General features: G+C 45.5%; 44 protein-coding genes and 4 pseudogenes (2 of these 48 only partly in view). 39 read left to right on the forward strand and 9 right to left on the reverse strand.

From position 1 onward, the window contains the following. The 13 genes and pseudogenes from MHH57_RS12110 to MHH57_RS12170 all read left to right on the forward strand — a co-directional run. Window positions 1-1823: the 3' portion of a starch-binding protein gene (locus tag MHH57_RS12110; protein WP_342435125.1), read on the forward strand. Its footprint begins 247 nt before the window's first position; the window shows 1823 of its 2070 coding nt (coding positions 248-2070); its start codon lies off the left edge, out of view; the stop codon is at window positions 1821-1823. Window positions 1824-1906: 83 nt separating this feature from the next. Then, entirely contained in the window at window positions 1907-2044 is a 138-nt protein-coding gene (locus tag MHH57_RS12115) for a hypothetical protein (RefSeq protein WP_342435126.1), read from the forward strand. Continuing rightward, window positions 2045-2155 (forward strand): annotated as a pseudogene (locus tag MHH57_RS12120) (hypothetical protein); the annotation flags it as partial. Window positions 2156-2476: 321 nt separating this feature from the next. After that, window positions 2477-5173 carry a sensor histidine kinase KdpD gene (locus MHH57_RS12125; RefSeq protein ID WP_209950305.1) on the forward strand — a complete coding sequence of 899 codons (2697 nt, stop codon included), beginning with the start codon at window positions 2477-2479 and terminating at the stop codon, window positions 5171-5173. Further along, window positions 5166-5873 carry a response regulator transcription factor gene (locus tag MHH57_RS12130; RefSeq protein WP_029515325.1) on the forward strand — a complete coding sequence of 236 codons (708 nt, stop codon included), beginning with the start codon at window positions 5166-5168 and terminating at the stop codon, window positions 5871-5873. Before MHH57_RS12125 ends, MHH57_RS12130 begins: the two co-directional genes overlap by 8 nt. Before the next feature lie 259 nt (window positions 5874-6132). Next, window positions 6133-6483, forward strand: coding sequence for a hypothetical protein (locus MHH57_RS12135; protein WP_341039344.1), 351 nt, complete (start codon window positions 6133-6135; stop codon window positions 6481-6483). A 547-nt stretch (window positions 6484-7030) separates the two neighbouring features. Then, the gene (locus MHH57_RS12140; protein ID WP_029515322.1) at window positions 7031-8737 is read left to right on the forward strand and encodes a histidine kinase; all 1707 of its coding nucleotides are present in this window, start codon (window positions 7031-7033) and stop codon (window positions 8735-8737) included. A gap of 2 nt (window positions 8738-8739) precedes the next feature. Beyond that, window positions 8740-10146 (forward strand): response regulator, encoded by a 1407-nt coding sequence (locus MHH57_RS12145; RefSeq protein ID WP_165150634.1) that lies wholly within the window; start codon window positions 8740-8742, stop codon window positions 10144-10146. Window positions 10147-10193: 47 nt separating this feature from the next. Next, window positions 10194-11852 carry an extracellular solute-binding protein gene (locus tag MHH57_RS12150; protein ID WP_342435127.1) on the forward strand — a complete coding sequence of 553 codons (1659 nt, stop codon included), beginning with the start codon at window positions 10194-10196 and terminating at the stop codon, window positions 11850-11852. 323 nt (window positions 11853-12175) lie between these two features. Next, window positions 12176-13912: a sugar ABC transporter substrate-binding protein gene (locus tag MHH57_RS12155; RefSeq protein ID WP_342435128.1), complete on the forward strand. Its 1737-nt coding sequence runs from the start codon at window positions 12176-12178 to the stop codon at window positions 13910-13912. 62 nt (window positions 13913-13974) lie between these two features. After that, the gene (locus MHH57_RS12160; protein WP_029515318.1) at window positions 13975-14889 is read left to right on the forward strand and encodes an ABC transporter permease subunit; all 915 of its coding nucleotides are present in this window, start codon (window positions 13975-13977) and stop codon (window positions 14887-14889) included. Between the two features lie 13 nt (window positions 14890-14902). Next, window positions 14903-15796 carry a carbohydrate ABC transporter permease gene (locus MHH57_RS12165; protein ID WP_023988798.1) on the forward strand — a complete coding sequence of 298 codons (894 nt, stop codon included), beginning with the start codon at window positions 14903-14905 and terminating at the stop codon, window positions 15794-15796. 64 nt (window positions 15797-15860) lie between these two features. Beyond that, the gene (locus MHH57_RS12170; RefSeq protein WP_342435129.1) at window positions 15861-17498 is read left to right on the forward strand and encodes an alpha-glucosidase; all 1638 of its coding nucleotides are present in this window, start codon (window positions 15861-15863) and stop codon (window positions 17496-17498) included. A gap of 7 nt (window positions 17499-17505) precedes the next feature. On the opposite strand, the gene MHH57_RS12175 is transcribed toward MHH57_RS12170, so the two are convergent. From MHH57_RS12175 to MHH57_RS12200, 6 genes are all read right to left on the reverse strand, one after another. Beyond that, window positions 17506-18597, reverse strand: coding sequence for a GerAB/ArcD/ProY family transporter (locus MHH57_RS12175; protein ID WP_165150639.1), 1092 nt, complete (start codon window positions 18595-18597; stop codon window positions 17506-17508). A 28-nt stretch (window positions 18598-18625) separates the two neighbouring features. Beyond that, a complete protein-coding gene (locus MHH57_RS12180; protein WP_165150641.1) occupies window positions 18626-19828 on the reverse strand; it encodes a Ger(x)C family spore germination protein in 1203 nt (400 codons plus the stop codon). Window positions 19829-19837: 9 nt separating this feature from the next. Beyond that, window positions 19838-21454: a spore germination protein gene (locus tag MHH57_RS12185; protein ID WP_029515313.1), complete on the reverse strand. Its 1617-nt coding sequence runs from the start codon at window positions 21452-21454 to the stop codon at window positions 19838-19840. Between the two features lie 183 nt (window positions 21455-21637). Beyond that, entirely contained in the window at window positions 21638-22327 is a 690-nt protein-coding gene (locus MHH57_RS12190; RefSeq protein ID WP_069011459.1) for a metal-dependent hydrolase, read from the reverse strand. A gap of 111 nt (window positions 22328-22438) precedes the next feature. Then, entirely contained in the window at window positions 22439-23074 is a 636-nt protein-coding gene (locus MHH57_RS12195) for an FMN-dependent NADH-azoreductase (protein ID WP_342435130.1), read from the reverse strand. 37 nt (window positions 23075-23111) lie between these two features. Beyond that, a complete protein-coding gene (locus MHH57_RS12200; RefSeq protein ID WP_039274886.1) occupies window positions 23112-23495 on the reverse strand; it encodes a tautomerase family protein in 384 nt (127 codons plus the stop codon). A 227-nt stretch (window positions 23496-23722) separates the two neighbouring features. Between MHH57_RS12200 and MHH57_RS12205 the strand changes: the two genes are divergently transcribed. Next, window positions 23723-26149: an NB-ARC domain-containing protein gene (locus tag MHH57_RS12205; protein WP_342435131.1), complete on the forward strand. Its 2427-nt coding sequence runs from the start codon at window positions 23723-23725 to the stop codon at window positions 26147-26149. Between the two features lie 475 nt (window positions 26150-26624). After that, window positions 26625-27275 carry an NAD(P)H-dependent oxidoreductase gene (locus tag MHH57_RS12210; protein ID WP_341039350.1) on the forward strand — a complete coding sequence of 217 codons (651 nt, stop codon included), beginning with the start codon at window positions 26625-26627 and terminating at the stop codon, window positions 27273-27275. 373 nt (window positions 27276-27648) lie between these two features. Here MHH57_RS12210 and MHH57_RS12215 read toward each other — a convergent pair whose 3' ends face one another. Continuing rightward, a complete protein-coding gene (locus MHH57_RS12215; protein ID WP_141695491.1) occupies window positions 27649-27933 on the reverse strand; it encodes a helix-turn-helix transcriptional regulator in 285 nt (94 codons plus the stop codon). A 596-nt stretch (window positions 27934-28529) separates the two neighbouring features. Further along, complete coding sequence (locus MHH57_RS12220; protein ID WP_029515308.1) at window positions 28530-29381, reverse strand: aldo/keto reductase; 852 nt, start codon at window positions 29379-29381, stop codon at window positions 28530-28532. Between the two features lie 175 nt (window positions 29382-29556). Between MHH57_RS12220 and MHH57_RS12225 the strand changes: the two genes are divergently transcribed. The 19 genes and pseudogenes from MHH57_RS12225 (at window position 29557) to MHH57_RS12315 (ending at window position 49685) form a co-directional block, all read left to right on the forward strand. Continuing rightward, entirely contained in the window at window positions 29557-30051 is a 495-nt protein-coding gene (locus MHH57_RS12225) for a MerR family transcriptional regulator (protein WP_029515307.1), read from the forward strand. A gap of 624 nt (window positions 30052-30675) precedes the next feature. Beyond that, window positions 30676-31557, forward strand: coding sequence for a DNA-binding protein (locus MHH57_RS12230; protein ID WP_342435132.1), 882 nt, complete (start codon window positions 30676-30678; stop codon window positions 31555-31557). 913 nt (window positions 31558-32470) lie between these two features. Beyond that, entirely contained in the window at window positions 32471-32989 is a 519-nt protein-coding gene (locus MHH57_RS12235) for a sigma-70 family RNA polymerase sigma factor (RefSeq protein WP_029515305.1), read from the forward strand. A gap of 28 nt (window positions 32990-33017) precedes the next feature. Then, on the forward strand, window positions 33018-34124 hold the full coding sequence (locus MHH57_RS12240; protein WP_342435133.1) for a hypothetical protein: 1107 nt from the start codon (window positions 33018-33020) through the stop codon (window positions 34122-34124). Then, window positions 34121-35104, forward strand: coding sequence for an ABC transporter ATP-binding protein (locus MHH57_RS12245; RefSeq protein WP_209950303.1), 984 nt, complete (start codon window positions 34121-34123; stop codon window positions 35102-35104). The genes MHH57_RS12240 and MHH57_RS12245 overlap by 4 nt, the downstream gene beginning before the upstream one ends. Further along, entirely contained in the window at window positions 35101-35982 is an 882-nt protein-coding gene (locus MHH57_RS12250) for an ABC transporter permease subunit (RefSeq protein WP_209950302.1), read from the forward strand. The genes MHH57_RS12245 and MHH57_RS12250 overlap by 4 nt, the downstream gene beginning before the upstream one ends. Window positions 35983-36933: 951 nt before the next feature. Then, a pseudogene (locus MHH57_RS12255) lies at window positions 36934-38521 on the forward strand (MFS transporter). Beyond that, window positions 38503-38943 carry a hemerythrin domain-containing protein gene (locus tag MHH57_RS12260; RefSeq protein WP_069011451.1) on the forward strand — a complete coding sequence of 147 codons (441 nt, stop codon included), beginning with the start codon at window positions 38503-38505 and terminating at the stop codon, window positions 38941-38943. The pseudogene MHH57_RS12255 and the gene MHH57_RS12260 overlap by 19 nt, the downstream one beginning before the upstream one ends. Continuing rightward, the gene (locus tag MHH57_RS12265) at window positions 38933-39259 is read left to right on the forward strand and encodes a hypothetical protein (protein WP_069011450.1); all 327 of its coding nucleotides are present in this window, start codon (window positions 38933-38935) and stop codon (window positions 39257-39259) included. Before MHH57_RS12260 ends, MHH57_RS12265 begins: the two co-directional genes overlap by 11 nt. A 52-nt stretch (window positions 39260-39311) precedes the next feature. Further along, the gene (locus tag MHH57_RS12270) at window positions 39312-39593 is read left to right on the forward strand and encodes a hypothetical protein (RefSeq protein WP_029515295.1); all 282 of its coding nucleotides are present in this window, start codon (window positions 39312-39314) and stop codon (window positions 39591-39593) included. After that, window positions 39586-43271 (forward strand): annotated as a pseudogene (locus MHH57_RS12275) (nitrate reductase subunit alpha). The gene MHH57_RS12270 and the pseudogene MHH57_RS12275 overlap by 8 nt, the downstream one beginning before the upstream one ends. Next, a complete protein-coding gene (gene narH / locus MHH57_RS12280) occupies window positions 43261-44775 on the forward strand; it encodes a nitrate reductase subunit beta (RefSeq protein ID WP_341070837.1) in 1515 nt (504 codons plus the stop codon). Before MHH57_RS12275 ends, narH begins: the two are co-directional and overlap by 11 nt. Then, complete coding sequence (gene narJ / locus MHH57_RS12285) at window positions 44762-45430, forward strand: nitrate reductase molybdenum cofactor assembly chaperone (protein WP_029515290.1); 669 nt, start codon at window positions 44762-44764, stop codon at window positions 45428-45430. Before narH ends, narJ begins: the two co-directional genes overlap by 14 nt. Before the next feature lie 2 nt (window positions 45431-45432). Then, window positions 45433-46131, forward strand: coding sequence for a respiratory nitrate reductase subunit gamma (gene narI / locus MHH57_RS12290; RefSeq protein WP_029515288.1), 699 nt, complete (start codon window positions 45433-45435; stop codon window positions 46129-46131). Between the two features lie 75 nt (window positions 46132-46206). Further along, window positions 46207-46335, forward strand: a pseudogene (locus tag MHH57_RS12295) (tyrosine recombinase XerS); the annotation flags it as partial. A gap of 258 nt (window positions 46336-46593) precedes the next feature. Further along, window positions 46594-46818 carry a hypothetical protein gene (locus tag MHH57_RS12300; RefSeq protein WP_029515287.1) on the forward strand — a complete coding sequence of 75 codons (225 nt, stop codon included), beginning with the start codon at window positions 46594-46596 and terminating at the stop codon, window positions 46816-46818. Between the two features lie 548 nt (window positions 46819-47366). Further along, window positions 47367-48821: a sucrose-specific PTS transporter subunit IIBC gene (locus MHH57_RS12305; RefSeq protein WP_342435134.1), complete on the forward strand. Its 1455-nt coding sequence runs from the start codon at window positions 47367-47369 to the stop codon at window positions 48819-48821. 42 nt (window positions 48822-48863) lie between these two features. Then, on the forward strand, window positions 48864-49460 hold the full coding sequence (locus MHH57_RS12310) for a hypothetical protein (protein WP_318628299.1): 597 nt from the start codon (window positions 48864-48866) through the stop codon (window positions 49458-49460). A 9-nt stretch (window positions 49461-49469) separates the two neighbouring features. After that, window positions 49470-49685, forward strand: coding sequence for a PTS glucose transporter subunit IIA (locus tag MHH57_RS12315; RefSeq protein ID WP_342435135.1), 216 nt, complete (start codon window positions 49470-49472; stop codon window positions 49683-49685). A 177-nt stretch (window positions 49686-49862) separates the two neighbouring features. Here the strand turns inward: MHH57_RS12315 and MHH57_RS12320 are convergent, their stop codons facing one another. Further along, window positions 49863-52058, reverse strand: coding sequence for an alpha-galactosidase (locus MHH57_RS12320; RefSeq protein ID WP_340885445.1), 2196 nt, complete (start codon window positions 52056-52058; stop codon window positions 49863-49865). A gap of 213 nt (window positions 52059-52271) precedes the next feature. On the opposite strand from MHH57_RS12320, the gene MHH57_RS12325 reads away from it, so the two are divergent. The 5 genes from MHH57_RS12325 to MHH57_RS12345 all read left to right on the forward strand — a co-directional run. Continuing rightward, on the forward strand, window positions 52272-53099 hold the full coding sequence (locus MHH57_RS12325; protein ID WP_342435136.1) for an AraC family transcriptional regulator: 828 nt from the start codon (window positions 52272-52274) through the stop codon (window positions 53097-53099). Between the two features lie 322 nt (window positions 53100-53421). Then, window positions 53422-54390, forward strand: a complete 969-nt coding sequence (locus MHH57_RS12330) for a LacI family DNA-binding transcriptional regulator (RefSeq protein ID WP_029515279.1) — start codon at window positions 53422-53424, stop codon at window positions 54388-54390. A gap of 309 nt (window positions 54391-54699) precedes the next feature. Then, the gene (locus tag MHH57_RS12335; protein WP_340932231.1) at window positions 54700-55653 is read left to right on the forward strand and encodes an ABC transporter permease subunit; all 954 of its coding nucleotides are present in this window, start codon (window positions 54700-54702) and stop codon (window positions 55651-55653) included. Window positions 55654-55666: 13 nt separating this feature from the next. Beyond that, window positions 55667-56563, forward strand: a complete 897-nt coding sequence (locus MHH57_RS12340; protein ID WP_029515275.1) for a carbohydrate ABC transporter permease — start codon at window positions 55667-55669, stop codon at window positions 56561-56563. A gap of 125 nt (window positions 56564-56688) precedes the next feature. Beyond that, a protein-coding gene (locus MHH57_RS12345) for an ABC transporter substrate-binding protein (protein WP_342435137.1) crosses the window boundary here: on the forward strand, window positions 56689-57671 show its 5' portion. The gene runs 643 nt beyond the window's last position; the window shows 983 of its 1626 coding nt (coding positions 1-983); its start codon is at window positions 56689-56691; its stop codon lies beyond the right edge, outside the window.

Consider the following 57671-nt stretch of genomic DNA (forward strand, 5'->3'; position numbering starts at 1 on the left):
TGCAAACTTCGCCAATCCAAGCCAGCAAGGAAGGGTTGACAGAAGGCAGCAAGTGGTGGATTTTGTACCAGCCCATCAACTTTAAAATCGGCAACTCTCAATTGGGAAGCAGGGATGATTTCAGACAGCTTTGCCAGGAAGCGGATAAATACGGCATAAGTATCATTGTTGATGTTGTCGCCAATCATACGGGGAATGCGGGCGGTGGAAATCAGCAGTATCAGCCGGCGCATAATGTTGATTCGGCAATCAAGAATAACAGCTATTTCTGGCATGAGGCCAGAGGTGTGGAAAACTGGAATGACCGTTGGCAAGTCACACAGTGGGGAATTGGTCTGCCCGACCTCAACACGTCTAATCAGGAATTGCAAGATATCATTATCGGCTTCCTGAATGACGCCATTTCCTTGGGCGCCGACGGCTTCAGATTCGACGCCGCCAAGCATATTGAGTTACCCAACGATCCGGGGGGCTCCAACTTCTGGCCCCGGGTACTGGGTTCGTTAAACAATAAAGATAGACTGTTTAATTACGGAGAAGTGCTTCAAGGTGGAGCTGACAACTTTGCCGGCTATGCCAATTACCTCAGCTTGGCCGCCTCCAGCTATGGGGACAGTGTCAGAAGCGCCGTTGGTTATCACGGTGGCATCAATGTTGATGCGGCCAAATCTTTTAACGCTAATAATGTAAGCCCCTCCAAATTAGTTACCTGGGTCGAATCGCATGACACTTATGCCAACGACAACAGCGAATCGACGGGGTTGAACGATTGGCAAATCAAAATGGGATGGGCAATCATCGCCTCCCGGGCGGAGACGACCTCTCTGTTCTTCAACAGACCGACAGGAGGTGGGAAATTTGCGAATCGGCTCGGCGATGCGGGGAATACGCTCTGGAAGGACCCGGACGTCGTTGCCATTAACAAGTTCCACAATGCTATGGTAGGTCAAGACGAATACATTAGGACGCAAGGGAATCAAATTATGCAGGTTGAACGCGGAACCAAAGGCATGACGATTGTGAATCTTGGAGGCAATGCTCAAATCAACTCCCCTACCAGACTGGAGGACGGCGTTTACCAGAACAAGGCCAATGGCGGTGGATCGTTTACGGTGTCGAACGGCAGAATTACCGGCCATCTGGACGGAGGCAGGATCGCCGTACTGTATAGCGCAGCGCAACAAACTCCGTCAGTATCCGTCGATCCTGGGGAAGGAGCCTTTTTCACAGATTCTGTTAACGTGAGAATGAACTATTCCAATGCAGACTCGGCAACGTACACTTTGAACGGGGGGCCGGTGACTCCGTTCAGTTCGGGAGATATGGTCAGCATTGGCGCTGGAACTCCAATCGGATCGACGTTTGTTCTGAAAATAGTCGCCGCGAATTTGTCTGGTCAAACAGAGAAGATGTTCAGGTATACGAAGGAGGAACCGAGCTCGGGCATGACCGTTCATTTCTACAAGCCTTCCGGCTGGGGAGTACCGAACATCTACTACTACGATGATTCCATGACTCCGCTCAGGGAAGGCTCTGCTTGGCCGGGCGTGGCCATGCAGGATGAAGGCAATGGCTGGTTCGTGTATAGGGCCCCGGACTGGACGCAGGCGAAGGTCATATTCAACTCAAGTGGAAATCAGATACCCGGATCGCAAATGCCTGGATATGCCGTAAGTGGCGAGAGATGGATCAAGGAAGGACGGATTACTCCGCAAAATCCCAATGGGACAAAACCGACGGTTCCGATCGATAAACCGGAAGGAACATTCCAAGGGGATAGTCAGGAGATGCTCAATTACACCGATGTCGACAGTGGTACTTAGAGACTGAACGGCGGTTTTTTACTACCGACCACAAACTAACGATAGGCACGGGTGATCTGCCCGGTGCCCGCTATACGCTGGAAGTGACAGCAAGCAACGCTATAGGGAAAACGAACAATAGCTATACTTTCCCCAAAGCACAAAGCACAGGCGAAGAGATGTTGACTTCCAAGAAAGAAAATACAGCTTGGTCGGGAGGTCCAGGGGAGCGGCTTGTATGAATTGCTTTTGGGAAACCTATCTCATTGCATGAATTCTTTTACCCGCTAATGCAAGGTTACGGCTCGGTCGTTTTGCAATGCAATATTGAGCTTGGCGGTTCAGATCAGCATTTGTCGAGGGACAAGAACATAGTCCTATTGAAAGTCGCTATTTTGGCGGCTTTTTTTGTTGTATAGGCTTTTCAAAAAAACTGAAACTTATTTAAGTTCGCACTTAGCCAGCTTGAGAAAGTTTTTTATATTATTTTGCTGCTATCCTTCCACTGAGAAAGCTAGTATAGAATCAGGATTTTGAGGCTTCTTTAAGGATGTTATTACATAAGAACGGATCTTAATACAATCTTAATGCTGTAGGCGAATTCGTAATACGGTACTGATTTTGCCCATGATATACTAAGGATTGAGAGATATATAATAGAGGGTGGGCACAGGATGGCAGCAAAACAGAACGATGCCGAGTCCATATTTGATCAAATTACTGACTTGCCGGTAAGGAAAAGAAGAGGAAGATTGAAGGTTTATGTTGGATATGCACCAGGTGTTGGGAAGACCTGTGCGATGCTTAGCGACGCCCACGAAGAGCAAAAAGAGGGTATAGATATCGTAGTTGGATATATTGAACATTATGCCCGGCCATACACTGCGGCGCTGTTGGAAGGACTTGAACTTCTTCCTTACATCAAAATTTCAAATAAAGAATCCTCAACTAAGGAATTTGATCTGGACCAAGCGCTCCAGAGAAGCCCTGACCTTATATTATTGGACGATTTGGCCCATACCAACGCGGCAGGATGCCGACATAAAAAAAGATATCAAGATGTGGAGGAGCTTCTTCGCGAAGGAATTCATGTATATACGACGATGAATGTTCAACAGCTCGAAAGCCTAACGGATATTGTTTACTCCATTACTGGCATTTCCGTTGACGAACGCATACCGGACAGTGTATTTGACAGTGCTGATCAGGTGGAATTAGTCGATATTGAACCGGATGATTTAATAGGACGTTTGAATAGGGGAAAGATTTATCCTGAGGAGGAGAATACACAGGCTCATTTATTTACCAAGGAGAAGCTGACGGCTCTACGTGAAATTGCTTTGCGTAATACAGCAAGTCAGTTAAACCGAATTGCGGAGCAAATCAGTGAGCAGGCGATAACAAATGAATCTGATACGAAAGAACATATTCTGGTCTGCCTGTCTTCGGCTGCTTCCAATAAGAAAGTGATCCGAACAGCAGCAAGAATGGCGGCAGCTTTTCATGGTCATTTCACCGCGTTGTTTGTGGAAACACCAGAAGCGAGAGAATTGACATCAAAAAATAAAGCGGAGTTAAGGGAAAACCTTAGGCTGGCTGAGCAAATGGGTGCACAAATCGCAACGATGTATGGAGACGATATTCCAGGACAGATTTCCGAATATGTCAAAACAAGCCATGTATCGAAAATTGTCCTAGGACGCTCCCCTTACAAGAGAAGAGGGCTTGCAAAATCCAATGTAATGGATAAACTAACGGCCTTGCTTCCTAATATTGAAATCTATATTATCCCCTATACTCAGTCCTCCTTATATAAAAGATTGCCTTTTTACGAAAAATACCCAATGCTGTCGTTGGCAGATACTATCAAGACCATTGTTATCTTGACTGTGTGCACAATTATTGGCTTGTGGTTTAAGTATTTGGAATTCCGAGAAGCTAACATTATCACCGTGTACATTCTAGGGGTTTTGTTAAATGCAATTGTGACCAAGGGCAGAATGTATAGCGCCATTTCTTCGGTTATGAGTGTACTTGTGTTTAATTATTTCTTTACCGAGCCTTATTATTCTTTACAGGCTTATGATTCAGGCTATCCGGTCACCTTTCTGGTCATGCTGGCTGCTTCTTTCATGACGAGTACACTAACTATGCGAGTTAGAGAGCAGGCTCGGCAGTCCGCGCAAAAAGCTTACCGTACCGAGGTGCTTCTGGAAACAAGCCGGAAATTGCAACAGGCCAAAGACTCTCCGGCTATTATTAATGAAATGGCGCATCAAATGGTGAAGTTGTTGGACAGAATGGTCATTTTCTATTCAGTTGACCAAGGGGAACTGTCGGCGCCGCAGTTTTTTCCAAAGAAAGAATCTGCAGTTGATCCAGGGGTCTACACAGGAGGCAACGAACGTGCAGTTGCAGAGTGGGTGTATAAAAACAACAAGCGTGCAGGAGCTACGACGGATACTTTTTTTGGCGCTAAGTGTCTATATCATGCGGTGCGTGGAGGAGATCAGGTTCTTGCGGTGGCAGCTATTGTAATGGATGAGGAAGAACCTTTAGAAGTTTTTGAAAATAGCCTAATGCTTGCCATGCTGGGAGAATGCGCGCTGGCGCTGGAGAAAGAAAAACTGAACGAAAGACAACAAGAGATCTCCATGCAAATCCAGCAGGAGCAACTCCGTGCCAGTCTGCTTCGGTCCATTTCTCATGATTTACGCACTCCTCTTACCAGCATCTCAGGCAATGCGGGGATTCTTCTTGGAAACTCAGAGGTACTAAACGAGGAACAAAAAAAAGGTCTATATACGGATATATATGACGATTCCATGTGGCTGATCAATTTAGTAGAAAATTTGCTGTCCATTAGTCGAATCGAAGGTGGTACTCTAAATCTTAATTTTCAGGCAGAATTAATGGAGGAAGTCATTTCGGAGGCTCTGCTTCATGTGAATCGCAACAGTGTGAAGCATGTCATTCAGACGGAATTGGATGATGAATTGATGATGGCTCGAATGGACTCCCGACTTATTGTTCAGGTATTGATCAATATGATTGATAATGCAATCAAGTATACCCAAGATGGCTCTCACATCACGATTTCCGCAAGACACGAAAGACATATAGTCGTTGTAGAAATCTCAGATGATGGCCCCGGTATTTCTTCAGAAGAAGTCAAGGTCAGACTGTTTGAGATGTTTTATACGGCAGACAACATTCATGGGGACGGACGCCGTGGATTAGGGCTGGGGCTTTCTCTGTGCAAATCAATTGTGAATGCTCATGGAGGTACTATTGGTGTTAAGGACAATGTCCCTAAAGGGACGATTTTTTATTTTACCCTGCAAGCTGAGGAAGTGAATGTTCATGAATAAACCTTTTATCCTTGTTGTGGAGGACGATAAACCCATCCGCAAGCTGATTACGACAACCCTGGAGACACAGGGTTATAAATACCATACGGCTGAAACAGGGGAAGCATCGATTTTAGAAGCAGTATCCAAGCAGCCGGACCTAATGATTCTGGATTTGGGGCTGCCGGATATGGACGGTGTAGATATCATAAAAAAGCTTCGTGCATGGTCGAATATGCCTATTATCGTGGTCAGCGCACGCAGCGAAGATCGGGATAAAATAGATGCGCTGGATGCTGGAGCGGACGATTATCTAACAAAGCCCTTCAGTGTAGAAGAACTGCTGGCCAGACTTCGAGTCAGTTTACGAAGAATTCGAAATGACAGTGATAAGCTCCTGAAGGATGCTTCCAGCTTTATTAATGGAAATTTGAGAATTGATTATGCAGCAGGATGCGTATGGATTGGTGAAGAAGAAATTCACCTGACCCCAAGCGAATATAAACTGCTTTGCCTGCTGGCAAAACATGTAGGCAAAGTACTGACCCATAATTTTATTCTGCATGAAATCTGGGGCAGCCACAGCTATGACATTCCTGCCCTGCGTGTGTTTATGGCAACGCTGAGAAAAAAAATAGAAAAAACATCATCACAAACTAAGTTTATTCAAACACATATCGGAGTTGGTTATCGTATGCTTCAGGTTGGAGATGATGGCTAGGTAATCATATTATAATGATGTAATTAGAGATCATGCTCTTTTGGAGCATGGTCTCTTTATTTTTCATCTGTCATCTAAATCTTAAGGTGATCTTTATACCTATATGAAAACCCTAATCCTAAACTAATGGTGAAAATGTTACGCTGAATTCGGAAGTAGAGAGGATAAGGAGGTTTGGCATGTGAGATGGGCACTCCCATGTTCGTCTGTTTCATCGGCTAAGCTGTCAACTGAGTGGAAAGGGAAAGAGGTATGGGGAATGAATGAAATTTTAACAATTGCGGGTCTGATCTCAATTGTGCTGGCGGTGCTGTATTTCGTTAAAAAAATATATGATTTTATCGATTTGCAGAAGTTGACACGGAAGGATATCTATGAGAACTATGATATCTATGAGAACTATGATATCTATAAAGCAGCTCAGAAGTTTGCTCTCGGTACACCCGTCGATGAGATCAGAGAAATCCTGACAAACAGCTATGAGTTAGACGATAACCAGGTTGAAGAGACAATGCTTTTGGCTCTTCCTCATCGGCACGATACCGATGGTGGTTATCTTGCCTTTATCAAGGCTGTAAATCGGGTGCTGGAACAAGAGGTTTACAGTTAAACGTTAGTAAGAAGGAAAAATATGAATCGTTAGGCCGAGTTACTGGTGTTTGCTCCCAATTTGGCCAGAGAACAATTTCTACAAGTGCTGAGTGAAGGAGAGAAATTATTTGTTGCTTTGGCATCCAATCCTGATCAACAACAACATTTGTAAGAATTAGGAGTAGAAAATGTTATTGAAAGCTTAGAAGGCTTATTCCACTTGTTGAAGACGGAGTGAGTCTTTTTTACATGCTAAAAATTCAACTACAATAAGCAATTAAAAACGGCAAGTCGATGTATGCAAAGAGGAAGAGAGAATAAGTTCTATGAATTCCATGAAAGCGTTTGACATATTTGAATATCAATCTATAATTATGAACAGAATTGGACCTCACCGAGATGGAGGTATCCTGATTTTTTCAATCTGAATCGGATTAAGATGTCGCCAATTTTCAAATAGGTCGCTGCCTATGAGGAAGACGATAATTGATAGAGCTGTTATTCATAAACAGCAAGCTCATAACCTGGGGCTTGCTCTTTCATTTACCTAAGGAGAATGGGTCGGAATGACACTTAAAAAAAGAATCTTTTTATTGTTTTTTCTCAGCGCATTTATTCCCTTTATCAGTATATTTGCAATTTCTTACTATACCATTGATTCCATTTTTGCGAATAAAATCAATGATGGAATTAGGAGCAATCTACAGCAGGTAACTTCATCACTGGAAAATTCAATTACCAACCTGAATCATGTTACTCAGCAATTATCCTATAGTGGTACATTAGGCAAAAAACTGGATGAAGTCTTGAAGCCTTCCTCCAATATATTTGAATTGATTGAGGCTAGAGATGAATTAAAGAATGAGTTAAATGTCGTAACGTTTACTAATCCGAATATAGGTCTGACCTTATACTATTTCCAGAAAGAAGGCACTACACAGTTCGCTAACTTTCCCATCAAAGATCGTTTTTCTCCCGAGTCTTTGCCTGTGCTTTCCAAATCATATGGCATTGCGTACTATGGTCCCCATATGAGTATGAACCGATTTGATGATCAGCTTGTTTTATCTGCTATGCGAAAGGTACAGCTGCCTCAAAGGGACGATGTATATATTTACATCGAATCCGGCTTTCGTCTTACACAGGATATACTGGGTTACAATCAATACAAAGGAGCTTTATCGCATTTAATCCTGAATGGTGAGGGCAACATTGTTTACAGTGAAATTCCAGAAGCGATGAAGGTCGGAGAGAATTTTTCCAGCATATCGAAAGGTACTGCAAAAGATGGAATATCCCGTGATTACCATTGGTTTAAGGAGGACTCCAGTCAGAATTGGAGCGTCATATCGGTAATTTCGCAGGCTAAGTATCAACAGGAGAAAAACCAGTGGTTGCTTCAAATATTACTGGTCGCTTTATTTTTTCTCGGCTTTACCGTATTTCTGGCTTGGCTTCTGTGGAAGATGGTTTACAAACCACTCGGTCTGTTCCATTCGGAAATTAACGGAATGTCTCAGAATCCACAAAAGGCAGGCAGCCAGACCCGCACTCAAATTCCCGAGTTTGATTTTCTGTTGGGGGAATTCTCAAATATGCAGCATCAAATCGGCGACCTGTTCAAGGAAGTGCAGCAGAAAGAGAAGATTCGTGCAGATTTGGAAGTGGAAAAATTGTTATATCAGATCAATCCTCACTTTCTGATGAATACGCTGGATACTGTGCACTGGCTGGCCGTCATGAACGGACAAGGGGAGATTGACAAGTTGGTGCAATCCTTAAACAAGCTGTTGTATTACAATTTGGGTAAATTAGGGCAAGTATCCACGATGGAAGAGGAAATTGATGCGCTAAGACAGTACCTAATCTTGCAGCAAATTCGATATGACTTTGAATTTGACGTACGTATTTCAGCGGATGATCAAGTGCTTCAAATACCTGTGCCTCGTTTTATTTTGCAACCGTTGGTTGAAAATTCACTTTATCATGGACTGAGTGACGAAGGTTTTATTCAAATTGAAGTTACACTTGCCAAAACGCTGAATATTTTAATACAGGATAATGGAGCAGGCATGACCGAGGAAGCGATTCAAAGACTTCTGAATAATCGTATAACTGAACATAAAAAAGTAGGGATGGGCATTGGACTCAATTATGTCCACCGCATGTTGAGGGCACAGTACGGAGATCAAGCACAACTGGTGATCGAAAGTGAATTGGGTACAGGGACAAGTATACTGCTCATACTTCCTATCAAAGGAGAAGATGTTTGAGGATGATTAAGGTATTGATAGTGGATGACGATAAATTAGTACGAAAAGGAATAAGCTCTGCGATGCCGTGGAACGAGTTCAATATGGAGGTTGTAGGAGAAGCAAGTAACGGGTTGAAAGCACTGGATTTTCTGAAAGCCCAACCGGTCGATCTGATGTTGACGGATCTCGCGATGCCGGTGATGTCAGGTATTGAACTGATGCGAGCTGCAAGGCAGCTCTATCCAGAACTACATATTGTCGTATTAACACTGCATCAAGATTTCGATTATATCCAGGAAGCGCTCAGACTTGGAGCCATCGACTATATAGCCAAAGTTCAGCTCGAGAAGGAGCAATTCGAACACGTGCTGCATCGAATACATGCTCGGATTGACGAGCTGGCGAATACAAGACGAAAGCTGCCTCTGCTAAGTGAGACCAATGTCCATTATCGCCATGTGTATGCACTTGTTTCACTGGATCGCAAGTCAGGACAGAGCTGGCCGATTGAACTGACATCCAATGTAGACGAGATCCGATGGGAGGTTGAACGGAACTGTTGGATGTGGACGGCACCCATGGACGTAGAGGATCAGCTGTTCCATAAACTGAAGGAATCCCTGGATCAAGTTCCCCAAGGCGCCTTGCTGGTTATATCCGATGTACAAGACCGAACATGGTCGCAAATCCAAAACTGGATTATGAATTATACAGAAACGTCCTTATTCTATGCATACAACCCTTATGATCCTGTCATTGCCGTTTCGATGGATGTGGAGGACTCTTTTCCAATAGAACCGAAGGATGAAGACATGGATCGTATTAAGCAAAGTTGGTTCCTATCACCATGGACCCACAACGATAGTTACTACAACCAACTGATTGAACAGCTCAAATCACTAAGACTGCATAAAGGCCAGCTGATGGGATTGCTATACTCTATAGTTATGGAATGGAATCACCTTTTTGCCCAGACTACGCTGGGTAGAATCTCAATGATCCATTCTTTTCAATCCTGGTACGAGGTAGAAGAGTGGATCAAGCAGACCTCTGAGGGCATTCGTAAGTCAGATGAACAGACTTCGTATTCACAGGAAATTGTAGACGCCGTGAAAAAAGCGATTATGATCATGCACAATGATTTGGACCAAGCTTTTACAGCTTCAGGTCTGTCCCAGCAACTGAACATCAGCCGAAGCTATTTCAGTCAATGCTTCAAGGATCTGATGGGGAAAACCTTTAATGAGTACTCCCGATTTATACGAATAGAGAAGTCTAAAGAGTATTTATTGAATACAAACAACACGATTTTCTGGATTGCGGAGCGAGTGGGTTATACGGATGAAAAATATTTCAGCCGAATTTTTCGCGAATTGACAGGTCTGCTACCAAGCGAATATCGACACCTCGGCAGAGGGGATAAATAGCGTACTCTCCCAGATGACCAATAAACCGGGCGAAAGAGGGGAAAGCGATGATTAAGAAGATGGCTGTATGTGTTCTTGTCGTCAGCTTAATTGCAGTGACCGTATATTTCAGCAAACCATACTTCCGGGAATCGCCAATGGGACCAACGAAAACAATCTCGGACACTACCGCTGCCGATCCATTTGGGAAATATGAACATCCCGTTTCCATCCGACTGGGATATGCGGTAGACCCAACAGGCGCGGATCTCTCTGGAGGAGAAACACTTGAGAAGAATATATGGAAAACGGTGATTAAACAAAACCTTAACATTGATGTTCAGGTATTATGGCAGGTATCGAAGGAAAATCTGAGTCAGAAAATCAACCTGGCTATCGCCAGCAATGATCTGCCGGATGCCATGATTGTAAATCAGCTGCAGCTGAACGAGATGATCAAGGCTGGTGAAATTGAAGATCTAACCGAGGCATACAATAGCAGCGCATCACCGGAAATAAAAAAAATTATTGATAGCACAAACGGATTGGCTATGGAACAAGTGACCTTCGCTGGCAAGATAATGGCTGTTCCTTCTGTGACAGCGGAAGACTTCAGCATGCTCTGGATTCGACAGGATTGGCTGGACCGTCTTGGACTGAAACCGCCGAAAACGGTAGATGATCTGGAAGCTATCGCCAAGGCCTTTGTGGAGAATGACCCAGATGGAAACAGTAAGCGGGATACGATTGGCCTTGCTTCAAGCACTGGACTGTATAACGATTTCAACAACAGTGCTTTTTCTTTTGATCTAACGCCAATCTTCGCAGCATATGGATCTTTTCCGGGATATTGGCTGAGCAAAGATGGAAAACCTGTATACGGTTCGGTTCTACCGGAAACGAAGGACGCCTTGGTCAAACTGCGTGAAATGTACGCCAAAGGCCTTCTCGATCCAGAACTGGGTCTCCGCAAAGAAGCGGAAGAAACAGTTATTAACGGTCAGGCGGGGATGTTCTTTCAAGGTTTTTATGCTGGGTACTGGCCCCTTCCGAGCGCTTGGCAGAACGAGCCGGAGGCGAACTGGCAAGCATACGCACTCCCACTGGATGCAAACGGTGCATACCATGTGAAGGTGGATAATCCGTCAAGTTCATTCTTGGTGGTACGAAAAGGATATGCTCATCCCGAAGCGATCATAAAAATTAACAATCTGTACCTTCGTGATGAGTTCAAGTACGGTACGCGTTTTATGCTGGGCCGCAATTTCTTAGCTCCGACAGATGAAGCACGATTTGAAACAAAGGCCGCGCAGGATATTCTGATGGGAACCAAAACACCCGCCGATTTCAAGGACAAGTCTGAATACAAATTGCTGGAAAATTTGGTTTCGACAATAAAACAAACCAAATTGAAGCCTTATGATCAATATGGTATTTCCTATTGGAATGAACACAGCAACAGCTTTATGCGGGGTTATTCGCTTCTAGTAGGCGGAAGAAATTTTTTCGATCCAAACATCCATAAAGTTCGAAGCCTTACCTATATACGAACTCCAACGATGGAGAAGGCTTGGGGTGAACTATCAAAACTGGAACATGATACATTTTTAAAAATTATTTTAGGCGCTGAACCGACCGATTCATTTGATCAATTTGTCGAGGAATGGAAGAAACAAGGGGGCGATCAAGTGACTGTGGAGGTGACTGCACTCCATAACCATCGCTGAAGATCATCATGAATGTGATACGATAAATTCTATAAGACACTTTTATAATTCCATTAATCAAGCCGACGATTCCTGTTTCAGGAGCTGCCGGTTTTTTTGTTCTTCACTTTGATTAGTAAGTAAGGATAGACAAATGTATGTCGGTAGGTAGGATAAATGCTTACAAGCCAACTTTGGCTTTTTGATCCCAAATGAACCCGCATACATTCCTCTATCCAAACAGACGTTCAATCCCTATCTCGATTTGTCTTCTCCGAGCTTTATAATGAAAGCGCAAACAACAATGATAGAGAAATATTCAGAACGAAGGGGAATCGAATGTGATGAGAACTAAATGGTTCATAAAAAGCAAATTGTTGACGAGACGTCTGGCTGCGCTGTCGATGTCTGCCCTGGTGATTTCAACCCTTGCAGCCTGTGGGGGCTCCTCCAACCCTCCCACTGCGGAGGAAGCGGGCAAGTATGAGGCAACACCGGGAGACCCATTCAGTGCCTATAAAGACGAAATAACCGTAACGATGGGGCGTGTGACTACAGCCAACCCGAAACTGCCGGCTGGAGATACGTATGAGAACAACGCGTATACTCGGCTGGTTAAAGAAAAGTTTAACGCTAAGATTAAAGACCAATTTGAAGCCAACGGAGAAGATTACAGCCGTCAGGTTTCTCTCGCCATCGCCTCTGGAGAACTGCCTGACATGATGCGTGTTGATTCCAAGGATGAACTCAAAGAACTGGTTGATAATGATCTGATTGAAGATATGACGGAAATTTACAAGCAGTATGCCACAGATAACATCAAGAACATATACGACTCTTATGAGGGCCGTGCATTGGACAGTGCGACGATAGATGGACGTTTAATGGGACTTCCGGCTACTTCCCTAGATTCCGCGCCAACCATGGTCTGGGTTCGTCAGGATTGGCTGGATCTACTGGGAATCCAACTTGACGCAGACGGAGACGGGGCCATCAAACTGGATGATGTGGAGAAAACGGCCGAGGAATTCTTGAAAAGAGATCCTGGCCAATCCGGGAAACCGGTAGGTATTCCCTTTGTGAACACCCTGAATACAAGTGACTATAATGCTTCTGCCTATACCATGCTCGGAGTTGCCTCCACCAAGGGTGCATTCCCTCAATACTGGTTGAAGGGGAAGGACGGCAGCATTGTTTATGGCTCGACAACTAAGGAAACCAAGCAGATGTTAGGCGTCATGGCAGATTGGTTCAAGAGAGGCCTCATCGACCCGCAATTTGGAACACGCACATTTGATGATATTACGGCACTGTACACCAACGGTCAAAGCGGCATTGCTTTTGGACCATGGCATATTCCTGACTGGGGTCTCAGCAGCGTGAAGCAGATGGATAAGAATGCGAAATTCACGGCTTACACTTTGGAGGATGCAGACGGAAAGGTAAACGTGGCACACGCCAATCCAGCCAATCAGTTTATCGTTGTGAGAAAAGGATATGAACACCCGGAACTCGCCGTTAAAATAGTAAACCTTTTCTACGATAAATTGGCAAATGATAAAAATGTGGAAACATCTATGCCAGAAGCCGCCAAGTATCAAGAGAACGGCGTAGACGGTTCTACCAGACCTTTTAATATTGAAGTCAACTCGGCTACCTCGCTGCTGGATGATTACTCTGACATTGTTCGCGGGATTAAAGGGGAGATTAGTTTGGATCAGGTCCGGACGACAGAATCAAAGAACAATATTAAAAGTATTCAAACCTACTTGAGCGATATGGATACGGATAACGTAACAGCCTGGGCGAAATATCACTCGCGTATCAACGGAGTGGGACTCATCGACAAACTGACACGGGAAAACAAATTCGTTTGGATGACACCCGCTTTCTCTGGCACTACACCAAGCATGAAACAGACATGGGCTAATCTGACTAAGATGGAGCAGGAATCTTTCATCAAAATCGTGACTGGTGCAGAATCTCTGGATTACTTCGATACTTTCGTTAGCAATTGGAAGAAACAAGGTGGTGACCAGGTAATTCAGGAAATTGAAGACGAGGCTGCATCCGAAAAATAAACAATCATGAACTGCTAGAAGGGCTGCGATAAGCAGCCTTTCTTCAGGAAAGGGGTCCATCCATGAAACAGGGAAATGATAGAGCAAAAGGTCGGTTGGGCACGGGTGCCATGTATCATTTGATGATGCTTCCGGGGATTTTATTTTTACTGGTATTCAGCTATGTTCCGATGGTCGGTGTCATTACGGCGTTTCAGGATTATATACCAGCCAAGGGGATGTTTGGCTCCAAATTTGTAGGGCTGAAGCATTTTATTTATATGTTTAAGCTGCCGGACATCGCACAGGTTTTTAGTAATACGTTGGTGATTGCCATTGCCAAGATTCTATTGGGAACAATGATGGCTATCATTTTTTCCATCTTGTTAAATGAGATCCGCATCAAATTCGTTAAAAAATCCGTACAGACAATTGTTTATTTGCCACACTTTTTATCCTGGGTAGTTCTAGCATCCGTGGTTGTTAACATGTTCAGTTTGGATGGAATTGTGAATCAAATTTTGGCTTTTTTCGGTCTGGAGAATATTAATTTTCTCGGCAGCAACACCTGGTTCCAGCCGCTGATTATTGGGACAGACGTGTGGAAGGAGTTCGGTTACAGTTCCATCGTCTATTTGGCTGCAATTACTTCGATTGATCCGGGTCTGTATGAAGCGGCAGGAATGGATGGAGCCAGCTGGTGGAGAAAAGTATGGCATATTACATTGCCAGGTATGCTGCCTATTATCCTGCTCATGGGAGTGATGAGTCTGACCAATATTTTGAGTGCCGGCTTCGATCAAATTTATAATCTGTATAATCCGGTTGTCTATGAGTCGGGAGATATTCTGGATACTTATGTATATCGGATTGGACTCGTTGGGCGACAGTATAGCTTCGGTACGGCTGTTGGCCTGTTCAAGTCAGTGATCGGTATTGTTTTGCTATTGTCCGCCAACCATTTGGCCAAGAAATACACCGACCGAAAAATATTCTAAGGAGGCAAAGCCTATGTCATATTCTGTAAGCCTAAAAGATCGAATTGGCCGGTTTGTCATCAATGCCATCGTCATATTGCTGGCATTGATCTGCCTTCTTCCGTTATGGAATATCGTTGCGATTTCATTCAGCAGCAGCGAGGCCGTGTCAGCTAATGCTGTAGGTCTCGTACCGGTCAATTTTACAACAGCAGCGTATACGAAAATTATCGATGATGCTCAGTTCTGGCGTTCCTTTGGCATATCTGTTCTACGTGTTGTGCTCACACTTATTCTCAACATGATTCTTATTATTTTAATGGCATACCCGCTCTCCAAGTCGAAAAGGGAATTTAGGGGTAGAAACATTTATATGAATGTCATGATTTTTGCCATGCTGTTCAGCGGCGGGATGATCCCGAGTTATCTACTGATCAAAAACCTCGATATGCTTAATACAATTTGGTCGCTTGTTCTACCGGGAGCTGTCCCTATATTCAGTGTCATCCTTGTCATGAACTTCTTCTCTGCTGTACCTAAGGCGCTAGAAGAAGCAGCATTCATCGATGGGGCGAATCCGCTCCAGGTCCTGTTCAAAGTGTATGTTCCCGTGTCCATCCCTGCGCTGGCGACGGTAGCACTATTCAGTATCGTGGGAACGTGGAATGATTTCTTTAGCGGTTTGATCTATATGACCCAAGTCAGCAATTATCCGCTAATGACTTATATTCAGTCCCTTAACGTGAACATTGCGGAACTTCTTCAATCCGGCACCAACTCAGCACAACTCAGCAACTTGACTGAAATTTCAAACAAAAATTTAAATGCGGCCAAAATCGTAGTCGCTGTCATCCCGCTGCTGCTGATTTATCCGCTGCTTCAAAAATATTTTGTGACTGGAATTGTTGTAGGATCGGTAAAAGAGTAATTATATGCTGTGACTTGCTTAAGATAAAAATACTATTTGTGTATTGGAAGGGTTGTAATGAACAATGGAAAATAAAAATTGGTGGAAAGAAATCGTTGTATACCAGATATATCCACGGAGTTTTCAAGATAGTAATGGTGATGGAATCGGCGATTTGAAAGGAATTGTTTCACGTCTAGACTATTTGCAGCAACTCGGTGTCGGTGCAATTTGGCTATCACCAGTTTGTAAATCCCCTCAGGATGATTTTGGTTATGATATTTCGGACTATCGGGATATTGATCCGATGTTCGGGTCTTTGGATGATATGGGGATGTTAATTCATGAGGCTGGGAAACGTGACATTCGAATCATAATGGATTTGGTGTTAAACCATACTTCCGATGAGCATCCCTGGTTTCAAGAAGCAAAAAAAAGCAAAGAAAATCCGTACCATGACTATTATGTCTGGAGAGATGGCGTTGAAGGAATGCCACCAAACGATTTGAGTTCCATCTTTGGTGGTTCAGCTTGGGAATGGGTACCCGAGATAGGACAATATTATTTACATCTTTTTTCTGTAAAACAGCCGGATCTCAACTGGGAAAACCCAAAAGTCCGGCAAGAGATTTACGAAATGATCAATTGGTGGATAAGCAAGGGTGTAGGCGGTTTTCGGCTTGACGTAATTGACTTAATCGGAAAAGAGCCAGATTTGAAAATTACCAGCAACGGGCCGAATCTGCATAAGTATATCAGGGAACTCAGCAAGGAGACGTTTCAAAAAGCTGGAGACCTGCTGACGGTTGGAGAAACATGGGGCGCTACGCCAGAGATCGCCAAATTGTATAGCAACCCGGACGGCAGTGAGTTCTCAATGGTATTTCAATTTGAACATATTAGTTTGGACGAACAAGAGGGGAAAGGGAAGTGGGATCTTAAGCCTCTAGATTTTCTAGAATTAAAAAAAGTGTTGTCTAAATGGCAGACAGAGCTGAAGGGGGATGCCTGGAACAGTTTGTTTTGGAATAATCACGACTTACCCCGAATCGTTTCTCGTTGGGGAGATGACGGAGAATACAGGATAGAATCGGCTAAAATGTTGGCAACCCTTCTTCATGGCATGCGAGGCACACCATACATTTATCAGGGGGAAGAATTAGGAATGACGAATGTTCAATATCCAATTGAAGACTATCGGGATATTGAGTTACTAAATTTCTACAAAGATAGAATTGAGAAAGGATACCCTGAAGATAAAGTTATGGAGTCAGTCTTTGCAAAGGGGCGTGATAACGCTCGAACACCAATGCAGTGGGACGCTTCCGACAACGCTGGTTTTACATTAGGGAACCCTTGGATTAAAATAAACCCGAATTATAAGGATATCCATGCACAAGAAAGTTTAAATAACCCTGAATCCATATTCCATTATTATCGGAAACTAATCCGATTAAGGAAAGATCATGAAGTGATCATATATGGGGATTATGAGCTGATGTATCCCGAGAATAAAGATTTGTTCGCTTACACTCGAACGCTGAAAGGAGCCAAACTACTTGTAGTATGTAATTTTCAAAAATACACAACCCATCTCCCACTTCAGAAAGAGCTGGCAGAGACTAAGCAGTTGCTAATATCCAATTATCCAAATAACATCTCTGAAATAGAAATGCGTCCTTATGAAGCGAGGATGTACCTTATCGATACACTCCATAAATGAAAAGGTCTCAGCTTTTTAGATTTCTTTTTTTGATGACAATAACCACAAATAGTAACAAAGGGAGGAGAATTTGAAAAATAGGAAACCAGGAATTAAGAACAAATTTCCGACCGATTACCATGTGATGAGTATAGTTAGGCGACAAAAAAGAAAGCCCATAAATAAGTGCAGCAAGGGGAAGAATCCATTTTTTAAATCCGACTCCAGTTATTTTTTCAAGTCCTATCACTGCACCGTTAAAAAATAAAGACATTTTGATGATCAAGCCAAGAAAAAGAAGCAAGGTGAAAAGGGCATCCATTCGTTCGAACAGATCTGCTAATTCAATCAACTGAACGGTTTCCAAAAGTGGAAGTGTGCTATTAGCGGCGATCTTAGGTCCGAGAACAAAAATATCCAATTGATTAATAAATGTTAGAGCAAGTGCGGTCACTATATAGGCAAAGAAAACGGGTTTTGTGAGATTCCGGCCTTTATGTACGAGCGGATAAAATACAAGAAATAACACAGTTTGTCCGAATGGAAAGGAGATAAGCTCAGGAATAGCGGCTTTAAATATGGGTTTCCATCCTTCCTCTAAAACTGGAAGGGAATTTTCCAAGTGAAAGAGACCAGTTGCCGGAATTAATATACTAATTATGGCGTATCCAAGTACAAAAAAAGGGAAAAGGAACAAGCAAAATAAGAAAAATGCTTTGTAGCCGTAACGAACCGTGTTGGATACAACCACGATTGTGATCAAGATGATGATCCACAAAGGGGTTTGGCGGAGCAATGTCATTACTGTCACCTCGCCTAAATCGCGTATGTTCCGAGAAGCTTCATATGTAAAATACAGCACAAAAAGTAAATTGATGAGTGTGCCCACATATTTCCCAGTGTAACGGCGAAACAACATGAACAAATCTAATTCAGGATCTTGATGGTGAATAACAAGATGGAGCTTTAGCAGAAGTAGTCCTGCTAAAGCTCCTATCAACATGACTAACCAAGCATCTTGATTTGCTTCAGCCCCCATTAAAAACAAAGTTGTACTTCCAACTTCAAATAAAGACATACAAATGATCAACTCGGATAGTCGGATTGTATTTTGACGCATGGCTTCAATTCACCTCTCCCTGTTTATCTTATTTCAACAGTTCGTTAAAAGATTTTTCGAATAATCCTGGACGTGCAAGCTTCATTTTTACATCTATTTTTATATCCATGTTTGCTAACTCTCCAGGCCACGTCTCTTTTATTTTTTTCCAGTCTTTTGGATACTTGTGATGGATTTTATTTCCAATACCGATAAGGTCGATATTCTTTTGCTGTAAGGCTTTCCAGCCTTCCTGAATTTGCAATTTGATCGTTTCTGCTGCTTGCATCTGCAATTGATGTGTACTTTGCATATTTTTCATTTCTCTTTGGGAAGAGGCTGACAGAAGATCACCGGTAGCTTTAACGTCAACGTTTAGGTAATAATGATTTAAATTCTTGATTGGCGTAACCTTAATCTTGGCTTTCCGGATGAGGAAAGCGGACGTAACATTCCCATCTACATAGTTTACAGTAGTGTTTTTAATCTGGTTGTTTAACCATGAAACCCCCATACTTTCCTTTTCATTTAGAAAGCCGACTCTCTTGTCTTTCTGAAAAATACTTAAACCCGATAACTTGAGTTTATTTTTGGCGGAGGTTTCCTTGAAAACATCAACAGAGTCTAGTTTCTCCGGCTCTGAACCCTCAAGAGATATTTCTGGAACTCCGGCTGCGCCACTATCGGAGCTAATTTTCGAAATAAATTCATACATGGATATTGCGGGGTAGATTGATCCTAATTTGCTATCTCTTTCTATAATCTTTTCTAAAGCTTGACCAGGAATTTTCTCTGGTGGTACAAGCTTTTTTAAAAAATCACGAGCCTCTCCGTTGGCAATGAATACTTTTACAGTTTCTCGTGAATCAAGGTTGCGGAGGTAAATATCAATAATCTCTTCAATGCCTTGTTCTGCTGCTTTTTTTCCAATAACGAGTATATTATTTTGGGCAAAATATAGTTTACGCGGGTATTCCAGGCTACTCTTCGTAACGGTTTCTCTCAATGTTTTTCCATGTGTAGAAAAGGTATGTACAGCGCTTTGCGATGCCCCGGTGGAAGAACCACCTGATCCAGTCGTCATAGCTGATGGAATTATGATTTGATAGGTATTGATCCAGTCGCCCTTATGGCCATCAATTCCAGTTGCTGTTGTGATGGCTAATTCGTTCAATTCTGTACGATCTACGCACCCTGTAAGTAATAACCCTGCAATAAACAGAACATAACTAACTCTTAATTGCCGCACCATTGATCTCTCCTATTTTTGGGTATCAGACTTGTCATTATTTTTGATTTCATCCGAACTAGCAGGGTATTGGTGAGCTGCCTGTCTTGTCTGGTTATGGCCTGATTTTTCGCTAGGTCTGGTTTTCATAGCCCACCACGGAGCTCTGATGATAAGGTCCTTCATATTAGATTTAAAGGTGGGGCTGTAGGGCACAAAATAATCAACTCCGAATGATTTGAGAGATACAAGATGAACAAGAAGGGGGATAATTCCTATCAGAATACCGAATAAGCCCAGAGCCCCCGCCAGTAGCATAAGTGCAAAACGCAACAACCTGACTGCTGAAGCCATACCAAAATACGGGATGACAAAGTTCGATATAGCAGTGAAGGCAACAACGATAACCATTGCACCTGAGACCAGTCCGGCTTGCACCGCTGCCTGCCCGATAACCAGAGCTCCTACAATGGAAACGGCTGGTCCGATGACCCGTGGCATTCGCACACCTGCTTCACGAATCACTTCAAACATCAATTCCATCATTAATGCTTCAATTAATGCAGGAAAAGGAGTTCCTTCCCGTTGAGCCATCAGCGTAATTAACAGCGTGGTGGGGATCATTTCCTGTTGGAAAGTCGTCAAGGCTATAAATAGAGAGGGAAGCAACAATGAGACTAGAAAAGATACCACACGAAGAGCCCTTAAAAAAGTTGAAATGTCATATCTCTGGTAGTAGTCTTCGGCCGTTTGAAAGAAATTGAAGAAAGTTACAGGTGCAATCAGAGCGAATGGCGTCCCATCAACCAGAACAGCTACTTGTCCGTCTAAAAGGCTACCTGCGACAGTATCCGGACGCTCTGAGTTTAGCATGGTGGGAAAGAGACTAAGTGGTTCATCCTGTATGAATTCTTCGATATAGCCACTTTCAAGTATGCTGTCTGTATCAATGGATTGAAGCCGTTTTGTAATTTCCCGTATTACTTCTGGATTAGCGACATTTTCAATGTAAGCTAATATGACTTTAGTTTGTGTATATCGTCCAATAACGTGACTTTCAAATTTAAGGTCAGGTGTCCGCAATTTTCTTCTGATCAGTGTAATGTTAGTTGAGACATCCTCTGTAAATCCTTCTTTAGGACCCCGTACTACGGTCTGAGTACTGGGTTCCTGAATAGCCCGTCTTACTCCGCCTGCGATGGAAACTGCCAAAGCATAGTTGTTTCCGTTGATGACAATGACAGCATTCCCGGAGAGAATGGCTTGATATACCTCATTTTGCGAATGTATCATTTGAATATTTCCTGCTGGAATTGTCTTCTTTAATAGAGAGACCGTGCTATTTTCACCAAGCTTAGAGGAAGATTCAGAGAGCTTTTCTGTAATTAAACCTTCCATTAAATCGGAAAGTAAGTTTTGATCAATTAATCCCTCGATATAACATACTGCGAGATGACCGGCATGGGCAGGATTTTCGGAAAAATTACGAATGATAAAATCAGGACCTTGTCCGAGTTTCGATTTGAGTAAAGACAGAGTTTGGGGCAATGACGGATTAATGGGGTCAGTTGTTTGCTGATTGGACTTTTCACTATCTTGTCTACGCCTTCTTTCAGGTCTCAGAACGTTTCTAAACCAACCTAACAACACAAGTTAACCCCCTTGCTTTATTGATAAAGCATATTTTATCCTCTAAGACCTAAAATATACTTCTTAAGAGCAGTTGATTCCAAAGTTAACCATTAAAATCCAAAAAATCAAAAGCGGGCGCCGTCCAACAGAGGAGAGCGCCCGCTTTTGATTTTTTGGAAATAACTAAATTCAACTAGCAGGTCAGGGAATCAACTCGAGCCCTTCTCCCGGTTCCAACACTTTCCCTACCCCTTCCTTTAGAAGCGAAGCGAAGTAGTGAGGGTCTTGTTTGATATGAGGGAACGTATTGAAATGGATCGGCACAACTTGTTTCGCTTGAAGCCATTCAGTTGCCAGCGCAGCATCTTCTGGACCCATAGTATGGTTGTCTCCGATCGGCAGAAATGCCAAATCGATATTGCTGAGTTCTCCAATCACCTTCATATCGTAGAACAAACCTGTGTCTCCTGCGTGGTAAATCGTTCTGCCCTCTGCTGTGAACAGAATCCCTGTAGGCATTCCCGTATAGATGATTGTTTTAGTCTCCAGATTAACGAGGCTTGAGCTATGAAAAGCCTGGGTTAATTTCACTTTTCCAAATTCGAATTGATAAGCTCCCCCAATGCTCATGGCGTGGGTTCGTACACCTTGCCAACTGAGAACATCCGCTAGCTCTGCCGATGCGATTACCAGCGCGTCATTTCGTTTTGCAATTTCCACAGTATCTCCAACATGATCCCCGTGGCCATGGGTCAGAAGGATTACATCAGCCTGCACGTCGGCTGCTTCCAGATCGGTGTTGGAGTTGCCTGTAATAAAAGGATCAATAAGAATAATTGTGCCATGGGTTTCGATTTTTACAACCGAATGTCCATGATAAGATACTTTCATTTTTCTTCCCCCTTGGTCAAATCGGCGGTGCCGGGTTTATTCAGATTAATGTGATGTAACAAACCATTGCCACGATATTGACTAATCTCCAATCGCTATCGAAACATACTCTTAGAAATTCTTCGCAGCATTGCGCGCTTTTTCAATTGCTTCGGCTTTGATTTGGGGAGCGCGGTCTCCCGCCGTGGACAGACCTTCCACAAATAGGCTATCAAAGTCTGTTACGCCGACAAAATTCAAAACCGTCTTCAAATGACGGCTTCCATTCTCGCGTTCCGCCACAGGACCTTCCGAATAGATGCCGCCGCTAGCTTGAATGTGGAATGCTTTTTTGTTATGCAGCAGTCCAACGGGGCCATTCTCCGTGTATTTGAATGTTTTGGCTCTGACGCAAAAGGAATCAATGTATGCCTTCAATACCGGAGGGTAAGAAAAGTTCCACATGGGTGTAACGAACACGTACTTGTCCGCAGTGACAAACTCTTCGAGCAAATGATTCAGTTGGGTTATTTTTTCTTGCTGCGCGGCAGTCAATTGATCAAACGATGCTCCCGTTTGAAGCTTGCCCCATGCCTCCAATACATCTGCATCGATATGCGGAATGTCTCGTTGATACAGATCTACGTGCACAATCTTATCTTCTGGGTGACTTTCTTGATAGGCTTGTACAAATTGCTCGTCAACGGAAAGGCTGTAAGATGCTTCAGGATTACCAGGATGCGCAGTGATATAAAGAATAGTCGACATAATTATATTTTCTCTCCTTCTTAAATAAAATTACGATTTAAACAATAAAAGGGGCGATGCCGTTGCCATAAGACCAGTTGTCTTTCGTGACTTCAATTAAATTGATAAAAACATCCTCGGTTCTAATGTTGCACTGCTCATGCAGTTGTTCAGCTAATGCCGCATAGAACTCTTTTTTTACTTCAGACGATCTGCCGACATTCAAAATGATTTGAACAATGAGAAATCCATCGCTTCTTTCAATGTCCAGACAGTTTGGATCAAAGTTGAAGTTCTCTCGGTTGTGTTCCTCGATAATCAAAAAACGATCATTTTCAGGCACTTGCAGCTTGTCCACGATCGTTTGCGAGACGACCTCTTTAATACGGGCTTTAGCTTCGCTCGAACGTCCTTCCAACGTGACGATACGCGTTAAAGGCATGTAGATTACCTCCTCTTTTTGTTGATATGCTTTATTCTATCTGTTAAAATCCAGAACACGAATGACATGAGTTCGTGTTAGTTCGTGTCAGAGATGCTCAAACTATTGAAGCCAGGTGATAAGATGGAAGACGAAAAATCTTTGAAAGATTGGCCCCATGATTGGATTAAAAAATTCGTTCCAGGCCCGCTAGACATAACCTTTCCAAACGAACACGGCAAGTTGACTTGGCAAGGCAAGTTGGCGTCGATCCACGAACCGTTCAACAGTGGGAGAACGGAGATCGTCTTCCCAGCGTTGGCAGCCTCAAACGTTTGATTCAAGTCTTTTTGGAGGAAGGACTCTTCCTGGAGGGAGCCCAGCGGAAAGAGGCTGAGGAGCTTTGGCTTGCAGTAAAACGCTTTTCGGAAGTGCGCTCTGCAACAAAACGGGAGTTTCCGGATTTTGATGTCACTTGGTTTGAAACCGTTGCTTCGTTCGAAGGTTCCGCGCAGGAAGGTCGGGTTGCCACGCAAGCCGTTTCACTTGCAAGGCAAAGTCAGTTACCGAAGCCTCCTTCTCTCTTTATAGGAAGAAACCAATCCATGGCTGACCTGAAAGAACAGCTGAAGTTCCATTCCCTTGTGTCAATCGTAGGACCCGGAGGGATAGGGAAAACATCACTTGCTGTTCGAGTCGCTTCAACGCTTGCTGAAACGTATCCGGACGGTATTTGGATGTTCGAATTCGGCGCCGTAAAGGATCATCATTTTTTGGGCCAGTATCTGTTATCCACTATGGGACTGCAAAATCAAGGGAATCGAACTGATCTCCAAACCATATTAGATGTAATCTCCGAGAAAAGAATGATGTTTATTTTCGACAACTGCGAACACATCATTGATGCATGCGCGGCTTTAGCTGAATCACTCCTGATGGCTGCGCCAACACTAAGCATCATGGTCACGAGCCGAGAAGCCTTGAACATTTCGGGGGAATACGTCTATCGGATTCCCCCGTTATCCTTTCCAGGTGAGGAGTATTCGCTGGAGGTGCTTTCCGAAGAAGAAATCAAGGAATTTGAAGCCGTGCAACTGTTTATGGAACGTGCGCTTTTGGTTGCTCCTAAGCTTCAACCCACGCTGGCAAACTTGCAGCTTGTAGGTGCCATATGCAAAAAATTAGAAGGGATTCCGTTAGCCATTGAGCTTGCGGCTTCCAGAATGAGTATGTTGACATTAGAACAGATGGAAGAACGTCTGGCGAGTCTGCTGACATTATTGACTGCTGGAAAACGAAATGCTGTGCCTCGGCAAAAAACGCTGAAATCTACAATCGATTGGAGCTACGATCTACTAACCGGCAAGGAGCAACTGCTTCTGAGAAGGCTCAGTGTATTTTCGGGAGGGTTTACGTTGGAGGCAGTGGAGCGGATCTGTAGCTGCGAACCCACATTGCCCACCCGTGATGATAAACTTGCTCGGGAAGATATGCTTGATCTGTTATCCGGACTGGTCAACAAGTCACTCGTCTCAATCGAAACCAGTGATGACTACCGCTACATCCGTTATTTCATGCTGGAAGCCATTAAGGAATATGCTGGCGAGAAGATGCGGGAAGAAACTGACGGCCGTAACAGACATGTTCTTCTTGAACGTCATGCTCAATATTACAGCCAAATTTTGAATCGTGCCGAGGCCAAGTTCAGGACTCGAGAGCGTGATGCCTGCCTTGATGAAGTGAGACAAGAATATGCAAACCTGCGCTCAGCCATGCAATGGTGTTATCAGAATGATGCACATACCAACTCAATTGGATTTCATATGGTTTCAAACCTTTACTGGTTCTGGCTTCATGAAGGCAGATTAAAGGAGGGGATTTTTTGGCTTAATCGTTTTCTGGAAAGTACCGTTCATAAAGAACTGCCTGGTGGAGATTTTGCCAAAGCATTGCATGGGCGGGGCGTCATTCAATTGGTTCAAGGAAACGTTGAAGAAGCCATGGTTTCAGCTGCACGCAGCGCTGAGCTCGCCCGTGATCTGAACCATTCTGCACAATTAGCCTCTTCTCTTCGTCTCATGGCATTTATTTATATCAACCAGCTACTTTTGAAAGATGCCGAGCCTCTCGTTAAGGAGAGCGTTGATATTGCCAGGAAAACGAAGGACATGTGGAATTTGGCGGCTTCGTTGCATGCTTACGGAAAGCTAAAGCTGGAACAAAAGGAGTATCATGAAGCATCCATGCTTCTAAAAGAGAGCGTGTACTTCTTCGAATCGGTTCAGGATAAATGGGAAGTATCCGGTCCGTACGAAAGCCTCGGTTATGCTGCCTTGAAACTTGGGCAGACCGATCAATCCATTGAATGCTTCAAAAATAGCATTGCGATCAGCCAAATTTACAAAGGGACATGGATTCTCTCTCGCGGAATAGAAGGGTTGGCTATAGCTTTATGGGCAAAGAAGGCTTATCCAGAAGCGGTCATCCTTCTGAGTGCTGCTGAGAAATGTCGCGAAAGCTTCGGAGGTGCTGCCGTTCCGAATTTTCCCGTGGAGCATAATGCAGTGCTTCTTGATCTTCAACATGTTTTAATTGAACAGGAAATACGCGATATTTGGAACAAAGGAAAGAGTCTAACGAAAGACCAGATTCTCGCATATTCTTTAGAAACTTAGGTGTGCAAGCCTCCCTGAAAATCTGATCGTCCAAACGATGGACAGCCTCATTGACAACACGAACAAGGTGATAGTACAAAGAAACCGTTCCTTTCGTAAATGGTGGGTCGCACTTCCATTTACCAAGACGGTTTCTTTTTGTTTTACATCTTTGAGAAAAGCGGTCTTCCTGTGGGGCATGCAGTTTATGAACGGCCAATAAAAGTCAAAAAATTGGTGTCTGCATTTCATGATCCTTCTTGACACTCATTTTTTTCTGTAACTATAATGATTACATTAAGAAGGGAGTTAGTAATGATAATATTCAGCGATTTTCAATAGGACTCGAAAAAGTTCCACTGCTGAATGTTTACCAGACAGTGGAAGTCATGGAGTAGGGGAAGCTCTTTCATATCCACGAACAGCATAGCTAGAATTGCTATTAATAGCATTGTATCCTCAATTATTTTAATCATAACATAGGAGTGGATTTATCATGGCAACTGTATTGTACGTAACCGCTCATCCTTTAAAAGACGGTACATACAGCCTATCAGTCGGCAAACAGTTTATCGAAACCTATCAGGAGGCCAATCCAGGAGATGAGGTCATTCATTTGGACCTGTATCGCATGGATCTTCCGCAAATCGACGCCGATCTTCTAAGACGCTGGGGGCAGCCACCAAGTGGTCTTTCTTTCGATGAACTGAGCGAGGGATCGAAGGTCAAAGCGGTGCGAATGCGCGAGATTACGGACCAATTCATGACTGCGGATAAAATCGTCATTGTCAATCCGGTATGGAATTATTCTTTCCCGTCGGTTCTGAAAGCGTACATTGACGCGGTTATAGTTCCGGGAAAAACTATTAAGCGAGCCGATAATGGGCTGCGGGGTTTGTCCGGTTTGATTGGGACGCAGCAGGACAAAAAAGTGATGCACATTCAGGCTTCCGGCACGGTTCTCTCCCATGGGAAGTTCAAAGATGTAGAGTACAGCCATAGTTATGTAAAAGCTATCATGAATTTACTGGGCATTGACGATGTGCAGGCTATCTTTGTTGAAGGTATCAGTGAGCAGCCGGACCAAGCGCAGAGCATAAAGGAATCAGCAATCCGGCAAGCCATATTGGCAGCCAAAGCGTTTTGATGTGACAGCCTAAAGAAAAAGCGGAAAAATTCCAGGATTTTTTTTCTGGTTTTTCTTTCTCTTTTTTGACCATGATGGGGGATTGTATTGTTGTTACACCTGATGTACGTTGAACCCAAATAAGTTGCATTATTACAATATTTTATACTTAAGGAAATTCCTTTGTTTTGGCGGCCACAATGCGGTCATCATTATGGAGCGCTATGAGCCATAAGTGGAAATATAATGGTTAAACCCCAGGGACCTTATCCATCTGGAAGAAGCCCTGAGGTTTTTTGTTATTGAGCAGGGAGGTCTTGCCTGTAGTAATACGAAGCGGTCTCAAAATCTTTTTGGTGATAATAAGCTTCAGCTATAAGAATATACAATTCACTCATTTTTTTGTGCGCTTGCTTTTGTTATTGAGTTGGGCTTTTAAATCAGCTTCTTCCTCTGTGATTTCTATACTCTTTATTATGTTTAGAAACTCATTTAACAAATTGCTTTCAAGATATTGTTCCGCCCTTACCAATTGAGTAGGAATGGAGGGAGGAGGAGAAACGGTTTCCGAGGCCACTTCTTCTAAGAGAAAAGTAATAGAGCAATTTAATCGCTCCGCAAGCTTGCTAATGATCTCAAAAGAGGGCATCGCATTTCCTTTCTCAATTTGACTAATCAATATCAGATGATGAATTCACCCGCAGCTGGTTAGCAGCAGGGATAAGCAAGGATTATGCTGAGATCATGACCGGACTCGACCGTAAAATTCGCGAGGAAGGAGCGGAAGATCTAAGTACTGATACTGTAATGAGGGTGACTGGGAAGGCGCCTGTCTCCTTCCAACAATTTGCACAGAGACACGCAGGAATCTGGATGCGGGAATTAGACAGTACTATGACATTTTAGCCAAACTCAAACAGCGTGCACCAAGCTTGGAAAATTCCCTTGGAATCCTCGGCACTTCGCGTAGATATTTGTGTGTCCCAGCTTCCAACTGACAAAACCGAAAATATCTAGTTACGAACACAAGCTGAGAATTGCGCTAACAGAGATGCTCGTTGAATAAATTAGTCTAAATCTTCTATTAGAAACAGACTAGAATTATTGCTTTAATAGGGGGGATTATGATTAAGCGAAAGGTGGCATCTTATAAAGCGGAAAAGCGAATCCAAGGGTCAATTCAAGTAAAGAAAGGACAGGGTTCACTTTAAACCGCTCTGCCCTTTCTTTATAGATGAGGATAAACGAGTGATAAGTTTATGGTTCGATCAAGGTTTACAGATCGATTCTCCAGTTGCCCATCATCTTGGCGACTTCCGGGTCGCGATACGATAAGAAAAGACTTTCCCGCGTATCGAGGGCCGAGATTTGTTCGATATCATCCGCGCTCAACTCAAAATCGAAAATGTCAAAGTTTTCGACGATCCGCTCTTTTCTTACCGATTTTGGAATTACAACGACTTCACGCTGAACAAGCCAGCGCAATACGACCTGAGCGACGGACTTGTTGTATTTTTCTGCGATCGAGAGCAACACTTCGTTTTTGAACATGTTGTTAAGTCCCTCAGCGAATGGGGCCCACGACTGGTGTTGAACTCCGTGCTCTTTCATAAAAGCTGCGCTCTCTGTTTGCTGGTAGAACGGGTGCGTTTCGATCTGGTTGACGGCGGGTACGATTTCGTTATGAACGATGAGGTCCATCAGGCGGTCGGGTAGGAAGTTGCTGACACCGATCGCCCTAATCTTGCCTTCGCGGTACAGGTCTTCCATCGCACGCCATGCACCGTAGTAATCGCCAAATGGCTGGTGAATAAGGTACAGATCGAGATAGTCGAGTTGAAGCTTCTTCAAGGATTTGGCAAATGCGTGCTTGGTACTCTCGTAGCCGGCATCCTGAACCCAGAGCTTGGTCGTGATGAACAGCTGCTCACGCGGTACGCCGCTGCGGTTAATCGCACGACCGACCGCTTCCTCATTCAAATAACCGGAGGCGGTGTCGATCAGGCGGTAACCAGCCATCAGCGCTTCATATACAGCGTTCTCGCATTCTTCAGCATCTGGAACTTGGTAGACACCAAAGCCGATGATCGGCATTTTCACACCATTGTTTAATGTTACGGTTTGCATTGTATTTCCTCCCATTGTCCAAATGTAAAACGCAAACGGCCGCAAAACTCGAAAATCGGGCACCTCAGTGGGCTTCCGCTTACGGTCGACTTGCATTACAATAAGCCTAACGCCTTCGTGTTACACGAAGTCAAGCCATCTTCAAAAATTTTTATTTTTCCAAGGAGGATTCCACATGCATACAGTCAAAGAAGCTGCCCAGATAACGGGACTCACCGAGCACGCTGTACGCTTTTACACGGATAAAGGCCTGGTACCAAGCGTACAGCGCAATCAAAACAACATTCGGATGTTCGACGAAGAATCGATCAACTGGTTGCATGGCGTCAAATGTCTCAAGCAATCCGGGATGCCGATTGAAGTCATTAAAATGTACGTCGATTTCTGTCTCGAAGGGGATTCGACCATTCCGCAACGCTACACACTCATGATGGAGCATAAGGAAGCGGCGCTCATTAAGCTCGAAGAAGCCAAACAGCACGTTGCCCATTTGGAACAAAAAACGGCTCTATATCAGGCCATTCTGGAGCACCGCTCTCCAGACACGACCAATCCTGGCAACTGGGATAAAATTCAGCATATGCATAGTGACGTTTTTTACTCGCCCTCTGTTCGGAAGGCTAGAGATCTACGTGAGACACAACCACTCGAAGAAAATCCTCTGTTTTAAATTCCTGGTTGGCTTAGGATGAACAAGATTCAGAACAGTCTAGATTGGACTAACGAGAGACGATAACTTAATCATAACGAGAAGGCAGCAGGCCAAATGGACCCATTGCCTTCGTTCAAATCCTCTGTTTTTACACCAAATAACAGCACTGAACGCATCGTAAAAATTCATAAAATGGTAGCGTTGTTTCAAACATGAGTCGAACCGTCTGGGTAACTTAGTTCTCGGACTGATCTTCCCAATGTATGTATTTACCTTTTTGCGGGATCAGTCGATCAGCTAACGCACTTTCGGGAAAGCTTTCTATGCATCGTATGTGTACATGATTTAAAAGGAGGGCAGCACCCCACGCCAGCGGCAGAATTGACTACTACAGAGATTAGAAGGTGAAGAAACGTAAGTCTGAAATAACAAGGGACAGACTGAAAGATTTAATGGAACTGCGTCCAGGACTTAAACAGGCACCGTATGCAAAAATACTCGGGCTAAGCCAATTCTGTGTCTCACATCATATGCGAAAATTCAGAGAAGATTTAACTTGTGAATAGCTCACTTAACTACGTAATTGACCAATGCCCAATTATAATATACTATTGGTTAAAAATGTAATTAGGAGGCAGCTATATGTTTAACTCGGCAGTTTTAGAATCAATAAGTGACATAAACCTTTTGTATGAAATGCTGCAAGCAGAGTTTTCACTAGATGGTTGGGATGCTATGGTACATATTGCGGATAAACTCCACCACTCAATCAACGCATTCTATGAAGAAGACCAACTTAGACAAGCAAAAGGGCAGCCGAGAATTGATACTAAAAGACTTAAACGAAGTGTTGCTTTTTATTTTGGATATTCTATGGTGGCGAAAGGTATCGCATTGCAAAAGATGGGCGATTACTCAGCAGCAAGGGATTGTATTGAAAAGTACTCTGAATTGGGATGGATATCTGGATTGGACGATGAGGGGAAGGAGGATGTAACACATTTCAGGATGATTGCAAATGCCAATACATATGTTTTGAATTTGCTGGAAGGTAATATGGAGACGCTTCCTGAATATGTGCAATTTATACACAATGCCGAGGAAGAAGAGTTGTTGCCGGGGACTATTACGATACTGGAGTCAGCTTTAAAACATAACTGTAACGTTGATTGGGCATTAAAAGAATTTGAACCTAATTTGGACGCTCTGGATGGAGAGTACGAAACGGAAGCCAATATTCGTTATTATATAGATCATTTATATCTTATGTCCCTTTACCACTTTACTAATGGTAATATTTACAATGCATTAAATATATCCCTCAAGGGATTGCGAATGTCTGATAAACTTAAGGATGATACTGGATATAAAAAAATCAATGCATTATTTGTTTCATTTAGTGTTCATGCAACTAAAGAACAGCTGAATGAATATAATGTATTGAACAAAACTATCCTAGAAAGGGTGTTAAAAGATGAAAAAGGCATTAGGTATGATGGCAGTAGTATTGTTTCTGTTAGGTAACGTAATCATCCCTACTGGTGCAGCAACGATCCAACCTAACAATCATGGCATGAATAGCTTCCAACAACTTAACAATCATGGCATGAATAGCTAGGTTCGTATATTTGAAACCCCTTCTACAAAGAAGGGGTTTTAATTTGGCAGAATAGTTCCAAAGAATCATAACAATCTTCTAGAAATCTACTGATTTTTCTGAAGGATTTCCCCTCAATTCACAGAACCTATCATTGAGGAGAGACGTGTCGAGGCAGGGGGTGCTTCGTGCCCTCATAAAGCCATTTCAGCAGCACAAAGACTTAATGTCTCGGCCGTCAATTCAAATATATCGGTTACATTGGGCGTTTTACATTGCAATAAAAACGATGGAGGGCGCTCAACGTGATAACACTGACTAGTAATCGTTACTGATAATATTCCCTCCATTCCTATTCCAGTCATAGGTTCAATATCAATTAACCCCATGCATACTAAATAATGAAAAGTTAAGTGTCGTTCAGTATTTAGTTCTAGCGGACCTGACAAAAGGCATTGTCAAACAGTTTCCTGGGAAATTTTAAGCGATCGTTATAGACGCTCCAAAGCAGATTAGCTTTTTATAATCACCCGAAAAGGTGGCTATGGAAAGCTTTTTTACCGGTTTAATGAATCATTAATACAATGATGGATGTAGTCGGTACGACGTACATACACAAATTTCGTTAGAGCGACTAGCATAGGTTTTGCTGAAATACAATAGTTCTTTGTACAATAAAGTTGTTTTCTAATGTCTAACAATTTCTTAATCCTGATGTCATCGGACTGTCCAATTAAGTGCAGCCTAAAAAAATTCGAAGAAAATCTCCCGAGCATGATACAAAAAAGGAAGAAGGTTCGTCTTCCTAATAGCTGCAGCTTAAAAGGAGGCAATTACAAAATGAGTATTCCGGAATCCTCACCATTCCGCAACATATTTTATGAGCATTATCCAACCGTACGCAGAAAACTGGCTGCGCTTGTGCGAGATGAAGCAGCAGCCGACGATCTGGCGCAAGAAGTATTTCTGCGGCTGTACAGAAATCCGCCGGACAACCCGGCAACCCTGGGGGCATGGCTACACCGGGTACTGACAAGAATCGGATACGATTATTTAGAGAAGAGAGCAAGAGAGAGAAAGCTGCAGAATAAGCAGGAGATAATGTATGAAGGGGAAGTCGCTTCTGAATCCGGCGAAGAGGCGCTGATGCGTCGATTGGATCAGGAAGAGGTTCAGGCTTGGCTGGACAGACTGCCCGAACGAGACCGCCAAGCGCTGCTTCTGCGCTACTCCGGCTACAGCTATGCGGAGATCGCGGAAGAGCTTAATGTCAGGTCGCCGCTAATAGGCAGTCTGCTCCAAAGAGCGACACGCAAGCTGCAGGCCACATCCAGCAAGGCTATAGCAAGGCAGGACTAATCAAATATTCGGAAAGGATTGAAATGATATGACAACTAAATTGCAGCATTCAGAAGCTGACAAAAGTACACATGAAGCCTGGGAGAGGTTGCTACAGAAGCTGGCCATGGAGCCGGTAAACGCCAAGTGGGAGACCAGGGACGCAAATAACAAAGAGGACGTTCTGAGGCTTGCCGATGCCCTTAGGCCGCCAGCGGACTCAGCTGCAATTCAGGATTCGGAATCCAGTTTGAAAGTTGATGCTCCGGCTCCGGTTGCTTCTTTCCGCCGGCGAGCAGGCAAGGGCCGAAAGTGGGCCGCAGCGGTGGCGGCAGCCGTTATCTTTGGCGTCGTACTTACAACCCCTGTGGGAAATAACGCGCTGGCGGCATTTTTAAATCAATTCCGGGTGCAGGATATCGCTACAGTTGACGAAAGCACGCTCGAAGGTATGTTTAATCAGCTGGTTCCGGGAAAATCGGCCGACATAGAAAACACCTTTGGCCAGTTTACATCGGAAAGCGGAAACGTACAGGGGGATTTTACGCGTGAACAAGCCGTCTCTAAGCTCGGATATCAGCTTCTTCCAGTAAATGTGGCCGGAACGAAGGAAAGTGTGTACGTTACTCCTTCGCAAAAAATTACAATGATGCTGAATGTGGATGAGCTCAATAAAGCTATGCAGCGTGTAGGGGCAACGAAGCTGCTGCCGGAGTCGATGGACGGTAAAGAAATAGCGTTTAGTACACATGAAAGCGTAAATTACGATTTGGGTACCGATCAGGACCACTGGGCAACTCTGACACAGATGCAGGCTCCAGAAATTACGGTAGATCCGTCCGTTGATACAGAAAAAGCGGTGGATGCCGTTCTTCAGCTTCCGATTCTGCCTTCCGATCTGAAAGAGAAGGTAAAGCGCAGCCGCATTCTGGCAGGTTCCATTCCTATGCCATATGTGGTTAATAAAAGTGCTGAAACTTCTGAGATTACCGTTGGAGGAACCAAGGTTCTGGTTACAAACATGAAGTACAGCTCAATGACGAATCGTACCGCTATCTGGATCAAAGACGGACAGTTCTTTTCCTTTGAAGGTGGGAGCGCCTATGAGTCAGAGTTTGATTTCATGAACAAGCTTAAGGAGCTGGTTGAGGCATGAGTAAGCCGACAATCGACACTAAAGGATTAACCAAGGAATACAGCAACGGGCGCGGCTGCCGCAACGTGACCATCACCGTAGGGAAAGGGGAAGCCTTTGGCTTCCTCGGCCCCAATGGAGCCGGGAAAAGCACATTTGTGAAAATGCTGGTCGGGCTCATCCATCCGACGGCCGGAGGAGCAACCCTGATGGGTGCACCCATCGGAACGCTCGAAGCGAAACGGCAAATCGGGTATCTTCCCGAGCTGTACCGGTATCAGGAATGGCTTACCGGTGATGAGGTCGTCCGGTTGCATGGGCGATTATGCGGTTTGGACAAGCAGGTGATCGACAAGAGAGTTCCTGAGCTATTGCACATGGTAGGTGTGGGTCAGCGGGGGAAGGACCGTGTTAAGCATTATTCCAAAGGCATGCAGCAGCGGCTTGGACTGGCTTGCGCGCTGGTGAATGATCCGGCCGTGATTTTTCTTGACGAGCCTTCTTCCGCCATGGACCCGGTTGGACGAATGCATGTACGTAATATACTTGAGGAACTGAAGCAGCAGGGGAAAACGATTTTCTTAAACTCCCATCTGCTTGAGGATGTGGAAGTATTATGCGACAGAATGGCACTCTTGAATAACGGACAGGTTCTCCGCCATGGGCGGGTAGCCGAAATGCTCCAGAAGCGAGTCTGCTGGCGTTTTAAAGTCGGCGGATTTTCGCCTTTTTTGCTGTCCTGGCTTATGGATACGACAGAGCTCAGCTTTCGAGTAATAACAGATGGAAAAGCCGAAGGCGGATTTACAGGAGAGAGGGGCATAGATGATACCGTCTGGCTTGAAGCGGAACTGGAGAGCGAAGAACAGGCAGGCTGGATCAATACGTTGCTGATCGGACAGGGGATGACGTTATATGAAGTCACCAAAGTTCGAGAACGGCTTGAAGAGTGGTTCATGAAGGCTGTTGCAGGGCTGAATCATAGGGGGGAACAGGAATGAGGATTATTTGGACCATGACCTGGAAGGAGCTACTGCGCAAACGGGTCCTCCTGCTGACACTTTTATTAACTGTTGTATTCCTGCTGGGATTTTGGTTTATTGCCGGCGCCATCGCAGGAGATTCTACCTCTAGGGTGATCACAGGCGGTACGAATAATGAAACTATGATCCAGGAATTTACGCTCGGGATGTTCATTTTGATGCTCGGTTTTTTCTTCGCAAGTTTTGTACTCGCCTTTTTAGCGATTTTCAGCTCATTTTCCACGATTGCGGGTGAGGCGGAGCAGGGGGTCATGCAGGCGATGCTGCCACGGCCGATTCCGAGGTGGAAATGGTATACGGGCCGCTGGCTGGGCTATGTTTCGCTTGGTGTAATCTATGCCTTGGTATTGTACAGCCTGATTTTGTGGATCACCGATGTGCATGCTTCGATCCCGCGTGATCCGGTAGTGCTGGTGCAGTCTTTTTTGCTATTTGCTTCAGTCGTTCCCTTGCTTGTAACCGTGTCCATGTTCGGATCCGGCTATTTGTCATCGGTTGCGAATGGTGTCGTCATGACGATGCTTTATGGGGCTGGTTGGCTCGGTGGCATGGTTGGAAAAATCATCGGCTCTGTGGGTCTGGAGCCAGGTCCCATGCAGACCCTGAACAATATAACGGGTGTCCTGTCCCTGATCATGCCTGCCGATGGACTGCAGCGTAAAATGCAGGCAGTGTTGTTCAGCTTTGAGAATATTAATGGACTCATCCCGGTAAGCACAAGTGGACCGTTTGGTATCGGCGAGATTCCTTCAACAGCCTTTTTGATATACGCGGCATTTTACACGGCTGTGCTCTTTGGACTCGGGTTGCGCAGCTTTGTCCGCAAGGATTTATAGGTTCTACTTTGAAGTTTCAGACTTCAGCAGCCATTCAAAAAAATTGTTTTAAAAGACCTTCTGAGAATAAAAAAGGTGGTCTAAAAAGACCGCCAAATTGCTTGCTTTATTCCAATAAATGAATCTATGAGTCTGTTTATCTATTTCGATCGTTCATTAGTTTCAGCCTCGTCTTTACGCCATAATCACGCTTAAAGCGATCAAAAAGGGCGCTAAGGTCTTCAAGTCTATAGAAGGTGATAACGACATTATTGCAACCATATCTACACAGCGATAATAATATTTTAATTGGGGCAGAACAAGATGGACTGCTGCTAGTTACTATTCTGACAATATGCATCTTAATTACAGTTTGATGTTACCCGTTAGAGAGCATCGGGTACAAGCTCAAACTTTAATCATTTGATGTTGACCTCTATGGATAATATTTCTATTTTCAAAAGACGTTTTAGGATAACCTAGAGCGTTTTTTTATTTTGAAAATCACCTGGGTATATGCCCATTTCTGCAAACGATGCTTATCTTTCCAGCGTAACAATCAATAGAAACCTACTATTTTGATTAACCATGTCAAGTTGGAGTTTTTCATCCTGTACAATAGAAAAAGACAGTGGTTTAGAATTTCTATTTGGCCAAAAGTATTCAAATATGACAGGCGAAGAACTGGTCATGGACGTGGAAAAACTATTAATCGCTTGAGCTTCATAAAATACAAATGCAATTGCTCTACATAAAAAGTTGACCTGATTTTTGCCCGCCAGCTACAGCATCTTCCGAAAATATTTTTCCACATCGTAGCCGATCATGGCAAGCATCCTTCCATCACAGGTTGCAAGTGAGCCGTCATTTGTTATCTCCCCAAATCAAATGTTTGAAAGGCCAGAAGTTTGTCAAAAATGGATATTATATCCTATAGTTGCAATTCGAATAATCTCCAAAGGGGAGCTATACATGGTAAAAAAAATTCAGTTGCCATTGCAAACCCTTAGTCTGGTTGTCTCCTTTATGGCCTGGGTCTTGATCTCTTCCCTGATTTCTTACATAAGTCAGGATATTCCGCTGACGCCTGGGCAAAGAGCGTGGTCTACCGCGATCCCGGTAATCTTGGGCTCTTTGCTGCGAATTCCGGCGGGGATTCTGACCAACCGCTTCGGGGCAAGGCTGATGAATACAGTCAGTTTCTTGATTTTGCTTGTTCCTGTCTACTATTTGAGCCAGGCCAATACTTTTCTGGATTTGGCGGTTGGGGGCTTCTTTCTTGGGATAGGCGGGGCTACGTTCTCGATCGGTGTGACTTCACTGCCTCAATATTATCCCAAAGAAAAGCAGGGCACCATCAATGGGATATACGGGATCGGGAACCTGGGTACGGCCATCTCTACCTTTGGCGCACCGTGGGTGGCTGATGCGATCGGCTGGTCAAGAGCCCTTCAGCTTTTTTTGATTTTGCTTGCCCTTTTCGCTCTGCTGAATCTGTTTTTAGGGGATAAGCGCGAAGAGCGTGTAACGAAGCTCCTGGAAGAATCAACTCAAGCAGGTTTATCGCAACGAAAAGCTGTGGTTTTTCAGCATATTTTACTTCATTACCTTCGGCTCCTTCGTAGCTTTTACAATCTATCTCCCCAGTTTTCTGGTCAGCTATTTTGAATTAAGCAAGGTGGATGCCGGACTCAGGACGGCGGGTTTTATCGCCTTGGCTACCTTTCTCCGTCCAGTAGGCGGGATACTGTCCGACAAGTCCAATCCTTTTGTAGTTCTTATGTTCGTGTTTGCCGGCCTAACCTTGTCAGGAGTTTTACTCTCTTTCGGATTGACCATGCCTCTTTTTACGTTGGGTTGTTTGATGGTAGCCGTGTGCGCCGGTATCGGGAACGGCGCGGTGTTCAAACTGGTCCCGCTTTACTTTTCCAAACAGGGGGGCATCGCCAGCGGGATCGTCTCTGCAGCGGGCGGTCTGGGCGGTTTTTTTCCTCCACTGCTGCTTACCCTGCTGTTTGGGTGGACGGGCCACTACGCAATCGGCTTTATGGCCTTGTCCGAAGCCTCGCTGGCCAGCCTGATACTTGTTCTGTGGGTATTTTTCAGCAACAAGCTGGAGTTTGCGTCGGATATTATCAAGTCCACAGCCGATGCCGTGATGGTCACTGATGCCAAGGGCGTGATCCATACCGTAAACGCTGCCTTCACCGAGGTCACCGGATATCCCAAAGAAGCGGTGATCGGAAAAACTCCCAATATACTCAGCTCCGGCTTCCATGATCGCTCTTTCTATAATGCCTTTTGGGACACTTTACTGACCACCGGAAAATGGCAGGGAAAGATCGTCAACCGCAAGGCAAATGGGGAGGTTTTTCGGGAGTGGCTCTCCGTAACGGCGATCACGAACGAGCAAAATGCCACCCATTATGTGGCTATATTCAGCGACCTTTCGCATTCTGACTCCGTAATCGGGGAAGGTGAAGGCGACAGGCTGGAAAATCAATTCTCAAAAAAAGCAACAGGAAAGGAGGCGGGGGCTTCATGTCAGGACCCGCATTGAGACATGTGGACAGTCATTCGATGATTCATGAGGCGGCCTTAGGCGAAGCAAGAGAGCTTACCGAGCTGTTGAATCGAAGTATAAAAAAAGGTGAATTGGACAAAGCGGAGGAAATTGCCTACATCACGGTGGAGCATTGGGAGGGGCGTACGCTTCAGCACGCGGCCAGCGAAGAGGAAGGATTATATGTAGAAGCTGTGGGCATCAAGCCGGAGTTGAAGAACGTCATTATTTCTCTGACTCGCGATCATCAAATAATGCGAGAAATTGTCGCTGAGATTAAGGAACTGCTGGTGCAGGGCAAGGTGGGAGGCGAGCTTCTTGCCCGTTTTCAGGCTTTGATTGTCGTTGATGAACTGCATAACCGGGATGAAATGAACATGCTGGAAAAAGAAGTGGAGGGGCTGCTTCATGATAAATGAGACCTATACACTGGCGGCGATGCTTCCCGACAAACCGCTTCAATCCGTGGAGCCGAGGCTGTATCGGCTACTGGTACAAGAGCTCGAGAGGCTCCACCTTCATCCTTATGATGTGAAGGCGGGTGGCCGGGCTGATGCTCAAGGTATCACCGTCTACCTCCGATTTGGAGAGGAATTGGGACAGGTCACCAGCAGGAAATTTTTATGGGCATTGGTGGAAGGTGGCGACGAGGAGGTCTTGGCCTTTTTTAAACAGTCGGCGGAAAAGATTAAGAAATCGATGATTGCCGATTATTTTAAAATGATGAAATTCTGACAAGGGTCGGCAGATGAGTGTAGAAAAGTAGCTACGAAAGAAGGCGAACCAGATGAATCAGGTGGAAACGGAACAGTTTGTCCGGGATGATCGGAATGATTTGCTTGCCTTGCTTGAGATGAGATTCGGCGGAGTGCCGCAGCCTGTGCAAGAACAAATCTGCCGGCTGCAGGATCTGAACGAGCTTCAGCGCCTGATTATCGCGGCTTGCAACGCAGCGGATTGGGAAGTGTTTATGGAAGAGCTTCAGTTGGGACAAGACAGCTTCAAACTGACGGGGGAAAGGTTTAACCCGGTAAACCAGCAGGGAAAGGAGCATCTGTGCAATGGCTGAACATAAAAACAAGCTGCTTGAAGCGTTGAAATACTTAAAACGCGGAGAGGCCATTAACGAGGGATGGACCGAGGAGAGCCCCAGATCCCGGGATTGGGAGAGCCTATACCGCGGCCGCTGGCAGCATGACAAGGTCGTCCGGTCGACACATGGTGTCAACTGTACCGGTTCCTGCAGTTGGAATGTTTACGTCAAGGACGGCATTATCACCTGGGAAACACAAAAAACGGACTATCCGACCACGGGGGTCGACAGCCCCGAGTATGAACCTCGGGGCTGTCCGCGCGGGGCTAGCTTTTCCTGGTATACCTATAGCCCGATCCGGGTGAAGTATCCCTATATCCGCGGCGATTTGTACGACATGTGGCGTGAGGAGTTGGCAGTTGTGGAGGACCCGGTCAGGGCCTGGAAAACATCGTCAGTGATCCCAAAAAGCGTGACAGATATGTCAAGGCCAGAGGGAAAGGCGGCTTCGTCCGGGCGGATTGGGATGATGCCTGTCAGATGATCGCCAGTTCTATTATCCATACCATTCAACAATACGGTCCGGATCGTGTCGTCGGCTTTAGCCCGATCCCGGCCATGTCCATGGTGAGTTATTCGGCAGGGACACGCTTCCTATCGCTGATTGGCGGGACCATCCTCAGTTTTTATGATTGGTATGCAGACCTTCCCCCTGCCTCGCCGCAGGTTTGGGGAGAACAAACAGATGTGCCGGAAAGCGGCGACTGGTATAACTCCAAGTATTTTATTATCTGGGGGACCAACATTCCGCAAACCCGGTCTCCTGATGCGCATTTCATGGTGGAAGCCCGTTATAACGGCACCAAGGTGGTCGGAGTCAGCCCCGATTATGCCGAATATGAAAAGTTTGCGGACATTTGGCTGCCGGCTAAAGCCGGAACCGATGCCGCGCTTGCCATGGCTATGACCCACGTCATTCTTAAAGAATTCTACGTGGATCAGCAAGTCCCTTATTTTACGGATTACGTGAAAAAATTTACAGACCTGCCTTTCCTCGTGATACTAGAGAAACATGGCGATGCGCTTCGCTCGGGCCGCTTTCTCCGGGCCTCCGACTTGGGCGATGCCCAGGAGTTGGCTGAATGGAAAACGGTAGTCTGGGACGCCGCATCTGGAGCGCCGATGGTTCCGAGCGGCAGTCAGGGCTTCCGTTGGGATCAGGACAACAGGTGGAACCTGGATCTCGAAAATCCCGACGGGACAGTAGTGGATCCTCTGCTGTCATTTATTGATGCGGCGGATGAAGTGGCTCTCGTTGACTTTCCTTATTTCGTGGAATCGGAGGGAGGGACAGTTCGGCGTGGAGTTCCTGTAAAGCATTTGCCGAGTGTGGAAGGCAGGACGCTCAAAGTCGTGACGGTTTATGACCTTATGATGGCTCATGTGGGTGTACCCAGACAGCAACTGCAAGGCGATTATCCGGTCGATTATAACGATCCGAAGCCTTACACTCCGGCTTGGCAGGAGGCGATTACTGGCGTCAAGAAATCTCATTGCATTCAGGTAGCGAGGGAGTTTGCCGAAAATGCGGCCAAGACAGGTGGAAAATCGATGATCGCCATGGGCGGAGGAACGAATCATTGGTATCACAGCGACCAAATCTACCGTTCCATTCTGAATTTGGTTCTGCTCACGGGCTCCCAGGGAGTAAATGGCGGCGGATGGGCCCATTACGTAGGTCAGGAAAAGGTGAGGCCAGTGGAGGGGTGGCAGCAGATCGCATTTGCAGGAGATTGGATCAAGCCTCCCCGCTTACAAAACGGAACCTCCTTCTTCTACTTCGCGACGGAGCAGTTCCGCTATGAGGCCAAGGTCAATGAGGAGCAGAAACCATCCTGGGGCGGGCGGTTTAACCATATGCATCCTGCGGATGTCAATGCTCTGGCCGTAAGGCTCGGGTGGCTGCCTTCATTCCCGCAATTCAACCAGAACTCCATCGATGTGGCCAGACAGGTTCGAGAAAAAGGGTTTTCGGACGATCAGGAGGCCGTACAGGAAATTGCGAGAATGGTTAAAGAGGGAGAGCTAGATTTTGCGGTGGAGCACCCCAATGATCCGAGCAATTTCCCGCGTGTCTTTTTCAACTGGAGGTCCAATCTGCTTGGCGATAGCGGTAAAGGGCATGAATACTTTGCCAAGCATTTGATCGGGACGGACAATCAGGTGTTGACGGACCCGAGCCATTCGTGGCGGCCGGAGACGGTGAAGACGGATGATGTTCCGCCGGAAGGCAAAACCGATTTGTTCATCAGCATGGATTTTAGAATGACGAGTTCAGGGCTGTTTTCGGATATCGTGCTGCCAGCAGCGACCTGGTACGAAAAATACGATTTAAGCACGACCGATATGCATCCGTTTGTCCATCCGTTTAATCCAGCTATTGAACCACCTTGGCAAAGCAAAAGCGATTGGGACGCTTTTCGGGAAATCGCCAAAACGTTCTCCCAATTGGCAGAGAAACATTTGCCAGCCTGCGAGGATGTTCTCATGACTCCGCTCGGACATGACAGTCCAGATGAAATCGCCCAAGTTCACGGAAAAATCCGCGATTGGCGCAAGGGAGAGACGGAGGCAGTGCCCGGCAAAACGATGCCCCATTTTTTATTGGTGAAGCGTGACTATCCGAACGTGTATGGAAAAATGATTACCATCGGACCGAACATTAAAAAGGGCTATGGAACAAAGGGGATTAAAATTCCCGGCGACAAGGTGTACGGCCAGCTCATGGAGCGGCTGGGGGCATCGAAACATGAGGGGATTGGCAAAGGACAGCCGGATCTATTCCGGGATAAACAGGTAATCGAAGCGATTCTGCTGATGTCTGGCGCCACGAACGGAGAACGGGCCGTGGAAGGCTGGCGTTCGTTAGAGACCAAAACCGGCAAAAAGCTGGAGGACATCTCAAAACCTCGGGAAGAAGAGGCTTTCACACTTCTGGATATTACTGCTCAGCCCCGGCATACGATCTCAACTCCGGTCTGGAGTGGCTTGGAGAAGGACAATCGGAGATACTCGCCCTTTACCTTAAATACGGAGTACAGCATTCCATGGCGTACTTTAACAGGCAGACAAAGCTTTTATCTGGACCATGAGATGATTTTGGATTTCGGTGAAGGGCTGCCGCTTTATTTGCCGCCGCTGGAGCACGTTCCTTTTTTTAAGGGTGAGAAAGAAGTGCCAGCGAATGGGAAAACGATGACGATCCGTTATTTGACCCCGCACCAAAAATGGGGAATTCATACGATGTTCATCGACACCAATCAAATGTCGACGCTGTTCCGCGGATGGCAGGTCGTCTGGCTGAACGAAAAAGACGGGGCTTCAATCGGGATCAAGGATAACGATTGGATTGAGGTATATAACCGGAATGGAGTCATCGCAGCAAGAGCGGTGCTGACTTACCGGATTCCGGAGGGGATCGCTTATATGTATCATGCCCAGGATCGCACGCTTGGCGTGCCGGGCACCTCTATCACCAAGCAGCGCGGCGGTACCCATAACAGTGTGACTCGGATTACGATGAAGCCGACACATATGATCGGAGGTTATGCCCAATTGAGCTACGGGTTCAATTATTACGGGCCGACAGGAAGTCAGAGAGATACGATGACAATCATCCGACCGTTGAAGGAGGTTGACTGGCTTGAGGATTAAAGCGCAAGTCGCCATGGTCATGAACTTGGACAAATGCATCGGCTGCCATACCTGTTCGGTGACCTGCAAGAACACGTGGACCAATCGGCCCGGAACGGAATACATGTGGTACAACAATGTGGAAACCCGGCCGGGTCCCGGTTACCCTCGGGCATGGGAAGACCTGAGGAAATTTAAAGGCGGGTGGGTTCTGCGCAACGGAAAGCTGGCACTCCGGGCGGGGGGGCCAATCACCAAACTGGCGAATATTTTTTACAATCCGAATATGGCCAGCCTGGACAACTTCTATGAGCCGTGGACCTATGATTACGATAACTTGATTCATAGCCCCAAGCGGAAGCATCTTCCGGTCGCGCGGCCTGTATCACTGATTACCGGAGAATATATAGACAAGCCGGAATGGGGCCCGAACTGGGATGACGACCTGGCTGGCGGAAGTGAGATCGTACCGCTGGACCCGAATGTCAAGCAGCTTCAGGAACAGATCGCCATGGAGTATGAGAAGACGTTCATGATGTACCTGCCCCGCATTTGCGAGCACTGTCTGAACCCTTCCTGCGTGGCTTCCTGTCCATCCGGAGCTCTGTACAAGCGGGAGGAGGATGGCATTGTACTTGTAGATCAAGACGCCTGTAGGGGGTGGAGATTCTGTACCAATGGCTGTCCCTACCACAAGGTATACTACAACTGGAATACGCACAAGGCGGAAAAATGCAATTTCTGCTACCCGCGGACAGAAGCGGGCATGGCCACGATTTGCTCGGAAACCTGTGTGGGCCGGATTCGCTATATCGGTGTCGTCTTCTATGACGCAGATCGAGCCAAGGCGGCAGCTTCCGTGGAGAATCCGCAGGATTTGTATGAATCCCAGCTTTCGGTGTTCCTTGACCCCTTCGAGCCGGAAGTGATCAAGGAGGCGAGAAGAAGCGGGATCAACGATTCCTGGATCGATGCGGCACAGCGCTCGCCGATCTACAAGCTTGCCATGAAGTGGAAGGTTGCTCTGCCACTTCATCCGGAATACCGCACGCTCCCTATGGTGTGGTATGTTCCACCGCTTAGCCCGATTATGAACCATATTGAAGAAGACGAGCTTCAGACCGATCACTATATTCCCGCCGTCGATCAAATGCGGATTCCAATGGAGTATCTGGCATCTCTGCTTACGGCAGGGGATACCTCCGTCATCCGTAGAGTGTTGCTTAAAATGACCGCCATGCGTGTACATAGGCGGCAGCAAGCCGTTGGCGGCATGGATGATCTCAGACACAGCCAGCTTTTGGGAGAGGCGGGAATTACAGTGGAGGAAATTGAAGAGATGACCCGATTGTTCGCTGTTGCCAAATATAACGAAAGGTTTGTGATCCCAACCGCTCGGAGGGAAATGGATGGCGCGAAAGAGCTTCATTACAAGCAGGGGGCCTGCAGCATCGAATCCATTACCCCGTCAAGCGCGGTCACGTCACATCTTTTCGCAAGGGAGGACATGGATGATGGAACATAAGCCCGTTTTGCTGGCGGCCTGCGCCAGATTGCTAGGATATCCCTGTGAGGATTTTCAGGAAATGAAGGAGGAACTGCTTTCAGCTGTCCAAGAGGAAATGAAAGATAATGAGCTGGCGAGCAGGTTTGGCCAGGCGGCCGAGGCTATCTTCTCGGTTCCTCCCAAGGAGCTTCAGGAAATTTATGTTTGGACGTTCGATTGGAAGGAAAAGACCGGACTCTATCTGACCGCTCATGAATTGGGTGACAGTCGGGAACGTGGGGCAGCTCTGATTTTGCTTCAGCATATTGTCCGGGATGCGGGCTTTATGATGCCGAGCGGGGAGCTGTGCGACTTCATTCCGCTGTTGTACGAGCTGCTGGCGGTAAGGTCCGACAATGTTCATGTACGCGCGCTTGAACTCCGGCTGGCCGCAGCCACAGAGCGGATTCGGAAGCATCTGTCTGAAGACAGTCCCTATTCCGAGTTGTTGAACTTTCTGATGACCGATGTTTTCGAGGTCCCTACGGAAGAAGAAATTCGCATGCTGGAGAGCAAGCGGGAGAGCGCCGATCTGGATGAACTGCCTTACCCTATCCTGTTTGGCATGGACGGTACGGCTCGTAGTGATTCAGGCTTACCTGTCTATAAAACGTGCAATGGAATGGGGGTATAATGATGACTGGTATCTTTTGGTGGGTCGTGTTTCCCTATCTTACCTTGGCGGTGATGATCGTCGGCTTGCTCTATCGGTTTGCTTTTCGTCAGGTCAGCTGGACGGCGCCTTCTACGGAGATTTTTGAAAAAAGATGGCTCAGAATCGGTTCGACTGTGTTCCATTACGGGATTATTTTCGCGTTTGTTGGCCATATCATGGGTGTGTTGATCCCGCGCAGTGTTTATCATTTCTTCGGCATATCCGATGAGACCTATCATATATTTGCGATCGCGGGGGGCGGCTTTGCCGGTCTGATGGTCGTCATCGGTCTGGTTCTTCTGCTTATGCGCAAAATCCTTAACCGTCGGGTAAGGGCCCATGCGGGTTTTGGTGATTATTTTGCAGTGATTTTAGTTCTGATCATCGCAGCCATCGGTACCTATATGACCATCGTGTATAATACGACTGTGGTGGCCTATGAATACCGTACGACCATCGGGCCTTGGTTTCGCAGCCTGTTCACCTTTAATCCGCAATACGGGTTGATGCACATGGTTCCTTTCGTGTTTCAGCTTCACATCATCCTGGCGTTTCTTCTGTTCGCTTCCATTCCGTTTACCCATCTGGTCCATATGTTTTCTTTTCCCGCACGTTATCCGGCAAGATCTCCGCAGCAGTACCGTTCCAGAAACAGTTACCGGAAACGAGAGAGAACCTGATTTCTATTTCGATATGGACGAAAATTTCTGATGACAATAATAGCTGTTCATGAAGAGCATCTCTGCTTAACCAATGAGAAACTGATTGAAAAATATGCTTCAGCTTTTGGAAAACCAGCTTTATCCGTGCATTCTCTGAGACATTCATTTGCAACCCGTTATCACCTAGAGAACATTAATGTGCCCAGATTGAAAAACAACCTTTATTGATGGTGGGCGATCAAATTAAGATTGAAGCTCTTGGAGGACAGAACATAGGATGTAGAAAGTCGCCCTTAATGGCGGCTTTTTTCTATAGTAATGGATTCAGAATGATGGTTTGCGTCCAAGGAGAATTCTTTTATGGAATACATAGACAAAATTGTATAATAATATATAATTCCCCACTTGCAAGAGGTGATTTCAGTTTCATCATTGATCAAACGACCAAAGTGATGAACTTATAGGTGGGGAGGTTTATCAGTGCTTCTGAACTATTGCCATGACTATATTATGTTTTTTGATTGGTTAGTTGCAGAAAACTTTACTAAGGAATCTATGATTGATGAGGTAGGATTCAATGCTCAGCGCGTACTGATGGAGTACATGAAGATAGCTTTTGCAGACATTAATTGGGTAGAGACGATGGTAGATGATGAAGACGAAGGACTCACCGGAGACGAAACGGAGGCTTTAAGTATTCAATAAACCGATTCCTGAATATCGTAAGAACCCACATTGTTCTGCCAAGAGATGCTTAAATTCTTTCCTGACGATTGGCAGGCAAGCACTCTTATGGATTTAGCAAATAATCCTCGTGTTTCAGTCTGTTCAGGTCAGAGTGTAGGAAAACCGGGCTGGAAGCAGCAACGACCCTTTATTTTCTGCGGTGGATTTTTGTGTTAATGAAGGGGCAATTTTTTACCCTGCCATCGCATTAACTTACCATTGAGGATGACATGGATAGTGTTTTATTATCAAATAACAGCCCCCTTACAAAATTTAATATAAAACAAACATTTTGAATTGAGCAATTTTTTTCCTATGGCAAGGGTTGTATGTCCATCCAATCCTACGGGTGGTCAAAAGGGGCTTATTGAAGGGAGCGAGAAGTGGTGAAGTGGGGCAATAACCTTCTTCGGAGAAAGTAATAGGAGGGCAGTTGTTTTCGAACAAAAATTACCGGCCAATGTCGGTAACGAACATTTTTTTTAATTAAATTGGAACCGGTTTCATAATATTAGGAGGAGAGAAATATGGATTACAAGCAAGTTGCAGCTGACATCCTGGATGCCCTGGGAGGTAAGGAAAACATAACGGCAGCTGCTCATTGTGCGACGCGATTGCGGCTCGTTCTTGAAGATGAATCTTTGCTTGATCAAAAAGCGCTTGATCAAATGGACGTTGTTAAAGGGACTTTTTCTATAGCAGGGCAATATCAAATTATCCTTGGAGCCGGGATTGTAAATAACGTGTATGGCGAGTTCGCCAAACTTACGGGTCTCGGAGAAATGTCCACCGGCGATGTAAAGACGGCAGGAGCAGCTAAAATGAATCCGCTTCAACGACTTGTGAAAGCACTTTCCGACATTTTTGTTCCGATCATTCCGGCGATTGTTGCCGGGGGTCTATTAATGGGGATCAACAACGTTCTGACTGCCAGCAATCTGTTTGGTCCCAGGTCTCTGGTCGAGATGTACCCTGGTATTGCCGATTGGGCAAGCATTATTAATTTATTCGCCAACGCTCCATTTGTTTTCCTTCCCATCCTGATCGGCTTCTCGGCCACTCGCAAGTTTGGTGGAAATCCTTATTTGGGCGCGGCGCTGGCCATGATTATGGTTCATCCCGATCTGCTTAATGGTTACAGCTACGGCCAGGCACTTGTAGATGGGACAGTACCCACCTGGCAACTGTTCGGTTTCTCAATCGAAAAGGTTGGCTATCAGGGAACGGTTCTGCCAGTACTGGCCGTATCCTATATTTTATCGGTAATCGAGAAAAATTTGCGAAAGGTAATTCCATCTTATCTTGATAATCTGTTGACTCCCTTGCTGTCTGTCCTCGTTACCGGCCTCTTGACCTTTGCTGTTGTTGGACCGGTCCTTCGCGCCGCGGGCAACGGACTGACAGATGGTCTCTTCTGGCTCTATGATACGACGGGTTTCATTGGAGGAGGTATTTTCGGTTTTTTCTATTCTTCGATTGCCATAACGGGAATGCATCACAGTTTCCTCGCTGTGGATACCCAACTATTGTCGGACGTTGCTAAGACGGGCGGATCCTTCTTGCTTCCGATTGCCTCGATGGCGAATATCGCTCAGGGCGCGGCTACGCTGGCCGTCTTTCTCATCACACGCAACAGCAAGACGAAGAGTATCGCCTCAGCTGCCGGCATATCCGCGCTGCTCGGTATTACCGAACCTGCAATGTTCGGAATCAACCTGAAGCTTCGCTACCCGTTCATTGCTGCGATGATCGGTTCCGGCCTGGCTTCCGCCTATATTGCTTACGCACATGTGCTGTCCATTTCAATGGGACCGGCGGCGCTACCCGGTATTATCGCAATCCGTCCACAGTCCATCCCTGATTTCTGTATCGGCATGGGCATCAGCTTTCTGGTTACGTTTCTCATCACCCTGCTCTGGGGCAAGCGGAAAAATGCGTCAGCCTCAGGGGAGACTTCAAGCGAAGCAGCGGATCGACCGTAAGTTTAAGCATGCTTGGAACTATTTTGCAGTAAGGAGGTTGCTGTGGAGTGGACAAAAGAAGAGAGATACAGAAGATTAGAAGATACCAATACGGAGGAAATCTCCGGTCTGGCCGCCAGAGTGGCAAGGTGCCCCTGGCGCCAGGGGTATCATATCCAGCCTGAGACAGGGTTGCTGAACGACCCGAATGGATTTGCTTTTTTTCATGAAGAGTATCATTTGTTCTATCAATGTTTTCCTCTCGGTACTGTGCATGGTCTCAAATATTGGTATCATACCAGCTCTCGGGATCTCGTTCACTGGACGAACCGGGGAGTGGCGTTAAAACCGGACCGGGATTTTGACAGTCATGGAGTATACTCGGGCAGTGCAATCGAACACAATGGGCGATTGTACCTCAGGTACACCGGCAATACACATGATAAGAGTTGGGAGCGAGTGCCTTATCAGTGTATGGCTCAAATGGAGAGAGATGGACGTATACACAAGTTCTCCTCCCCGGTTATAAGCGGACCTCCGTCCGGGTATACCGATCATTGTCGCGACCCCAAAGTATGGAAACAGAAAGATTGCTTTTATGCCGTTTGGAGCGCAACGTTCCAATCTTACCGGCTGAGCCATGCTCTATCGCTCCATTGATCTTTACAAATGGGAAGAGGGTTTACTCTACGAGTTCAGACCGGTGACAAAATCAAGAAAGGACAGCTGCTGGAATTTGATATTTCCGAAATCGAGCAGGCGGGCTTTCCGGTGATCACACCAGTGTTGGTCCCGGACGACCAGGAAATGGTGAAATCGGTGGAGACGATGGAAGGCGCTGGGGTGGTAGACGGTGTCCCACTGCTTCGCGTTCACTTAAAATGATGGGTGTAGCTTGGATTTATCGGAGAACCGGCAAGCTGTTACAGCACATTTGCCAGTTGATTTTTGCTTCTCAAAATAATATAACCACGGCGAAGGGGCATAGCGAGCAGGGCCTGAAATCTCATGATTTCAGGCCCTGCTTTCTGTTGGACTTCTAATTTTTTTGCTTTAATACATTCATTGCTCGTCGATCTTACTAAACCTCCAGAACAGGCTGATAAAATCCCCTTTTATTCTTGGAAGTGTCAAACCGGCGTACATCAGCTCGTCACCTCCGTATATCTTTCCAGTTTCGTGATGGCGGTACAGGTAACGCGAATTCAATCCTTTGCATTTCAGAATAGGCACCCTTTCACCCGGCTGGCTCAGCACTCGGAAGAAAGCAAGTACTGCTTCGCTCTGGTCATCAGAAACAAAGGCCCAGGCCACCTCGTTGCCCTCGAACGGACTTAAAATGCGATAAAATTCTCCGAATTGGATAAGGGGGCGAATTGCTTTATATAGCGCAACTTGGGACTTGATCGCTATCTTTTCCTGCAGCGACATCTTGGTAAGATCGAGTTCGTAGCCAAGGTTTCCCGACATCGCGACATGTCCTCGGGTGTCAAGAGGAGTAACCCGGTTGACTTGATGATTCGGTACACCCGAAACATGAGCGCCCATAGACACAGCCGGATAGACCATACTGTTGCCGTACTGGATTTTTAGCCGACTGATCGCATCGGTATTGTCGCTTGTCCACGTTTGCGGCATGTAATAGAGCATGCCGGGATCATAGCGCCCTCCTCCGCTGGAACAGCTCTCGAACAGTACATCCGGAAAGACGGAAGTGAGCTCGTCCAATACCCTGTACAGACCGAGGATATACCGGTGTCCCGTTTCGCGCTGGCGCTCCGCCGGAAGCAGGGCAGAGCCGATCTCCGTCAAATGGCGGTTCATGTCCCATTTGACATAAGTAATCGGTGCGGAAGACAGAACATCGGACAGCGCTCCAACAATATAGTCGCATACATCCCGCCGCGACAGATCGAGAACAAGCTGATTCCGCCCCACCGTGTGGGGACGATCCGTCACATGAAGACACCAGTCGGGATGGCGCCGGTAGAGTTCGCTGTCCGGTGAGACCATCTCCGGTTCGAACCACAGACCGAACTGCATGCCCATTCCGGTTATCCGCCGGGCCAGATTGTCCAGCCCCTCCGGAAGCTTGCGACGGTCAACGGTCCAGTCGCCCAGGGAACTCAAATCATTGTCCCGCTTGCCGAACCAACCGTCGTCCAGGACAAAGAGCTCCATACCAAGTTCTTTCCCTTCGCGGGCGATCGCTTCGATCTTGTCGGCGTTAAAGTCAAAGTAGGTGGCCTCCCAGTTATTAATTAGAATCGGCCGTTCGGCGTCACGAAATTTGCCGCGACTGAGCCGCGTGCGGTAGAGCCTATTAAAGACGCGGGACATCCCGCCCAAGCCTTGTGCAGAGTATACCATGACGGTCTCGGGCGTTTGAAAGCTTTCTCCGGGAGCCAACTGCCAGGAGAAGCCAAACGGATTGATGCCGATCGACAACCGAGTCGTCCGGTACTGCTGAACCTCGGCCTGGGCTATGAAGTTTCCGCTGTAAACGAGATTGAGCGCGTATACCTCGCCATTGTCTTCATCAGCGCCAGGACGAAGCAGGGCCAGAAACGGATTCTGCTGGGGACTGCTGGCACCTCGCCGGCTTTCCGCATTCTGGATGCCGGGCATAAGGGGTCTCCGCGCAATATTTCGCTCATTGGTATGCGTACCGTAGAAGGTCAACATGTCATACTCGTCATCTCTGAAATCGATACTGGCGCTGAGCGCGCGAAGAAGGACCAGATTGTCGGAGCCGGTATGGTCGAAACGAACCGACCGAGCGATGGCGTCGTATTTGTTAAAGACAGTATAAATTAAGGTAGCACGCAGACCGGTCAGTGCATCTTCAAGCACAAGCTCCAGCGTATCCGCTTCGTCCTCCCTCTCGATGTAAGTGGCAGGAAGACCTGGAAGCTTTGGCTTGCCGGCGAATATCCGATGAGTCTGGTAACGGAAATCACAGATTTCAGATCCATTAGACTGGCCGACCTGATAGGCGGGTATGCCAAAATCGCCGTTCCCGTAACCCGGATACTCCTGCGGAAGGTTGTCCAAGGAGAACCTTCGGTCAGCAGGGTCAGGATTCGGCGAAAAGCCCCGATCGATAAAATCAAAAGGTACAGAATCCTGGTAGATGGCGATTCGTCGTCCCCAGTATAAATGCCCAAGGTAGCCGTCGCGAACAATCTGAATGCAGTAGCTGGAACCGGGGGTTTGCAGGTGAAATACCATGCGTTTCTCATCGTAATGAATGCCCATAAGTGAAATCGTGCTCCTTTTAGTGTTATAATTTAGTAAGCGTATGAAATAACTGATTATAGAAAATTCGTCTTCATCATTAGCGTAAAGGTGCAGAAGAACCGAAACAAGAGTAACTTTATAAATTGAGGAGGGTGAAATATTGCTGTGAATCATGGGGAGGGAAACGGGAAAGAGAAGCAGTCCTCGATATCTTTTCACTTTATAACACCTATGCCCTATATCTTGTTAAAAGGTGCTGGATATGAGCTGATTACTTCGCATGATTATATCTGGGATGGACGGAACCGTACCGGAGACCATTGTGTGCTTCAATATACATTGAATGGTCGCGGTGAGATTGAAACGGGGGGGAGGAGACATTCCCTCGAGCCGGGGGATGCTTTTCTGGCTGATGTTCCGGGCGACCATATCTACCGTCTCCCCTCTGATTCTCCCAGATGGGAAGTGCTTTACTTCGAACTGTCACACTTGGCGCTGCATCTCCTCCAGGAATGGCTGGACATAAGCGGCTACATTTTCCGGATTGAGCCGGGGACCGATTTGGAGCATCTCCTGTGGGTGACTTATCGGGAAGCTATTGAGAACAGCTACCGCGATATGTATCAGTGCTCACGGGCTGCTTATTCACTGGCCATGTCACTGGCGAGTCATCTTGTCACTCTTGCCAGCAGCGTCCCATTGCCTCCGATTGTAGAACGCTGTAAGACCTTCATTGACAGTAATCTGCATCGGAGCATTGGCCTTCAGGACATGGCGGAGGTCTCCGGATGTTCTAAATTTCATCTCACCCGTGAGTTTGAGCGCAAGCTTGGCCTCTCTCCCGGCCGCTATTTAACTCGTATGAGGTTGGAAAGAGCGGCTGCTCTTCTGCTGGAGCCCGCAAATCTGACATTGGAGCAGGTGGCGGAACAGTCCGGTTTCTCGAATGCGAATTATTTCGGCAAAGTGTTCCGAAAGTATACAGGAATGGCTCCAGGCGAATTCCGCATGGAGGGCGATTTGTATCAAATTCGGCGGTTGATCCGGAGTGATCAATGAAAATAGGGTCTTGAAGATAGTAACAGGTTGCCGAAAATTTCGGCAGCCTTGTTTTAAAGCGGCTTAAAAGAAAAAAGAAGGGTCACGCAAACACTACGTTAATGATTAGGGGGTCGATTGACTCAATAGTATCGATGACAAAAAGATCCCCGTCCCGCCGGAATGGAGTTGGTACTCCTCAGCGGTTCGATTGAATCAGGTGACACAAATTCATATGCGGAGTAGGTAATGAAAAAAGTCAGAAAAAAAGCGCTTCAAAGATTATTGAAACGTTTCCAACTTCGTGCTATTATAATTCCCATAAGAGATATGGGGGGGTTAAATGCCAAGTATTAGAGATGTAGCTAAGATAGCTGGTGTTGCTGTGGGAACGGTGTCCCGCGTTATTAATAACTCGGGCTCTGTAAAACCAGATACACGAAGGAAAGTGGAGAAAGCTATACAAGAACTGAATTATTTTCCTAATGAAGTCGCTCGAAATTTTAAAATGAGGAAATCCAAGATGGTAGCCTTGCTGCTTCCAAGTATCTGGCATCCTTTTTTTTCTGAACTGGCTTATTACATTGAGGATGAGTTGGATCGGGAAGGCTTTAAGCTCATGTTATGTAATAGCGGCGGCAAGCCAGAAAAGGAACTGTATTACCTGGATATGCTACGTCAAAACAAAGTGGCTGGTATTGTCGGCATTACTTACAATGATATAGAAAATAGCGTAAGCAATGACATTCCGATTCTAAGTATTGACAGACATTTCAACAAAAAAATCACTTGTGTGACCTCAGATAATTATGAGGGAGGCCGTCTAGCTTTGAGGGAACTTGTTAAGGCAGGGGCCCAAAAACCGGCCTTTATAGGAAGTGTAACTTCAATTTTTAGTGAAACCATGAATCGAAGAAAAGGTTTCATTGATGAGGCGAAAAAATTGGGTGTAGACCATGTTGTATACGAGAAACCAGATCCTATTGTGGACGACGAAGCCTATTTTGGCGAATTTCTATCTAAGCATCGGGATGTGGATGGCATTTTCGCTATTACCGATATGTTTGCCGCCAAATATATAGAAAGAGCAGGTAGGCAGGGTATTCGAGTTCCAGAAGATGTAAAGGTCATCGGTTATGACGGCATTCAGGATCATCGTTATTTTCATCCGATATTGTCTACAATTAGGCAGCCAGTGGAGGAGATGGCACGTCTGACAATCAGACTACTGTATCAAAAGATGGATGGTATAACTTTAGATCAGCAAGTGTATCGTCTCCCCGTTATCTTCAGGCAAGGCGAAACGACATGAGTTTTATTGTATAAATATTAGCTCATTCAGTTGGATCTCAGTCTGGATCTGCAAACTCGCCTTTTTTTTTATAATAAATTGGAAACGTTTCATTTGACAATCAGACTACTCTGTTAAAAGATCCAAGGAATAAGTTTGGATCAGCAAATGTATCGTCTCCTGCTATCTTAGGCAAGGTTGTTTTTGACTTTGGAAAAACTTTAGCTCATTCGGTGGATTTATGGTATGGATCACCGGCTGACGTTTTTCTTTTAATAAATTGGAAACGTTTCAAAAATGAAAATATTCTTTTACAAGAAAGGGAGTGTAATGGTGAATTCAAGAACTAGTGAGTGGGATCATTCTACGATCAAGCCAAATCGCAAAATATGGAACCAGATCAAACGTGACTATGAACTATATCTGTTTTTGCTGCCAATCATTATTATTTATCTCGTATTTAAGTACTATCCAATGTATGGAATACAAATTGCTTTTAAGGATTTTTCACCAAGTCGGGGAATCTGGGGAAGCGAGTGGGTAGGCTTTAAGCACTTTATTGATTTTTTCGATTCCTATAACTTCTGGACGATCATGACTAATACGCTTACACTCAGTGTTCTATCGCTTGTATTTAGCTTCCCAGCTCCGATTATTATAGCGATTATGCTCAATCAGATGCTGGCCAAGAGATACAAGAAAATTGTACAAACTGTAATTTATGCACCACACTTTATTTCGACCGTAGTGCTCGTCGGTATGCTTAATGTTTTTCTGTCTCCAAACAGCGGAATTGTGAATCACATCATCACTTGGTTTGGAGGGGACCCCATTATGTTCTTGGCCGACGAAGGGTGGTTCCGCCCTTTGTATATTTTATCAGGGGTTTGGCAAGAGACAGGTTTTGCTACCATCATTTACCTTGCTGCGCTGGCAGGGGTCAATCCAGAATTGCATGAAGCCGCGATCATGGATGGAGCAAGCAAATGGAAGCGCGTAATGCATGTGGATATTCCAAGCATTTTGCCGACGATCGTCATCTTATTGATTCTCGCACTCGGTAACATTATGGGTATCGGTTTTGAAAAGGCTTTCCTTATGCAGAACGATTTGAATTATGCCACCTCCAATATTATTCCGACCTATGTTTATGAAATCGGGATTCAAAAAGCACAATACAGCTTTTCTACAGCAGTTGGCCTGTTTAATTCAGTTGTAAATATTATCCTGATAGTCACCGTCAACCGGATCGCAAAAAAATTGACAGAAACCAGCCTGTGGTAAGGGGGAGTTCATTTTGAATCAATTATTAAAGAGAAAAAGCAAGGGAGACATGTGGTTTGACATCGTCAACTACGTCATGCTGACCATAGTTATGTTGCTTGTATTATTCCCGCTGTATTTTGTATTGATTGCTTCACTCAGTGACCCCAATCTCATCTACTCAGGTGAAGTATGGTTCTTTCCAAAGGGTTTTACGCTGGATGGATACGGGCGAATATTCAGCGATTCATCTATATGGATTGGATATGCCAATTCGATCTTATATGCGAGTCTAGGAACATTAATCGGAGTTGCCGTGACCGTATGTGCAGCTTACCCGTTAGCTCGTAAAGGACTGGCAGGAAAGTCGGTAATAATGTGGTTTTTACTGATTTCCATGTTTTTTAGTGGGGGGTTGATCCCGACCTATTTGCTGATTAAAGATCTTCACATGCTGAATACGATCTGGGCACTTGTTATTCCTGGAGCGGGAGGTGTGTTCAATGTCATTATCGTAAGGACTTTTTTTCAGTCGACCATCCCGGATGAAATGTGGGAGGCCGCTTCCATTGATGGTTGTTCCAATACCAGATTTTTTTGGAGCATCGTATTACCTTTGTCTAAGTCCGTTATAGCCGTAATGGTACTGTATCATGTTGTCGGGTTCTGGAATGGTTTCTTTGACGCTTTGATTTACTTGAACGATGAAAGCAAGTATCCATTACAACTGGTCCTTCGCAACATTCTTGTCCAGAATCAGGCCAACTCGAGCATGATGATAGACGTGGAATCCTATGCAGCGAAGATGCGCGTTACAGAGCTTATCAAATATGGTGTCATCATGGTATCCAGCCTACCGTTGCTGATTTTGTATCCTTTCCTGCAAAAATACTTTGTTAAAGGCGTGATGATCGGCTCGATCAAAGGCTAACATTGTCATGGTGCCTGAAAGGGGGGAATGTGCAACAGAATACCTAAATTCAGCATTCAGACAAGTAAATAACAAGGACAAGGGAAGTTCTCAGCTTGTGGACTGACATAAGGAGGTTATGTACGATGAAATTATTCAAAAGGGCTGGAATTCTAATGCTGGCTGGAGTGTTTGCTCTTAGCGGATGTTCGGGAGGCGGAGGCGAGTCAAAAAATCAGACGGTGAATCCAGATCAGGATGCAAATTTTAATAAAACCGGTCTTCCGATTGTTAAAGAAGCGGTGACATTAAAGATGGTATCCCCAAAAGCTGCTTTAGCGCCAGATTACTCGAAAATGGAAATATTTAAGCGGCTGGAAAAACAAACAAACGTAAAAATTGATTGGGAAAACATTCCAGACACTGACTTTGCAGAGAAGAAAAATTTGTTGTTGGCCAGCGGAGATTTGCCAGATGCCTTTTACGGAGCTGGATTCACAGATTACGATCTAATCAATTACGGTAAAGACGGAACCATTATTCCGCTGGAGAATTTAATTGATAAATATGCGCCTAATTTGAAGATGCTTCTCGATCGACGGCCTGATATTAAACTAGCCATCACAGCGCCAGACGGTCACATCTATGGGCTGCCGTCGTGGGAAGAGAATAAGCTCGATACCAACCCCTTCTTTCACGTCATCAATAAAAATTGGCTCGATAAACTGGGCTTAAAATTACCTCAAACGCTGGACGAATACACGCAGGCTTTGATTGCCTTTAAAACGAAGGATCCGAACGGCAATGGCAAGGCTGATGAAATCCCATTAAGCTTTATGCACATGCAGTGGTGTAGTGACATTGCTGGCATATTCGGAGCTTTCGGTCTTCCGGATAATTTGGAACATCGGATCGTCCGCGAAGGTAAAGTGATCTTTACCGCTACGCAACCTCAATATAAGGAAGCATTAAAATATATTCATGATAACTGGTATAAGCAGGGGCTGATTGACCCTGAATCGTTCACCCAGGATGCCGCTCAGTATTTAGCAAAAGGCAAAACACCAGATGAAACGCTCGGCTCCTACGTTTGGTGGGAAGTCGAAGAAGTTGTCGGACCGGAGCGTAG

Origin of the sequence: Paenibacillus sp. FSL H7-0442 (assembly GCF_038593105.1) — a bacterium.
Lineage (GTDB): Bacteria > Bacillota > Bacilli > Paenibacillales > Paenibacillaceae > Paenibacillus > Paenibacillus polymyxa_D.

Bases quoted from the DNA above. Each gene is read 5' to 3' on its own strand.
- MHH57_RS12155 (WP_342435128.1), top strand. From the start codon at position 12,176: ATGAGAACTAAATGGTTCATAAAAAGCAAATTGTTGACGAGACGTCTG.
- narJ (WP_029515290.1), top strand. From the start codon at position 44,762: ATGATGGAACATAAGCCCGTTTTGCTGGCGGCCTGCGCCAGATTGCTA.
- MHH57_RS12160 (WP_029515318.1), top strand. From the start codon at position 13,975: ATGAAACAGGGAAATGATAGAGCAAAAGGTCGGTTGGGCACGGGTGCC.
- MHH57_RS12200 (WP_039274886.1), bottom strand. From the start codon at position 23,495: ATGCCTTTAACGCGTATCGTCACGTTGGAAGGACGTTCGAGCGAAGCT.
- MHH57_RS12125 (WP_209950305.1), top strand. From the start codon at position 2,477: ATGGCAGCAAAACAGAACGATGCCGAGTCCATATTTGATCAAATTACT.
- MHH57_RS12210 (WP_341039350.1), top strand. From the start codon at position 26,625: ATGGCAACTGTATTGTACGTAACCGCTCATCCTTTAAAAGACGGTACA.
- MHH57_RS12245 (WP_209950303.1), top strand. From the start codon at position 34,121: ATGAGTAAGCCGACAATCGACACTAAAGGATTAACCAAGGAATACAGC.
- MHH57_RS12145 (WP_165150634.1), top strand. From the start codon at position 8,740: ATGATTAAGGTATTGATAGTGGATGACGATAAATTAGTACGAAAAGGA.
- MHH57_RS12180 (WP_165150641.1), bottom strand. From the start codon at position 19,828: ATGGTGCGGCAATTAAGAGTTAGTTATGTTCTGTTTATTGCAGGGTTA.
- MHH57_RS12235 (WP_029515305.1), top strand. From the start codon at position 32,471: ATGAGTATTCCGGAATCCTCACCATTCCGCAACATATTTTATGAGCAT.
- MHH57_RS12265 (WP_069011450.1), top strand. From the start codon at position 38,933: ATGATAAATGAGACCTATACACTGGCGGCGATGCTTCCCGACAAACCG.
- MHH57_RS12150 (WP_342435127.1), top strand. From the start codon at position 10,194: ATGATTAAGAAGATGGCTGTATGTGTTCTTGTCGTCAGCTTAATTGCA.
- MHH57_RS12320 (WP_340885445.1), bottom strand. From the start codon at position 52,058: ATGGGCATTCATTACGATGAGAAACGCATGGTATTTCACCTGCAAACC.
- MHH57_RS12190 (WP_069011459.1), bottom strand. From the start codon at position 22,327: ATGAAAGTATCTTATCATGGACATTCGGTTGTAAAAATCGAAACCCAT.
- MHH57_RS12135 (WP_341039344.1), top strand. From the start codon at position 6,133: ATGAATGAAATTTTAACAATTGCGGGTCTGATCTCAATTGTGCTGGCG.
- MHH57_RS12225 (WP_029515307.1), top strand. From the start codon at position 29,557: ATGCATACAGTCAAAGAAGCTGCCCAGATAACGGGACTCACCGAGCAC.
- MHH57_RS12165 (WP_023988798.1), top strand. From the start codon at position 14,903: ATGTCATATTCTGTAAGCCTAAAAGATCGAATTGGCCGGTTTGTCATC.
- narI (WP_029515288.1), top strand. From the start codon at position 45,433: ATGACTGGTATCTTTTGGTGGGTCGTGTTTCCCTATCTTACCTTGGCG.
- MHH57_RS12175 (WP_165150639.1), bottom strand. From the start codon at position 18,597: ATGCGTCAAAATACAATCCGACTATCCGAGTTGATCATTTGTATGTCT.
- MHH57_RS12330 (WP_029515279.1), top strand. From the start codon at position 53,422: ATGCCAAGTATTAGAGATGTAGCTAAGATAGCTGGTGTTGCTGTGGGA.
- MHH57_RS12325 (WP_342435136.1), top strand. From the start codon at position 52,272: ATGCCCTATATCTTGTTAAAAGGTGCTGGATATGAGCTGATTACTTCG.
- MHH57_RS12170 (WP_342435129.1), top strand. From the start codon at position 15,861: ATGGAAAATAAAAATTGGTGGAAAGAAATCGTTGTATACCAGATATAT.
- MHH57_RS12260 (WP_069011451.1), top strand. From the start codon at position 38,503: ATGTCAGGACCCGCATTGAGACATGTGGACAGTCATTCGATGATTCAT.
- MHH57_RS12230 (WP_342435132.1), top strand. From the start codon at position 30,676: ATGTTTAACTCGGCAGTTTTAGAATCAATAAGTGACATAAACCTTTTG.
- MHH57_RS12335 (WP_340932231.1), top strand. From the start codon at position 54,700: ATGGTGAATTCAAGAACTAGTGAGTGGGATCATTCTACGATCAAGCCA.
- MHH57_RS12140 (WP_029515322.1), top strand. From the start codon at position 7,031: ATGACACTTAAAAAAAGAATCTTTTTATTGTTTTTTCTCAGCGCATTT.
- MHH57_RS12195 (WP_342435130.1), bottom strand. From the start codon at position 23,074: ATGTCGACTATTCTTTATATCACTGCGCATCCTGGTAATCCTGAAGCA.
- MHH57_RS12270 (WP_029515295.1), top strand. From the start codon at position 39,312: ATGAATCAGGTGGAAACGGAACAGTTTGTCCGGGATGATCGGAATGAT.
- MHH57_RS12240 (WP_342435133.1), top strand. From the start codon at position 33,018: ATGACAACTAAATTGCAGCATTCAGAAGCTGACAAAAGTACACATGAA.
- MHH57_RS12220 (WP_029515308.1), bottom strand. From the start codon at position 29,381: ATGCAAACCGTAACATTAAACAATGGTGTGAAAATGCCGATCATCGGC.
- MHH57_RS12130 (WP_029515325.1), top strand. From the start codon at position 5,166: ATGAATAAACCTTTTATCCTTGTTGTGGAGGACGATAAACCCATCCGC.
- MHH57_RS12305 (WP_342435134.1), top strand. From the start codon at position 47,367: ATGGATTACAAGCAAGTTGCAGCTGACATCCTGGATGCCCTGGGAGGT.
- MHH57_RS12250 (WP_209950302.1), top strand. From the start codon at position 35,101: ATGAGGATTATTTGGACCATGACCTGGAAGGAGCTACTGCGCAAACGG.
- MHH57_RS12315 (WP_342435135.1), top strand. From the start codon at position 49,470: ATGGGAAGAGGGTTTACTCTACGAGTTCAGACCGGTGACAAAATCAAG.